51 protein-coding genes and 2 pseudogenes (1 of these 53 only partly in view) are annotated in these 56,814 nt (G+C 68.1%); 32 read left to right on the top strand and 21 right to left on the bottom strand.

Features of this window, described 5'->3' with window-relative positions; translation table 11 throughout:
• The 12 genes and pseudogenes from WS91_RS35705 to WS91_RS09850 form a co-directional block, all read left to right on the top strand.
• Window positions 1-171, top strand: a pseudogene (locus tag WS91_RS35705) (multidrug transporter); the annotation flags it as partial.
• A 31-nt stretch (window positions 172-202) separates the two neighbouring features.
• A pseudogene (locus WS91_RS37265) lies at window positions 203-405 on the top strand (hypothetical protein); the annotation flags it as partial.
• A gap of 18 nt (window positions 406-423) precedes the next feature.
• Window positions 424-1,068: a GTP cyclohydrolase II gene (locus WS91_RS09805; protein WP_052145026.1), complete on the top strand. Its 645-nt coding sequence runs from the start codon at window positions 424-426 to the stop codon at window positions 1,066-1,068.
• On the top strand, window positions 1,065-2,762 hold the full coding sequence (locus WS91_RS09810; RefSeq protein ID WP_059581881.1) for a WD40 repeat domain-containing protein: 1,698 nt from the start codon (window positions 1,065-1,067) through the stop codon (window positions 2,760-2,762). The genes WS91_RS09805 and WS91_RS09810 overlap by 4 nt, the downstream gene beginning before the upstream one ends.
• Window positions 2,759-3,451, top strand: a complete 693-nt coding sequence (locus WS91_RS09815) for a 1,6-didemethyltoxoflavin N1-methyltransferase (RefSeq protein ID WP_038745328.1) — start codon at window positions 2,759-2,761, stop codon at window positions 3,449-3,451. Before WS91_RS09810 ends, WS91_RS09815 begins: the two co-directional genes overlap by 4 nt.
• A gap of 15 nt (window positions 3,452-3,466) precedes the next feature.
• Window positions 3,467-4,450, top strand: a complete 984-nt coding sequence (locus WS91_RS09820; RefSeq protein WP_038745330.1) for a formylglycine-generating enzyme family protein — start codon at window positions 3,467-3,469, stop codon at window positions 4,448-4,450.
• Window positions 4,451-4,556: 106 nt separating this feature from the next.
• Window positions 4,557-5,651: a bifunctional diaminohydroxyphosphoribosylaminopyrimidine deaminase/5-amino-6-(5-phosphoribosylamino)uracil reductase RibD gene (ribD, locus tag WS91_RS09825; RefSeq protein ID WP_059670198.1), complete on the top strand. Its 1,095-nt coding sequence runs from the start codon at window positions 4,557-4,559 to the stop codon at window positions 5,649-5,651.
• A 61-nt stretch (window positions 5,652-5,712) separates the two neighbouring features.
• Window positions 5,713-6,765, top strand: coding sequence for a methyltransferase (locus WS91_RS09830; protein ID WP_059581892.1), 1,053 nt, complete (start codon window positions 5,713-5,715; stop codon window positions 6,763-6,765).
• Window positions 6,766-6,767: 2 nt separating this feature from the next.
• Window positions 6,768-7,631 carry a VOC family protein gene (locus tag WS91_RS09835; protein ID WP_059643882.1) on the top strand — a complete coding sequence of 288 codons (864 nt, stop codon included), beginning with the start codon at window positions 6,768-6,770 and terminating at the stop codon, window positions 7,629-7,631.
• 34 nt (window positions 7,632-7,665) lie between these two features.
• The gene (locus WS91_RS09840) at window positions 7,666-9,069 is read left to right on the top strand and encodes an MFS transporter (protein WP_059581900.1); all 1,404 of its coding nucleotides are present in this window, start codon (window positions 7,666-7,668) and stop codon (window positions 9,067-9,069) included.
• 74 nt (window positions 9,070-9,143) lie between these two features.
• A complete protein-coding gene (locus WS91_RS09845) occupies window positions 9,144-9,635 on the top strand; it encodes a DUF2165 family protein (protein ID WP_059582243.1) in 492 nt (163 codons plus the stop codon).
• 18 nt (window positions 9,636-9,653) lie between these two features.
• Window positions 9,654-11,057, top strand: coding sequence for a DUF6687 family protein (locus WS91_RS09850; protein WP_059643879.1), 1,404 nt, complete (start codon window positions 9,654-9,656; stop codon window positions 11,055-11,057).
• Here the strand turns inward: WS91_RS09850 and WS91_RS09855 are convergent.
• From WS91_RS09855 to WS91_RS09870, 3 genes are all read right to left on the bottom strand, one after another.
• Window positions 11,054-11,839, bottom strand: coding sequence for a helix-turn-helix transcriptional regulator (locus WS91_RS09855; protein WP_038745343.1), 786 nt, complete (start codon window positions 11,837-11,839; stop codon window positions 11,054-11,056). The two genes, WS91_RS09850 and WS91_RS09855, sit on opposite strands and share 4 nt — an antisense overlap.
• Window positions 11,840-12,239: 400 nt before the next feature.
• Window positions 12,240-12,680, bottom strand: coding sequence for a nuclear transport factor 2 family protein (locus tag WS91_RS09865; RefSeq protein ID WP_038745345.1), 441 nt, complete (start codon window positions 12,678-12,680; stop codon window positions 12,240-12,242).
• A gap of 121 nt (window positions 12,681-12,801) precedes the next feature.
• Window positions 12,802-14,823, bottom strand: coding sequence for an oxidoreductase (locus WS91_RS09870; protein ID WP_059581908.1), 2,022 nt, complete (start codon window positions 14,821-14,823; stop codon window positions 12,802-12,804).
• A gap of 147 nt (window positions 14,824-14,970) precedes the next feature.
• Between WS91_RS09870 and WS91_RS09875 the strand changes: the two genes are divergently transcribed.
• The gene (locus WS91_RS09875; protein ID WP_059581913.1) at window positions 14,971-15,528 is read left to right on the top strand and encodes a PadR family transcriptional regulator; all 558 of its coding nucleotides are present in this window, start codon (window positions 14,971-14,973) and stop codon (window positions 15,526-15,528) included.
• Window positions 15,529-15,788: 260 nt separating this feature from the next.
• Window positions 15,789-16,571 carry a hydroxyethylthiazole kinase gene (locus WS91_RS09880; RefSeq protein WP_038745495.1) on the top strand — a complete coding sequence of 261 codons (783 nt, stop codon included), beginning with the start codon at window positions 15,789-15,791 and terminating at the stop codon, window positions 16,569-16,571.
• 182 nt (window positions 16,572-16,753) lie between these two features.
• Here the strand turns inward: WS91_RS09880 and WS91_RS35710 are convergent, their stop codons facing one another.
• Entirely contained in the window at window positions 16,754-16,924 is a 171-nt protein-coding gene (locus tag WS91_RS35710; protein WP_156432345.1) for a hypothetical protein, read from the bottom strand.
• A gap of 262 nt (window positions 16,925-17,186) precedes the next feature.
• Here WS91_RS35710 and WS91_RS09885 point away from each other — a divergent pair, with 262 nt between their 5' ends.
• Together WS91_RS09885 and WS91_RS09890 are read left to right on the top strand one after the other, a co-directional pair.
• Window positions 17,187-18,020, top strand: coding sequence for a TauD/TfdA family dioxygenase (locus tag WS91_RS09885; protein ID WP_059670200.1), 834 nt, complete (start codon window positions 17,187-17,189; stop codon window positions 18,018-18,020).
• A gap of 127 nt (window positions 18,021-18,147) precedes the next feature.
• Window positions 18,148-19,035 carry an AEC family transporter gene (locus WS91_RS09890; RefSeq protein ID WP_059581922.1) on the top strand — a complete coding sequence of 296 codons (888 nt, stop codon included), beginning with the start codon at window positions 18,148-18,150 and terminating at the stop codon, window positions 19,033-19,035.
• A gap of 170 nt (window positions 19,036-19,205) precedes the next feature.
• Here WS91_RS09890 and WS91_RS09895 read toward each other — a convergent pair whose 3' ends face one another.
• Window positions 19,206-19,826, bottom strand: coding sequence for a hypothetical protein (locus WS91_RS09895; protein WP_059581925.1), 621 nt, complete (start codon window positions 19,824-19,826; stop codon window positions 19,206-19,208).
• Between the two features lie 139 nt (window positions 19,827-19,965).
• The gene (locus WS91_RS09900; protein ID WP_038745355.1) at window positions 19,966-20,223 is read right to left on the bottom strand and encodes a DUF2249 domain-containing protein; all 258 of its coding nucleotides are present in this window, start codon (window positions 20,221-20,223) and stop codon (window positions 19,966-19,968) included.
• A gap of 374 nt (window positions 20,224-20,597) precedes the next feature.
• Between WS91_RS09900 and WS91_RS09905 the strand changes: the two genes are divergently transcribed.
• Window positions 20,598-21,557: a universal stress protein gene (locus WS91_RS09905; protein WP_038745357.1), complete on the top strand. Its 960-nt coding sequence runs from the start codon at window positions 20,598-20,600 to the stop codon at window positions 21,555-21,557.
• A gap of 469 nt (window positions 21,558-22,026) precedes the next feature.
• Here the strand turns inward: WS91_RS09905 and WS91_RS09910 are convergent, their stop codons facing one another.
• The 7 genes from WS91_RS09910 to hyfB form a co-directional block, all read right to left on the bottom strand.
• Window positions 22,027-22,443, bottom strand: coding sequence for a hypothetical protein (locus WS91_RS09910; RefSeq protein ID WP_038745359.1), 417 nt, complete (start codon window positions 22,441-22,443; stop codon window positions 22,027-22,029).
• A gap of 475 nt (window positions 22,444-22,918) precedes the next feature.
• Window positions 22,919-23,443: an NADH-quinone oxidoreductase subunit B family protein gene (locus tag WS91_RS09915; RefSeq protein ID WP_038745362.1), complete on the bottom strand. Its 525-nt coding sequence runs from the start codon at window positions 23,441-23,443 to the stop codon at window positions 22,919-22,921.
• Complete coding sequence (locus WS91_RS09920) at window positions 23,443-25,182, bottom strand: NADH-quinone oxidoreductase subunit C (RefSeq protein ID WP_059670201.1); 1,740 nt, start codon at window positions 25,180-25,182, stop codon at window positions 23,443-23,445. The genes WS91_RS09915 and WS91_RS09920 overlap by 1 nt, the downstream gene beginning before the upstream one ends.
• 3 nt (window positions 25,183-25,185) lie before the next feature.
• On the bottom strand, window positions 25,186-26,646 hold the full coding sequence (locus WS91_RS09925) for a hydrogenase 4 subunit F (RefSeq protein WP_038745369.1): 1,461 nt from the start codon (window positions 26,644-26,646) through the stop codon (window positions 25,186-25,188).
• Entirely contained in the window at window positions 26,639-27,298 is a 660-nt protein-coding gene (locus WS91_RS09930; protein WP_038745372.1) for a formate hydrogenlyase, read from the bottom strand. The genes WS91_RS09925 and WS91_RS09930 overlap by 8 nt, the downstream gene beginning before the upstream one ends.
• Window positions 27,299-28,249, bottom strand: a complete 951-nt coding sequence (locus WS91_RS09935; RefSeq protein ID WP_038745375.1) for a respiratory chain complex I subunit 1 family protein — start codon at window positions 28,247-28,249, stop codon at window positions 27,299-27,301.
• The gene (gene hyfB, locus WS91_RS09940; protein ID WP_059581941.1) at window positions 28,243-30,249 is read right to left on the bottom strand and encodes a hydrogenase 4 subunit B; all 2,007 of its coding nucleotides are present in this window, start codon (window positions 30,247-30,249) and stop codon (window positions 28,243-28,245) included. The genes WS91_RS09935 and hyfB overlap by 7 nt, the downstream gene beginning before the upstream one ends.
• Window positions 30,250-30,637: 388 nt before the next feature.
• On the opposite strand from hyfB, the gene WS91_RS09945 reads away from it, so the two are divergent.
• The 6 genes from WS91_RS09945 (at window position 30,638) to WS91_RS09970 (ending at window position 34,295) form a co-directional block, all read left to right on the top strand.
• On the top strand, window positions 30,638-31,414 hold the full coding sequence (locus WS91_RS09945) for a YoaK family protein (protein ID WP_038745380.1): 777 nt from the start codon (window positions 30,638-30,640) through the stop codon (window positions 31,412-31,414).
• 541 nt (window positions 31,415-31,955) lie between these two features.
• A complete protein-coding gene (locus WS91_RS09950) occupies window positions 31,956-32,402 on the top strand; it encodes a hypothetical protein (protein WP_038745383.1) in 447 nt (148 codons plus the stop codon).
• A gap of 69 nt (window positions 32,403-32,471) precedes the next feature.
• Complete coding sequence (locus WS91_RS09955) at window positions 32,472-32,732, top strand: HPr family phosphocarrier protein (protein WP_038745386.1); 261 nt, start codon at window positions 32,472-32,474, stop codon at window positions 32,730-32,732.
• 40 nt (window positions 32,733-32,772) lie between these two features.
• The gene (locus WS91_RS09960) at window positions 32,773-33,582 is read left to right on the top strand and encodes a spermidine synthase (RefSeq protein ID WP_059647071.1); all 810 of its coding nucleotides are present in this window, start codon (window positions 32,773-32,775) and stop codon (window positions 33,580-33,582) included.
• Window positions 33,583-33,687: 105 nt separating this feature from the next.
• Complete coding sequence (locus WS91_RS09965; protein WP_059581960.1) at window positions 33,688-33,906, top strand: ribbon-helix-helix protein, CopG family; 219 nt, start codon at window positions 33,688-33,690, stop codon at window positions 33,904-33,906.
• A 59-nt stretch (window positions 33,907-33,965) separates the two neighbouring features.
• Window positions 33,966-34,295, top strand: coding sequence for a hypothetical protein (locus WS91_RS09970; RefSeq protein WP_038745394.1), 330 nt, complete (start codon window positions 33,966-33,968; stop codon window positions 34,293-34,295).
• A 4-nt stretch (window positions 34,296-34,299) separates the two neighbouring features.
• Here the strand turns inward: WS91_RS09970 and WS91_RS09975 are convergent, their stop codons facing one another.
• From WS91_RS09975 to WS91_RS10000, 6 genes are all read right to left on the bottom strand, one after another.
• Window positions 34,300-35,574 carry an MFS transporter gene (locus tag WS91_RS09975; protein ID WP_038745396.1) on the bottom strand — a complete coding sequence of 425 codons (1,275 nt, stop codon included), beginning with the start codon at window positions 35,572-35,574 and terminating at the stop codon, window positions 34,300-34,302.
• A gap of 24 nt (window positions 35,575-35,598) precedes the next feature.
• On the bottom strand, window positions 35,599-36,396 hold the full coding sequence (locus tag WS91_RS09980) for a peptidylprolyl isomerase (protein ID WP_038745399.1): 798 nt from the start codon (window positions 36,394-36,396) through the stop codon (window positions 35,599-35,601).
• A gap of 10 nt (window positions 36,397-36,406) precedes the next feature.
• Window positions 36,407-37,090, bottom strand: a complete 684-nt coding sequence (gene narI, locus WS91_RS09985; protein WP_038745402.1) for a respiratory nitrate reductase subunit gamma — start codon at window positions 37,088-37,090, stop codon at window positions 36,407-36,409.
• 235 nt (window positions 37,091-37,325) lie between these two features.
• Window positions 37,326-38,018 carry a nitrate reductase molybdenum cofactor assembly chaperone gene (gene narJ / locus WS91_RS09990; RefSeq protein ID WP_038745404.1) on the bottom strand — a complete coding sequence of 231 codons (693 nt, stop codon included), beginning with the start codon at window positions 38,016-38,018 and terminating at the stop codon, window positions 37,326-37,328.
• Window positions 38,015-39,544 carry a nitrate reductase subunit beta gene (gene narH / locus WS91_RS09995; protein WP_038745407.1) on the bottom strand — a complete coding sequence of 510 codons (1,530 nt, stop codon included), beginning with the start codon at window positions 39,542-39,544 and terminating at the stop codon, window positions 38,015-38,017. Before narH ends, narJ begins: the two co-directional genes overlap by 4 nt.
• Window positions 39,541-43,344 carry a nitrate reductase subunit alpha gene (locus WS91_RS10000; protein ID WP_059670202.1) on the bottom strand — a complete coding sequence of 1,268 codons (3,804 nt, stop codon included), beginning with the start codon at window positions 43,342-43,344 and terminating at the stop codon, window positions 39,541-39,543. Before WS91_RS10000 ends, narH begins: the two co-directional genes overlap by 4 nt.
• Before the next feature lie 297 nt (window positions 43,345-43,641).
• Between WS91_RS10000 and WS91_RS36760 the strand changes: the two genes are divergently transcribed.
• The 5 genes from WS91_RS36760 to WS91_RS10025 all read left to right on the top strand — a co-directional run bounded on the left by WS91_RS36760 (window position 43,642) and on the right by WS91_RS10025 (window position 48,413).
• Window positions 43,642-44,010 (top strand): hypothetical protein, encoded by a 369-nt coding sequence (locus tag WS91_RS36760; protein WP_197419494.1) that lies wholly within the window; start codon window positions 43,642-43,644, stop codon window positions 44,008-44,010.
• 20 nt (window positions 44,011-44,030) lie between these two features.
• Window positions 44,031-46,079 carry a PAS domain S-box protein gene (locus WS91_RS10010; RefSeq protein ID WP_038745411.1) on the top strand — a complete coding sequence of 683 codons (2,049 nt, stop codon included), beginning with the start codon at window positions 44,031-44,033 and terminating at the stop codon, window positions 46,077-46,079.
• Window positions 46,076-46,723, top strand: coding sequence for a response regulator (locus WS91_RS10015; RefSeq protein ID WP_038745413.1), 648 nt, complete (start codon window positions 46,076-46,078; stop codon window positions 46,721-46,723). Before WS91_RS10010 ends, WS91_RS10015 begins: the two co-directional genes overlap by 4 nt.
• A 484-nt stretch (window positions 46,724-47,207) precedes the next feature.
• Window positions 47,208-47,618, top strand: coding sequence for a response regulator (locus WS91_RS10020; RefSeq protein ID WP_038745415.1), 411 nt, complete (start codon window positions 47,208-47,210; stop codon window positions 47,616-47,618).
• Window positions 47,619-47,684: 66 nt separating this feature from the next.
• A complete protein-coding gene (locus WS91_RS10025; RefSeq protein ID WP_226377337.1) occupies window positions 47,685-48,413 on the top strand; it encodes a helix-turn-helix domain-containing protein in 729 nt (242 codons plus the stop codon).
• Window positions 48,414-48,760: 347 nt separating this feature from the next.
• Here the strand turns inward: WS91_RS10025 and WS91_RS10030 are convergent, their stop codons facing one another.
• Entirely contained in the window at window positions 48,761-50,479 is a 1,719-nt protein-coding gene (locus tag WS91_RS10030) for a CocE/NonD family hydrolase (RefSeq protein WP_059670203.1), read from the bottom strand.
• Between the two features lie 187 nt (window positions 50,480-50,666).
• On the opposite strand from WS91_RS10030, the gene WS91_RS35720 reads away from it, so the two are divergent.
• From WS91_RS35720 to WS91_RS10045, 3 genes are all read left to right on the top strand, one after another.
• Window positions 50,667-51,041: a hypothetical protein gene (locus tag WS91_RS35720; protein ID WP_156432347.1), complete on the top strand. Its 375-nt coding sequence runs from the start codon at window positions 50,667-50,669 to the stop codon at window positions 51,039-51,041.
• Window positions 51,042-51,454: 413 nt separating this feature from the next.
• Entirely contained in the window at window positions 51,455-52,666 is a 1,212-nt protein-coding gene (locus tag WS91_RS10035) for a Rieske 2Fe-2S domain-containing protein (RefSeq protein ID WP_038745421.1), read from the top strand.
• 327 nt (window positions 52,667-52,993) lie between these two features.
• Window positions 52,994-54,229, top strand: a complete 1,236-nt coding sequence (locus WS91_RS10045) for a 3-oxoacyl-[acyl-carrier-protein] synthase III C-terminal domain-containing protein (protein WP_038745423.1) — start codon at window positions 52,994-52,996, stop codon at window positions 54,227-54,229.
• A gap of 117 nt (window positions 54,230-54,346) precedes the next feature.
• Here the strand turns inward: WS91_RS10045 and WS91_RS10050 are convergent, their stop codons facing one another.
• Window positions 54,347-55,477, bottom strand: a complete 1,131-nt coding sequence (locus tag WS91_RS10050; protein ID WP_052145028.1) for a 4-hydroxyphenylpyruvate dioxygenase family protein — start codon at window positions 55,475-55,477, stop codon at window positions 54,347-54,349.
• Window positions 55,478-55,901: 424 nt separating this feature from the next.
• Here WS91_RS10050 and shiA point away from each other — a divergent pair, with 424 nt between their 5' ends.
• On the top strand, window positions 55,902-56,814 hold the 5' portion of the coding sequence (shiA, locus tag WS91_RS10055) for a shikimate transporter (RefSeq protein ID WP_038745427.1). 395 nt of this gene lie beyond the right edge of the window; 913 of the gene's 1,308 nt are visible here — the first part of the coding sequence; its start codon is at window positions 55,902-55,904; the stop codon falls past the right edge of the window.

Here is a 56,814-nt window from a genome sequence, read left to right on the forward strand (position 1 = left end):
GCGCGGCTCGCGCGCTGGACGAACCTCGTCGATCTGTACCGCGCGCTGGGCGGCGGCTGGATCGAGCGCGCGGGCGAGACGCCGCGCCCAGCGGATGCGCCCGTCGACTACGGACGTGCGGCGGCGCCCGCGGCGGCGATGGCGGTAGCGATTTTGTCCACCAAAAATTAGTTGAGCACGCAACCAATTAAGAGACGGCGATACGAATCGAACAATGACCGGCGACACCGTAATCGGTACGGATGCACAATCGGCGAAGCTTTTGCACAATCGGACGCAGCAGCCAATCAAGAGCTCGCCTAGAACCCGAGAGACAGCAACAAAACGGAAATCGATTCACCCAGCAGACATAACAACAAAGCAACAAGACTTCCGTGTTCTTCGCGATGCGTATCTCAATGTTGAATAACCTTGAGGCACAGCATGAATGATCGTCGTATCCCCCCAACGCTGAGCGCGTCCGTCCGTACGCGCGTCAACGTACCCATCCGTCCGCGCACCGACCAGCAGCGGTACGAGGCCGAGATGGTGACGTTCCAGGGCCTTTGCGACAGCGCCGAGCATCTCGCGCTCGTCTTCGGGCCGCTCACCGACGCGCCGCTCGTGCGCGTGCATTCCGAGTGCCTGACGGGCGACGTGTTCGGCTCCGCGCGCTGCGATTGCGGCGAGCAGCTCGACGAGTCGGTCGCGATGTTCGGCCGCGAAGGCGGCATCCTGCTCTATCTGCGTCAGGAAGGCCGCGGCATCGGGCTGTACAACAAGCTCGACGCATACCGCCTGCAGATCTCGCAAGGGCTCGACACGTTCGCCGCGAACCGCGCGCTGAACTTCCCCGACGACCTGCGCGATTTCCGCGTCGCCGCGCAGATGCTTCAGGCGCTCGGCGTCAGCGAGATCTCGCTCGTCACCAACAACCCGGACAAGATTTCGCAGATCGAGAAGCACGGCATCCAGATCAAGCGCGTGCGGCAGACGGGCGTGTTCGTCAACCACACGAACCAGGGCTACCTGCGCGCGAAGATCGATCACCACCGTCACGCCATCAACCTCAGCCAGGAACTGCAATGATCACTCACCGCGCACCGATCAGCGGGATTGCCGCGCACCGCGACCAATACGTTCTGACTGCCGGTTACGACAACCAGGTCATCCTGTGGGACGCGAAGACCCAGCGTCCGCTCGCCCGCGCGATGCACGACCATCTCGCGAACCAGGGCGCGTTCTCGCCGGACGGCGCGTACGTCGTCACGTCGTCGTCCGATTACAGCGCGCGCCTTTGGACCGTGCCCGATCTGCGGCTCGTCGCCGTGTTCGCCGACCAGGAAGACGACGTCGAGATGAGCGCGTTCCATCCGGACAAGCCGCTCGTCGCGACCGCGTCGCGCGATCATCGCGTGCGGGTCTACGACTTCAGCGGCAAGCTGCTGAACACGTTCGGCGGCCACGCCGCCGACGTGATCTCCGTCGAATGGATGCGCGGCACCGACGAGATCGTGTCGTCGAGCGACGACGGCACGATCAAGCGCTGGTCGCTCGCGAAGAACGGCCTCGTCGCCGACATCGATCTCGACGGCATCGAAACCGACACGATCGCGATCGCCGCCGACGGCCGCATTTTCGCGGGCAATGACGAGGGCGAAATCATCTCGATCGGCGTCGACGGCGCGCGCGCGACGATCGACGCGCACGACGCGGGCGTGAAGCGGCTCGTGCTCGACGGCGACCGGGGCCTGCTCGTGTCGCTGTCGTACGACCGCACGATGCGGCTCTGGAGGATCGGCGCGTCCGGCCAGCCGGAAGCACTCGGCGGCGCGGCGCTGCCGCCCGAGGTGTGGCCGCGCTCGTGCTCGTTCGAAGGCGACGAGCACATCGTGTTCTCGACGTTCCATTCGAGCTATCGCCGCTACAACTGGAAGACCGAGCACTGGGACGCGGCCGAACTGCCGCCGACGCACGGCGTGAACGCGGTGGAGCCCGTCGACGGCCATCTGTGGACGATCGGCGATGCGGGCATCGTGCGTGTCGACCAGCGCGAGCATGCGCGCACGGGCAGCCTGTGCAATTTCCTCACGCCGGCGGGCGAGCTGATCCTGACGGGCGGCCAGCTCGGCAAGGTATTCGACGCGCGCAGCGGCCGCGAGCTGCACCAGCACCGTTCGCCGCTGAACTGCGGCGCGTCGTTCGAGCGCGACGGCGTCGCGCACGCGGTGATCGGCGCGTACACGGGCGAAGGCATCGTGCTGCGGATCGACGGCACGAAGGCGACGCACGTCGCCGACCTGCCGCTGCACGCGAACGCGGTCAAGGGCATCGCGGTCTCGGGCGATCAGATTTTCTCGGTCGCGGCCGATGCGTCGGCGACCTGGTATAGCGCATCGACGCTCGAGCCGGTGTTCGAGCTCAAGCGCGCGCACGACAAGATCGCGAACGGCTGCGCGGGCCTCGGCGGCGGCTACTTCGCGTCGGTGAGCCGGGACCTGAAGTTGCGGATCTGGTCGCCCGACCATCACGCGGACGTGATCGCGACGCCGCACACGCACTCGATCAAGTGCGTCGCGGCGAGCGCCGACGGCCGCCACGTCGCGACGGGCAGCTACAACGGCCGCGTCGCCGTCTACGACCGGATCGAGAAGCGCTGGGCGCTCGACGTGCGCGTGACGACCGCGGGCGTGTCGTCGCTCTCCTACGACCCGGCCGCGCGCGCGTTCCTCGCGAGCTCGTACGACGGCAACGTCTATCGCATCCCGCTGGAGCGCGCATGAGCGCCGCCGAACCGCACTACATCGACGCGCAGCGCACCATCGCGCCCGTCGACGGGCCGCTCGCCGCGCCGCGCGAGTACGCGGCGGTGCTGCGCTCGGATTTCGTGTCGAGCTACCACGACGGGCGCGACGTCTGGACCGACGAGGCCGCGATGCGCCCGGCGAGCGCGATCCTGCACGAGCATCTCGGCCGCCCGGCCGACATTCTCGACGCGGGCGCGGGCCGCGGCCGGGACACCGCGTACTTTCTCGAGCACGGGCACCAGGTGACGGCGGTCGATCTCGTCGAGCCGCCGGAGTGGGCGCAACTCGCGCAGCGCTGGGGCGAGCGCGTGCGTTTCGTGACGCGCGCCGTGTCCGAATTCGAAGGCGCGGCGCTCTTCGACGGCGCGCTCGACAACGGCTGCCTGCACCATCAGCATCCTGACGCGTACGGCGCGTACCTCGCGCGCGTTCATGCGCTGCTGCGCCCCGAAGGGCTTTTCACGATCTCGGTGTTCGAGTCCGACGGCCCGGGGCGGCTGTACGCAAACCAGGCGCAGCGCCTCTACCGCGAGTTCACCGAGCCCGAGCTCGTCGAACTGCTGGCCGCCGCGCATTTCACGCCCGTCAGCAGCCACCGCGTGCCGCGGCCGAAGGCCGGCCTGCACTATCTGGTGCTGACGGTTCGCAAAACCCGAACCGACTGACGCGAGTTGATGCCTATGACGCTCAAGCTGGCCGACAACCCGAACTATCTCAGCGACCGCGCGGCGATGGCGCTGCCGGAGAACCTGTTCGTCGCGCGTACGAGCGCGACCGTGTTTTCGACGCATCTCGACCTGCTGCGCGCCGCGCCCGAGCAGTGGAGCGCGATCGCGCAGGACCCGGACGCGCCGTTCGAGCGGCGCTACGCGGCGGGCACGCTGCTCGGATTCGCGGGCGACGCGCGAATCCGCCCGCTCGATCCGGCGATGTGCGACGTGCCCGCCGCGCAGGCGCGTCTCGGCACCGAGCCCGAACGGGTGCCGCAGGTCGTCGCCGAATGGGAGCGCGTCGGCGTGATCGAGGAGTGGATCGCGAAGGAGTGCCCGCGCTACACGACGGAGCTCGCCGCGTTCCGGATGATGCGCTATCCGGTCACGAACCTCGAATACCGGCTCTTCCTCGAAGAGACGGACGCGCCGTGGCTGCCGACGTCGTGGACGTTCGGCGTCTATCCGGTCGAGCGCGCGAACCATCCGGTCTGGACGGTGCCCGCCGAGGCGGCCGATGCGTACGCGCACTGGCTGAGCGAAGCGACCGGGCGGCGCTTCCGGCTACCGACCGAGGCCGAATGGGAGTACGCGGCGTCCGGCGGCGCGGGCGTCGAGTATCCGTGGGGCGACGCGTTCGATCCGCGCGCGGCGAACACGGTCGAGGCCGGACCGTTGTCGACGACGCCCGTCGGCATCTTCCCGCTCGGCCGCAGCGTGTTCGGCATCGACGATCTCGCCGGCAACGTGGAGGAATATGTCGCGGACGACTATCGCCCGTATCCGGGCGGCGCGCCGATCGACGACGACCTCGCCGTCACGCAAGGCAGCTACCGGATCGCGCGCGGCGGCAGCTTCACGCGCTTCGGCGATCTCGCGCGCTGCGCGCGCCGTCACGGCCGCTATCAGCGCGACATCTACGCAATGGGCTTCCGGCTCGTGGAGTCGCGATGAGCGCCGCGCGGATCGCCGATCGGCGCGCGCGCCGCGCATCGATGCCGCCCGCCCGCGGCCGCCCCGCACGAATGGCGCGCGCCGCATCCTCGACGGACGACCGACGATGAGCACGTTTTCCGACATCGACCGTGCGCACATGACCCGCGCGCTGCGGCTCGCCGAACAGGGTCTTTACACGACGCATCCGAATCCGCGCGTCGGCTGCGTGATCGCGCGCGGCGAAGAGGTGCTCGGCACCGGCTGGCATCGGCGCGCGGGCGAGCCGCACGCGGAAGTGCACGCGCTGCGCGAGGCCGGCGAGCGCGCGCGCGGCGCGACCGCATACGTGACGCTCGAGCCGTGCGCGCATTACGGCAGGACGCCGCCGTGCGCAAACGCGCTCGTCGCGGCGGGCGTCGCGCGCGTCGTCATCGCGGCGCGCGATCCGTTCGAGCAGGTAGCCGGGCGCGGCGCCGCGCGCCTCGCCGACGCGGGCATCGTCGTCGAACAGGGGCTGATGGAAGGTTACGCGCGCGAGCTGAACATCGGCTTCTTCAGCCGGATCGAGCGCGGCCGGCCATGGACGCGCGCGAAGCTGATCCTGTCGATCGACGGGCCGCTCGACGAAATCGACCGAACGGTGCTCGACGTGACGGAATCGGAGTCCCGCGACGACATCCGGCACTGGCGCGCGCGCAGCTCGGTGGTGCTCGCGCCGCAAGGTCCGGCCTACGCTGTGGCGAGGAACGGCGCCGCGGCGCGCTACGTCGTTCGCTCGTGCGACTGCGCGGCGCTCGACGCGGCGCCCGCGACGGCGGAAGGCGTGCCGACGCTCGCGCTGCATCGCGAAGGCGCTCGCCAGGCCCACGCGCCGTCAGCCGGCGCACCGATCGAGTCGGGCATCGACGCCGAAGCGGACCTGCCCCTGCCCGACGCGCTCGCGCGTCTTGCCGCCCAGGGCGCGAACGAGCTGTTCGTCGACGCTGATCTCTCACTGTGCGACGCGCTGTTCGAAGGCGATCTCGCCGACGAACTGCTGCTCTACGTGCACCCGTCACGCTGCGGCGCGCCCGTGCCGGCGCCGCGGCTCGTCGCGTCGATCGACGACGTCGCGCACCGCTGGGGCCTGCGGCCGTTTCAGCATCTCGCGATCGGCTGCGGCCAGCGCATCCTGCTGCGCCGTCTCGCGCGTCCGCCCGGGCGCGCCGTACTTCAATAGCCGCGCGGCGCCCAGCGTCGCGCACCGTTTTTTCCCCGCACCACATCGAACGAGGACCTCAATGAACGCATCTGCTGTCGAGACCATCTACGAGTCGACCGAAGACAAGGCGGCACTGACTTCGGTGGTCGACTTGGTGAAGCTGTCCGACCAATACCGGCAATCGGCGATCCTGCATTACGCCGTCGCCGAAAAGCTGTTCGATCTCACGCAAACGAGCCGCACGCCCGCCGAAGTCGCGGCGAGCTTCGGCATGGTCGAGGGCAAGGCCGCGATCCTGTTGCACGCGCTCGTCGCGCTTGGCCTGCTCGCCAAGGAAGGCGACGCGTTCCGCAGCACCGAGCTGACCGCGCGCTACTTGACGACCACGAGCGCCGACTACATCGGCCCGATCGTCGAGCATCAGCATCTGCAATGGGACAACTGGCCGCGCCTGGGCGAGATCCTGCGCAGCGAGAAGCCGCTCGCGTTCCAGCAGGAAAGCCGCTTCGCGCACGACACGCGCGCGCGCGACGCGTTCAACGACGCGATGGTGCGCCTGAGCCAACCGATGGTCGACGTGGTGAGCGGCCTGGGCGTGTTCGCGAGCGCGCGCACCGTGATCGATCTCGCGGGCGGCCACGGCACGTATCTCGCGCAAGTGCTGCGCCGCCACCCGGAGCTGACGGGCCAGATCTGGGATCTGCCGACGACCCGCGACGCCGCGCAGAAGACGGTCAAGGCGCACGGCTTGGCCGGCCGCGTCGAGTTCTTCGAGAAGAACCTGCTCGACGCGCGCAACTTCGAGGGCGGCGCGGCCGATGTCGTGATGCTGAACGATTGCCTGCACTACTTCGACGATCCGGAGGCGCGCGCCGTGATCGGCCACGCGGCCGGCCTCGTGAAGCCGGGCGGCGCCCTCCTGATCCTCACGATGACGATGAACGGCGATCGCGTGACGCCCGCGCTCTCCGCCGATTTCTCGCTGCACATGATGGTGAACACGAATCACGGCGAACTGCATCCGACGCCGTGGATCGCCGGCGTCGTGCGCGACAACGGCCTGTCGGTCAGCGAGCGTTCGATCGGCCGCTACACGCTGCTCATCGGTCAACGTCCCGCCAGCGAGGTCTAACCATGCTCGTTTTCGAACTGATCAATCTCGACGTCAATCCCGCCGACGCGGAACGGATCACGCGCACGCTGTCCGCGCAATGCACGGCGGCCGGCTACCGGCTGCGCGCGCCCGAGACGAACGGCGCGGCGCCCGACGGCGTGTTCGTGCTGTCCCGCTCGGCGTCGGCCGAGGCGAGCGCCGAGCGCGCCGGCACGGCCGGCTGGGCGGCCGCCGCGCAGATCCGCATCGATCCGGCCGGCACGGAAGGCGAAGCGCCCGCGGTCTGGCGCGAAGGCCATTCGAGCGCGTTCTGCTATCCGCTCGCGCTCGCGCTGACGGCGGCCGACGCGTCGTCCGACATCGCGCGCGACTGGCTCGCGAGCTTCGCGACGTTCACCGCGTGCATCAAGATGTGGCGCCGGCTGCGCGACGAACCCGAGCAGGGCCAGCCGCGCGAGCTGCGCGTGAACCACATCAACATCCTTGCGCGCGATCTGGACAAATCGGTCGATTTCTACCGCCGAATCTTTGGAGCCTCTTACTGCTACAACCTCGGTCCGAAGAAGGTTGTAATGGAGCTGAACGGCTTCGATTTCTTCATCGAGCAGGCGGACGCCGTCGCCTACCCGCCCGGCTATCACTTCGGCGTGCGTTCGGACCCGGACGGCGTGAAGACGATCGCCGCGCTCGTCGAGGCGGACGGCGGCATCAGGATCGTCAAGGGCAACGGCCCGGCGCCCGGCTATCACGCCGGCCCGGACCGCGTGCGCACCGCCTTCTACTTCCAGGACCCCGACGGGCTCGAAATCGAAGTCTATTCTCCGGAGATCGAAATGCTCGAGAGCAATCCGCACCTGATCTCGCAGCATCTGTCGCCATCCTGACGCCCATCCAACCCAGCAATCGACGAGGTAGTCCATGAGTTCCATCACCGCCCCTTCGTGGGGAGAGCTGCTGTCCGGCCGCAACGGCTTGCGCTCGATCGCGCTCGCGGGCGGCGTCGCGCTGCACGCGATCAACATCTACATCGCGACGACGATCCTGCCTTCGGTCGTGCGCGACATCGGCGGGCTCGAGTACTACGCATGGAACACCACGCTGTTCATGGCTGCCTCGATCATCGGCGCGCCGCTGTCCGCGAACGTGCTGAGCCGTTTCGGCCCCCGCGCCGCGTATCTGGTCGCGCTCGTCGTGTTCTGCGCGGGCACGCTCGCGTGCGCGGGCGCGAACGGCATGCCGTGGATGCTCGTCGGCCGCGCCGCGCAGGGTTTCGGCGGCGGCATCCTGTTCGCGCTCAGCTACGCGCTGATTCGCATCGTGTTCGACGAGCGGCTGTGGTCGCGCGCGATGGCGATGGTGTCCGGCATGTGGGGCGTCGCGACGCTGTGCGGGCCCGCGATCGGCGGGATCTTCGCGCAGTCGGGCACGTGGCGGCTCGCGTTCGTCGCGCTCGTGCCCGTCGCCGTCGTGCTCGCGCTGATCGTGATCGTCCAGCTGCCCGCGCGCGAGGCGTCGGGCGCGCAGGCCGCGCGGCCCGCGATCGGCAAGATCCTGCTGCTCGCGGTGTCGGTGCTCGTCGTGTCGGTCGCGAGCCTGTCGAGGGAGATCGTCGCGAACGTCGCGGGCGTCGCGGCCGGCATCGCGATCGCCATCCTGATCGCGCGCTTCGAGCGCGGCGCGACGATCCGGCTGCTGCCGACGGGCGCGTACGACGTGCGCGCGCCGCTCGGCGCGATCTACGCGTGCATGAGCCTGCTCGTGATCGGGATGACCACCGAGATCTTCGTTCCGTATTTCCTGCAGATCATTCACGGCTACCCGCCGCTGCTCGCCGGCTATCTGACCGCGCTGATGGCGGCCGGCTGGACGGCCGGCTCGCTGTTCAGCTCGGGGCGCAGCGCGCGCACGGCGCAGGCGCTCGTGCGCGGCGGGCCGCTTCTCGTCGTGCTCGCGCTCGTCGCGCTCGCGATCGTCGTGCCGCCGTCGCACCTGCTGAGCGCCGGGCCCGGCCTCGCGGTGCTGTGCGCGGCGCTCGCGGCGGTAGGCGTCGGCATCGGCGTCGGCTGGCCGCATCTGCTCACGCAGGTGCTGCAGAGCGCGCCGGCTGGCCAGGAAGATCTCGCTTCGACGTCGATCACCACCGTCCAGCTCTATGCAACCGCGATCGGCTCCGCGCTCGCCGGCCTCGTCGCGAACCTCGCCGGCTTCTCCGAGCCGGGCGGCCTCGCGGGCGCACAGCAGGCGGCCGCGTGGCTCTTCTCGGTATTCGCGGCGGCGCCCGTGCTCGCCGCGCTCGTCGCGCGGCGCGTGCGCGCCCGATGACCGCCGCGCGCGCCGCCGCCATCGCGGCGCGCGGCGCCCTGCCGATCCCCGCAACACGACAAGCACGACGCACGATGAGCCTGCTGACCGAGATCGATTTATTCAAGAGCCTGCACGCGTTCGCGATCGCCGGATGGGCGACGATCGTCACGATCAACAACGTGCAGACGTTCGCGGCGACGACCAACACCGTCGGCCGCACGATGAGCATGGCGCTGCTGAAGCAGGACCCGCCCGTCGACACGCCGCTGCTGCGCCGCGCGACGACGTCTCGCGGCCTGCACCGCGCGGCGCTCGCGATCATCGTGCTGCTGCAGGCGTTCACCGCGATCGCGATGTGGGGCGGCCTCTGGCAGTGCCTGGCGACACCCGCGCCGCATGCACCCGCGCTGCCGTGGCTCGACGCCGGCGCGACAGGCTTCGCCGCGTGCGCGCTCGCGCTGCTGCTCGGCGGGCTGTGGTACGGCTACTGGATACGGCAGGAAGGCCTGCAATTGACCCACATCGCGCTCGTCGTCTGGTCGATCGCCGCCTATCTGCTGTTCCACCTCGGTACGACAACTTGACTTGACAGGATCACTGCGATGACGACCCATCTTTCCCTCCACGACGGCGATCACGTCGTGCGGTTCGACGACGACGTCGCGGCCCGGCTCGACGGCGTCGAGTTGCGGCTGCTCGCGGGCCGCGTCGTGGCGATCCGCGAAAACCAGTTCATCGATCTGCAAAACGTGATCGCCGGCGGCGGCGCCGTCACGCGCGACGGCAACCCGTTCGACCTGCGCCGACGCAATCTCGGCACGCTCCATTACGACTTCGGCGGTCACGGCGAGCTGGCGCTGCGCGATGCCGAAACCGATGCCGATGCCGCGCGCATCGCGGCCGCGCTCGCGCGCGAAGCCAACGCCGCACCCGCGTCGCAGCCGGAGGCCGTCACGCTCACGCCCGGCGACCGGCTTTCGTTCCTGCCGTTCGAGCACGCGCGCGACGTGCCGAACATCTCGGCGGACGCGACCCATAACGCGGCGACGCGGCTCACGCTGTCGCACTGGCCGGCGAACCGCACGCCCGCGCGATACAAGGCGAACCTGTCGACCGAGAGCGTGCTGCGCTTCGTGCCCGAGAGGCTCGACGAGATCGACGTGCGCCACGTGACGACCGATCACTTCGATCTCGACGGGCTCGCGTCGGTGTACGGGCTGATCGCGCCGGATCATGCGCTGCGCCATCAGGCGCTGCTCGTCGACGTCGCCCGCTTCGGCGACTTCGCGCGCGGCCGCTCGGACGCCGCGCGGCGGCTCGCGTTCGCGCTGAACGCCGTCGTCGCGCGCGCGACGCGCGACATCGGCGCGCCGCGCGACGAAAGCACGCGCATCGCGCGGGTCTTCCGCGCGCTGCTGCCGGTGCTGCGCGATCTGCTCGACGCGCCATCGATACCCGGCGAGCTCTGGCTCGACGCCGACCGGCACCACGCGTCGACCGAGGCGCTGCTCGATCATCCGGACGCGGCGCTCGAGCAGCATCCGGAACTCGACCTCGCGGTGTTTCGCCTGCCCGCCGCAAACGCGCTGCGCGGATGCGCGTCGCAGCGCTATTTCGGCCTATCGCCGATCGGCTTCCACAACCGGACGCCGCTGTCGACGCTCGCGCTCGTCGCGCACGGCGACGTCGTCGTGCATCAACGCTACGAGGGGTGGGTCGAACGCGTATCGGCGGCGCCGCGGCCGCGGCGCGATCTGTCGATCTTCGCGCGCGCGCTGCAGGCGGTCGAGCCGCACGCGTGCCGCTGGCAGTACGACGGCGTGCAGCACATCATGCCGAGGCTCGGCCATGACGGCATTCGACCGAGCGGCATTCCGGTGGACGCGATCGTGCGCGAGCTGAAGCGGCTGCTCGCGGTCGCGCCCGCCGCGTGGGAGCCGACGCCCGCCGCCGAGCCGCACGACGACGCGCCGCTCGCTCGCGTCGCGAGCGGCGCGCTCGGCTAGAGCATCGCGACGACGGCGGATTGCCCGGCAGCCGCCAGCGCGCTGGCCGGCCCTTGCGGCGCGGCGCGCTCGAGCACCACCGATAGCTGATTGCGCAGCAACGATTGCGGAATCCGGTTGCAATAGCCGGCGCCCGACGCCAGATCGATCAGCTCGTTCTTGCTCGACGCGGAGAACTTGCAGCGCAGGTTTTCCACGTATTGCTCGATCGTCCGGGCCGACAAGCCGAGGATGTTCGCGACATCCTTCGCCGTCTTGTTGCGCGCGAGAAAAAACAGCACCTGCCGTTCGCGCTCGGTCAGCGCGAGCGCGTCCCTCGGCGAATCGATCCGGTAGGTGCCCTGCTCGAACGGATCGCCGACCCGCTTGCCCGTGTACGAATCGCCGATCACGCGGCCGAGCGTGACCATGTCGAGCTGCGACACCTCCGCCGCATGGAAAATCGTGCCGACGATTTCCTTGTTGCTGTCGACAAGCGGAATTTTCGTGAACACAAACGCCATCCAGACGTCCGACGCATACGGGTGGATGTCGAGCACCTTGATCGCCCGGCCGGTTTCGCGGACCTCGCGGTCCTGCGCCTGGAATTGGTCCGCACAATTCGACGATCCGCACGGCAGATCGAATGCGGATTTGTTCTCGAGCTCGCGCGGATTGTGCACGCCGACGACTCGCGCGAACGAATCGTTGACGTGAATGAATCGCGACTGGCTGTCCTGGCAGCCCCAAAGACCGGGATAATGATCGAAAATCAACTTCAGTTGGTCAACGAAACAAGTCATCAGGCCTCCAATTGGTATTTTTCCGTCGCACCTGCGAGTTCGCCGCGCGCGCCAATGCGCGAGCGGACGAAACAGTCTCCTCCACTGCTTGATCGATCACTGCATGTCGGCATGCGCAACGGCGTGCGCGCGTGCGCGCCGACGCGCGCACGCGCGAATCCGATCGGAAGATCGGTGTTCCGCCATGTCTTGAAACACGACTGTCGCGTATTCGAAATAAAACGATCCGCGAATTCGTTCGCGGATCATCGACGAGAAGAGGCGGTCACACGTGCGCGGCACAACGCCCGCGCGACCCGTTTCGAAGTTTAAAGCAATGCAATCGTAATATTTAGCCTGAAGGCGCTATTAGCGTTTTATAAAGCGAAAATCTCTATTTCTATTTTTATTCGCTTATCGTTCACACATTCGATTTAAACTCGGGCAGGCGAGAGCCGATTCGCGCGCCCATTTCGGCGCCGAGCGCCTGCAAGCCGCTTGCCGGCCGCACCATCACCTCGAACTCGACGATCTTGCCCGCTTCGTCGAAGCGGATCAGATCGACGCCCTTCAACTGCTTGTCGCCCACTCGCGCGCTGAATTCGAGCACGACGCTCAGGCCATCGTCGGTCGCGAGCTGCCGGTGATAGACGAAATCCTCGAATACGTTGATGACCGTGCCGATCGCGAGCACCAGCGCGGGCGCGCCCGCGTAGGCCGAATGCGCGATCGGCGAGCGGAACACCGCATTCGGATCGGCGATATCGGCCAGCCGGGTCATGTCGTGCGCGGCGACCATCGCGTGCCAGCGCTCGAGTGACGGCAGCACGGCCGGGTGCACGCCGGCGGGAATCGAAGTCATGTCGCGTCTCCTTGTCAGTCAATGGTTGATGTCGCACTGTCGTGCGACGTGACGTGCCGTGATCTGCCGTGATGCCGCGCCGCACGCGCATCGGCATGTACGGCGCGGCGAGCCGCCCGCATCAGATCGATGCCGCGAGCCTCGTGCCCTGCAGGATCGCGCGTTTCGCGTCGAGCTCGGCGGCGACGTGCGCGCCGCCGATCAGATGCACCGAGCAGCCCGCCGCGCGCAGGCCGTCGTACAGCTCGCGCTGCGGCTCCTGGCCCGCGCAGACGACGACGCTGTCCACCGCGAGCGTCTGCGGCTCGCCGTCGATCGTCACGTGCAGCCCTGCGTCGTCGATCCGCTCGTAAGACACGCTCGACGACATCGCAACGCGCCGCGACTTCAGCGACGTCCGGTGAATCCAGCCCGTCGTCTTGCCGAGCCCGTCGCCGACCTTCGACGCCTTGCGCTGCAGCAGATGCACGTTGCGCGCGGCGGCGTCGACGTGCGGCATCCGCACGCCGCCGCGCTGCTCGTAGCCGACGTCGATGCCCCATTCCGCGTAGAACTTCGGCGGCGCGACGCTCGCGCTTTCGCCCGTCTGCGTCAGATATTCGCTGACGTCGAAGCCGATTCCGCCCGCGCCGATCACGGCGACGTTCGCGCCGACCGGCTTGCCGTCGCGCAGCACGTCGAGATAGCCGAGCACGTTGGCGCGATCGACGCCGTCGATGTCGGGCACGCGGGGCACGACGCCCGTGGCGAGCACGATTTCGTCGAAGCCGCCGCCCGCGAGCCGCGCGACGTCGGCGCGCGTGTTCAGATGCAGCGTGAGCCCGTGCAGCTCGATCTGCCGGCGGAAATAGCGCAGCGTCTCATGGAACTCCTCCTTGCCGGGCACCTTCTTCGCGACGTTGAACTGCCCGCCGATCTCCGGCGACGCCTCGAACAGCTCGACCTCGTGCCCGCGCTCGGCGGCCGTGACCGCGAAGCTCAGGCCCGCGGGTCCCGCGCCGACCACCGCGATCCGCTTGCGCTGCGCGGCGGGCGCGATCACGAGCTCGGTCTCGTGGCACGCGCGCGGGTTGACGAGGCACGACGTGATCTTGCCGCTGAAGATGTGGTCGAGGCATGCCTGGTTGCAGCCGATGCAGGTGTTGATCTCATCGGCGCGGCCCTCGCGCGCCTTGCGCACGAATTGCGAATCGGCGAGGAACGGCCGCGCCATCGACACCATGTCGCAATAGCCTTCGGCGAGCAGTTGCTCGGCGATTTCCGGCGTGTTGATCCGGTTCGTCGCGACAAGCGGAATGCCGACCTTGCCGACGAGCCGCTTCGTCACCCACGCATACGCGGCGCGCGGCACCTTCGTCGCGATCGTCGGGATGCGCGCCTCGTGCCAGCCGATGCCGGTGTTCAGGATTGTCGCGCCGGCCGCCTCGACCGCCTGCGCGAGCCGGATCACTTCGTCGAGCGTCGAGCCGCCTTCGACGAGGTCGAGCATCGACAGCCGGTAGATGATGATGAAATTCGCGCCGACCCGCTCGCGCACGCGCCGCACGATCTCGACCGGAAAGCGGATGCGATTTTCGTATGGGCCGCCCCATTCGTCGTCACGATGGTTCGTGCGCGCCGCGATGAATTCGTTGATCAGATAGCCTTCGGAGCCCATGATCTCGACGCCGTCGTAGCCCGCGTACTGCGCGAGCGCCGAGCAGCGCACGAAATCGTCGATCGTCGCGTCGACCTCGCTCGCCGACAGCGAATGCGGCGTGAACGCGTTGATCGGCGCCTTCAGCGCGCTCGGCGCGACGAGCGACGGGTGATACGCATAACGGCCGAAGTGCAGGATCTGCATCGCGATCTTGCCGTGCGCGTCGTGCACCGCGCGCGTGACGATCCGGTGGCGCTCGGCCTCTTCCTCCGTCGTGAGCATCGAGCCGCCCGGCATCATCCGGCCTCGCTCGTTCGGCGCGATCCCGCCCGTGACGATGAGCCCCGCCTCGCCGCGCGCGCGCTCCGCGTAGAACGCGGCCATCCGCTCGAAGCCGTTGGGCGCTTCCTCTAGCCCGACGTGCATCGAGCCCATCAATACGCGATTCTTCAACGACGTGAAACCGAGCTCCAGTGGAGCCGTCAGGTGGGGATAGTAAGTCATCGGTCGCTCTTTTTTTGCAACGGGTTGCATAAATATATCGACATCGCCTTTCAATTGCAACGCGTTGCATAAAGTGAGCGCTCTAAACGGGCGGACGCTGCGCGGTATGGCAAGATGCAAGGGTTTCGACCACTCGCCCGCTCGTCAATGTCCCTGCCTCACGCGCTGCTCACCTCCCTCGCCGAACGCCCGGGCTCAGGCTCCGAGCTGACGCGCCGCTTCGACCGCTCGATCGGCTACTTCTGGCACGCGACGCATCAGCAGATCTACCGCGAGCTCGCGCGGCTCGAGGACGAAGGCTGGGTCGAATCCACGCCCGTCGAGCAGGCTCGCGGGCGCAAACGCGCGTACCGGATACTGCCCGCGGGCCGCAAGGAGCTCAAACGCTGGATCGCGCAACACGACGATCCGAAGCCGCTGCGCGACGAGCTGATGATCCGGCTGCGCGCGGAAGCGGTCGTCGGGCCGACGGGGCTCGGCGACGAAATCAAGCGGCGGCTCGATCTGCATCGACAAAAGCTCGCGCTCTATCGCGAGATCGAGGCGCGCGATTTCGCGCACGACATGAACACGAAGGATCGTCGCCTGCAGCATCTCGTGCTGCACGCGGGCATCATGCAGGAGAGTCAGAGCATCGAGCTGATGCAACAGGCGCTCGACATTCTGTCGATGCCCGCAGAGAAATCGAAGCGGCGCGGCGCGTGAGGCCGCGGGCGCGCGCCGGCCGCGCCCCGCGCGACCGACTGCGCCGGCCGCCGCATCGAGTCACGGCGAGTCGCTCTGCAAACACTTGACGCCGATCGGCGCATGCGCGCGCCACAGCGGCTACAGTGCGCGAGCCGCGCCTTCTCGCGATGGCCGATGGGACGGGCTTGCTTCAGTGCCCGATCGCGCCCGATCGGCCAACCCGCGCCCACCTGCATTCACGCGTGCGCATGAGCGCGAACGCGACAAGGGACCACGACATGGAATCGATCTCCTGGAACACGCCATCCGTGCGCCACGAACTGGCCGCCGTCAAGCACGCGGCACCGTTCGTGTACGGACTCACGAACTACGTCGCCGCGAACTTGAGCGCGAACGTGTTGCTCGCCGTCGGGGCCGCGCCCGCGATCGGCGCGGCGGCCGACTGGTCCGCGCGCTTCGCCGCCGGCGCCGGCGCGCTGTGGATCAACACGGCCGCGCTGATGAGCAGCGGTGCCGACGCGCTGCGCACGGCCGCGCGCGCCGCCGCCGAGGCCGGCACGCGCTGGGTGCTGGACCCCGTCGCGGTCGGCGCGGGGGCGCCTGATTACGACGCGATCGTTCGCGGCCTGCTCGCGTTCAAGCCGACCGTGATCCGCGGCAATGCGAGCGAGCTGATCGCGCTCGCGGGTGGCGCTTCGGCCGGCAAGGGCGTCGACACGACCGCGAGCTCCGAAAGCGCGCTCGCGTTCATCGGCGATCTCGCGCGGCGCAGCGGCGCGATCGTCGCGGTGAGCGGGCCGACCGACTACGTGACGGATGGCGTCGACACGCTCGCCGTTGCGGGCGGCGACGCGCGCTTGACGCGCGTGACGGGGGCCGGGTGCGCGCTCGGTGCGCTGATCGCGGCGCTTCTCGCGCAGCGCGGTGCGCCGCTCGCCGCGGCGGGCGCGGCGCACGCGATCTATGCGATCGCCGCGGAGCGCGCGGCGGATGCGCGCGGCACCGCATCGTTCGCCGTGCGGTTCGTCGACGAATTGTCGCTGCTCGATCCGGCCGAATAACCGTCCGACACCTCGTTTCAAGCGATGCGCACGAGCAGAGGCGCCCGATTTGCGCGCCTTCGCCGAAATCGTTTTCGTCGTTTCCGGAATGGGCGCCGGCGAATCGATCCGCCATCCATGTGCAGCCGTTATCGATCCCGTTCGGCGCGATCGCCGAACCCGCGTCATTGATTTTTCCTTTTTTAAACGCTCGAATATTCTGATTTTTCAATTGCGAATGATGGATGCGGGCGCTCGCGCACGAATTTTCTAATTTCGACCGCGTTTGCATATTCCGACATTGCGCCAATGCTTTCGCGGCGCGCCGGGCGCTCGAACAGAGCGAACGCGACCGAGGCAATTTCGATCGGCATCGGCACATTAACGTCTGAGCGGAATCAAAATCTGTCCGCACTCCATCTGCAAATTCACGCCACATCATTTCTACGCGCGGATTTCCGACGCCAAATTAGAAAGACCTGTCTATTTGTAAACAAAATCGCAACGCGGTTAATGATCTGTAATATAAAAGATGGAAAGTAGAAGGACAGACATAGGAGGAGACAGCGCCCATTGATAAGCATACCGAAATACTTGGGCGTCAACCGTGTGAAATCCACGTTCCGAGGGCCGATCATGTTGACTCAGACTTCCAGCCTTTGCGCGCAAGCGCTACGCCAACCGTTCGACAGCACGCTGCCGCTTGCCGAAGTGACGCTGCCGATCCACTCTCCCGGCACGATGACCGGCGACGGGATCTCCGACATGGTCGGGACCTTCAATCGCTATGGTTTCGTGATCCTCGACTGCGAATCGTCGGAAAGGGACAATCTGCTCGCGCTCAAGCCGCTGCTCGGCAACGCCGCGCCGCACAAGCGCGCGGACGGCGACGGCGTCGTGCCGATCAACGCGTTCAAACCGGTCGACGGCCATATCGACTCGTCGCACGAAGCGCATCTGCCGCATACCGACGGGGCATTTTCGGACGCGCCCGAGCGGATCATCACGCTGCAATGCGTGAGGCCGTCGCACCAGGGCGGCCTGTCGACGCTGTCGAGCGCGAAGGCCGCGTACCGTCACATCGTCGATCGCTACGGCGACGCCGCGCCGCTCGCCCGCGCCGACGCGCCGACGATCGAGCGCACGACGCAAAAGAGCACGGCGCCCGTGTTCAAGGCGGAGGACGACGGCTGGTCGATCAAGTTCAGGATGAACGACGGCGCGGCCACGGCGACGCCCGCGGCCGCCGCCGCCGACATGTACGACAGCCTCGCGCGCTTCCTGACCGATCCGGACAATGTGCTGCTGTTTCCGCTCGAGCCCGGGCAGATCCTGATCGGTGACAACACCGCGGTCACCCACGGAAGAACCGGCTATCCGCCCGATCAGCGGCGCAACATGCGGCGGCTGAATTTCGACGGTCACGGCGCGCTCGAGCGTCAGCTCGTGTTCGGCTTCGGCGACGAGTGACCACCGACGCTCGCCCGCTTCGCGTTTCGAACGCTGCGCGCCGGCCGCCGAGAATGCATCATGCAACGGCCGGCGCGCGGCGTGCCGCATCGTCGGCACATGCCGCCGTCTCTTCGGGATCGTCCGAATGCAAAACGATTTTTCGCTGGTCGTCTTTCCGATCTTCGCGTGCTCGCTGATCGGCCTGCTGTGGGTCAGGCTCAAGCTTCCGATGAACGCGGCGTGCCTGAGCGCGCTCGTATCGAACATCGGCATTCCGTGCCTGCTGCTGTCGTCGCTCGACCGGCCGAACCTGACCGCGCGCGTGCTCGTCCACACGTTCGCGGCGGGCGCCGTCGCCCTCGTGTGCTTCGCGGCGCTCGGCGCGCTCTTCCTGCGCGTGCTGAGGCTGCCGATGCGGCAATACCTGCCGTCGCTGATGCTGCCCAACACGTCGAATCTCGGCCTGCCGGTCGCGCTCTTCGCCTTCGGCGAGCAAGGCCTGCTGTATGCGGTCGCGTTCTCCGCGCTCGTGCAGATCGGCCATTTCACGATCGGCGTCTGGTTGCTGTCCGGTCAGGCTTCGTGGAAATCGATCGCCGTCAGTCCGACGATCTGGGCAGTCGTCGCGGCGCTCTTCATGACGCTGAACGGCCTGCATCTGCCCGCGCCGCTCGCGGCGAGCGTGAAGCAGCTCGGCAACATGGCGCCGCCGCTGATGCTGCTGATGCTCGGCGCATCGCTCGCGAACATCCGGCTCGCGGGCCTGCGCCGCGTGGCGGTGCTCGCGGTCGTGCGGGTCGCGGGCGGGCTCGGCGTCGGGCTCGCGCTCGCGTTGCTGCTCGGGCTGCCGAGCGTCGCCGCGGGCGCATTCGTCGTTCATTGCACGATGCCCGTCGCGGTGCTGAGCCATCTGATCGCGCAGCAGTACGACGGCCCGACCGAGGACATCGCCGGCATGATCCTCGTGTCGACCGGGCTTGCGCTCGCCGGGCTGCCGCTGATGCTCGCTTCGACGAAGCTGGTCGTCGGTTAGGCGGCGTTCGTCGAGCGACGTTTGATTTGCCGCTTTCGGCCTGCCGCTTGCTCGCGGCATCCGTTCGCCGACGCCGCAAGCGAGCGCCTCCCGCCGGACGCCGACATGCAAGCGCGACGCCGGTTCCGCAGCGCGCGTCGGATGCGCCGCGCCGCAACCGCCATCGCGCGTCAACGGTGGAGCACGATCACGTCGGCGTCGTCCGCATGTTCGAGCAGCAGCCGGCGCACGCGCGCCTGCCAGAGCTCGCGGAACAACGCGACGTCCTCGGGCTGCGCCGTCATCGCGAGACAGCGCGGCAGCAGATTCGCGATTCGCGGATCGCCCGGCACGCGATCGAGCCGCGCCGACACGCCGACGCTCGCATTCGTATCGACGCGCGTCAAGCGAAGCTGCCCCGGCATCGGTTCGCCGAACGTCAACAGACGGCGGCGGTCGAACCGGCCGCCGATGCCCTTGAACCCGGTATCGAACGTCGCCCCCGTCAGCAGGCCGACGACGTTCGCCACCACGCCCGTCACGCCTTCCGTCGCCGAATCGCGCAACGCGACGCGAATCGCGCCGCGCTCGGCGGGCATGCCGCCGTAGAGCGCGCCGAGCGCCGCGCGCGTCATCAGGTACGCGGACGCGACGGTCGGACACGAATGCCCTGCCAGCTTCACGACGTCCGCGTAGCGGTACTCGATCGCGCCGCCGTCGTGCGCGGCACCGAGGAACGCGGCGAGCGGATCGCGCAACGCGATGCGCGGCGCGGCGTCGAAGAAATCGGGAAATCGGTCGGATGAATGCATGATGGTCTGGATCAGCTTATCGCTTGTTGCGGGCCGCTCGCCGGCTGTCGCGCGCGACGCGCCGAACGCGGCGCGTCGCGGCCGGCGAGCGGGAATGTCGCGACGGCCGGCGCACTGCCCGCGCGACGGCCGGCATAGGTCATTGAACGATGAAATCGATCACGATCGCGCCGGGCTCACGCTGCCGATACTCGATGCCGACCCGCTCGCCATAATGCTGCCGAATCTGTTCGAGGAGCGGGAGCGGATCGTGATCGTTGACGAAGCGCATGGTTTCGCCGGACTGAAGCGCGTCGATCGCGCCGAAGATCGCCGCATGGCGGAATCGCTTCGCGACGCCGCGCGCGTCGAACGGATAGATCGCGGTCGGGGAAAGATGGAGATGCGGCTGCGACATGATTGGAAGTCCTTATCGGATGACGCTCGGATGGAGAAAGCGGCGGCGCGCACGGTGCATTGCAAGACAACCGATGCGCGCCGCTCGACGGCGATGCGTTCGATTCTAATAGATGCATTGTGCGCGCAACTATTCTATGTGCACGCCCCTGCGCGCACAACGGCGCTTCGATCCGAGCAAAACGTGCGAAGCCGGCCGGTTCGGCATCGCGTTACCGGCGAAACGCCGCGCCGCAGCGGCATGCGCGGCGATTACGCGGCACGGCCCCGCCGCCCGCGCGCCGCCTCGCCGCGCTCGAAAAGATTGATTTCGCTCAACGAATGGCGGGGCCGGTGCCGCACAATGACCCGATAGTTGGCGCGCCCAATACTTTGATGGAGTCGACGATGGCCACCGATACCTCGAATCCCGCTCCGCTGTCGCTGCCTGGGCGCATTCTCGTCGCGATCGACGCGTCGAAGGCGTCGCAGCGCGCGGTCGACTACCTGAAGCGCGTGGTGCCCGCGGGCGCGGCCGTACGCTTCGTCAGCGTCGTGGACACGCCGCGCGCGTATACGCTGCCGCATACGTTCGCACCGTCCGAGTTTGCGGCGGCGCACACCGAGCTCGTCAACGATGCGTCGAACGTGCTCGGCGACGCGACGACCACATTCGGTCGCACCGACGTCGCGCTCGAAACCGCGATCGTCGACCTCGCGAAGAAAGGCGGCGACGTCGTCGACGCGCTGCTCGACGAAACACGCGACTGGAATGCCGATCTGCTCGTCGTCGGCTCGCATCAGTATCAGGGGTTGCTTCGTTGGGTAGACGGCAGCGTATCCGAGCCGCTGCTCGCGAGGACGGATTGCGCGATTCTTTTCGTGCCCTCCGGCGTCGAATCGGCCGTGCATGCGCCGAAGCGCATCATGTTCGCGACCGACGGCAGCCCGATCGCCGCGCACGCATTGCGCTACGGCGCGCAATTCGCGACGCCCGACACGCATCTGCGCGCGATCTACGTGATCGACCGCGCGGTGCGGCTCACCGATTTCGTGCCGATCCACGTGCTCGAGGACGCGTTCGTCGAGGAAAGCGAGAAGGCGCTGGCCGTCGCGCGCCAGTTGCTCGACGAAGCGCCGGGTCAGTCGAGCATCGCGGTCGTCAGCACCGACCGGACGAGCGACGACGTCGCGCACACGATCGTCCGCGAGGCCGACCGCTGGCCCGCCGATCTGCTCGTGATGGGCACGCACGGCAGGCGCGGCGTGTCGCGCTGGCTGCTCGGCAGCGTCGCGCTGCGCGTCGCGCGGCTCACGCAGATTCCACTGTTGCTCGTGCACGCGCCGGCTGCCTGAGGCGCGTCGACGGCCGGCTGCGCGCACCGGCTGCCGTGCGCTTTGCGGCCGCGCGGGTCGGCGCGCCGCCGATTCCGGCGCGGCGTGGCGAGCGGCGACACGCGCTTTCGATGCCGCTTTGATTGCGCTTTCGATACCGCCTCCAGCGGCGTAGCGCTGCGGCACCCGGCTAGCGACAGGTGCAAGCGCCGATTGCCGCGAAGCGATTCGCTTCGTCAATGCGATCGCTTCGTGACGGCCGCGCCATCTTCGTGTCGCCCGCGTCCGCTCCGAAACGACAATACGACAATACGGCGAAACGACAAAACGACGCCCGTCGCCGCGCCGGCAATCAACGCGCCCCGTCGCCGCCCAGCGCGCATCCCCTTCCGGGCGCGGATACGACGCGGCATTGAGCATCGACGAATCGGCCGCACAAAAAAAGGCGGCCGAACGCCGCCCGCCCCTTTCACTCAGTTTCCGGACGCCGCTACGCACGCGGCGGCGGCTTGTCCGCAGCGTCGCTCCTTTGCTCGAACTGCACGGCGAGGCCGCCGGGCCGCAGCTTGCTCACGGTGACCCAGAACGGGCTGCCGCCCGGCATCTCGGACATCGGCACGATCGGCACCTTGTAATAGCGATTCAGCATCATCAGGAACGCGAGCGCGTAGCCGCGCCGGCGCTCCGACGGCGCGATCTCGAGGCTGTGCACGTACAGCCGATCGGTCAATTGCGAAAGGCCGTATATCGCTTCGCCGACGCGCGCGCCGTCCGCATTGCGGATGACGACCGCCCATTTCGCGTGCGTCGCGGCCTCGTTCTCCGCTTCGGCCGCTTTCGTCTCGATCTTGATCGGCGGCAGGCGCCGCAGCTTGCACCAGGCTCGAAAACTCCGCAGTAATCCCATCGACTTCGTGCCTTTCTATTGCGTTGCTCGCTCGGCCGAACCCGGCCGTCGCGGTGAGTGTTCGCGTCTTTCGGGAAACTGGCGAGAGACCGGATCAAGTACAGCTTCAAGCAGGCGCGGCAATTTTTGTATTTTTCGATCCGTGAAGGGTGCGATAAAAAGTGCCTGATTGGAAATCAGCAAAAGACGAGAGCAGCGTAGGATTATGCGCAACAGCCGTAGGAATTCCCCTACAGACGGAATGGATACGTTCGCAGATCGGGCGCGCAGCCCCGCCGGCCTTCGCCGAACGCCGATCGAACGGTTTGAACGTATGTCGATGCGAAGAGGAATCGCCGTGTCGAAGCCCGGCGCGCGATGTCGCGCGGCGCACCGGCCGCCGGCGTGCCGGAATCGATTCGAATCCGAACCCGCACGCGGCCTTGTCTCGCCCGGAGCGCCCGGAGCGCCCGGGTGCGTCGAGGAAGTCGGGGAATCAACGCCCGCCCGGGCGCGCTCGCTCAAGCGCGCCGCGAATCCCGCGCAGCAAGTCGATCGGCCGCGGCGGGCAGCCCGGAATCGTCAGGTCGACCGGCACGAGCTTCTCGACGGGCCCGCACACCGCGTAGCTGTCGGCGAACACGCCGCCCGTGCACGCGCAGTCGCCCGCCGCCACGACGAGCTTCGGCGCGGGCGTCGCCTCGTACGCGAGGCGCACCGCGTCGCGCATGTTGAGCGTGAGCGGCCCGGTGATCAGCAGCATGTCCGCATGCCGCGGGCTTGCGACGAACTTGATCCCCAATCCTTCGATGTTGTAGTACGGATTGCCGAGCGCGTGCAGTTCGAGCTCGCAGCCGTTGCACGAGCCGGCGTCGATCGCGCGGATGCTCAGCGCGCGCCCGAGGATGTCGAGAATCTCCTGCCGGATACGCCGCGCGTCCCGCTGCCACGCGTCCTCGCCCGCCGGCGCGGGCTCGTCCGGCCGGCCGGTGCGCGCGATCTGTTTGATGAGCTGCCACATTACAGGTCGTGCCCCGCGTAGTTCAGGTTGAACGACTTGTTGATCAACGGGAAGTCGGCAACGATGTTGCCGATGATCGCATGCTCGAGCGCGGGCCAGTTCTGCCACGACGGATCGTGGCAATGGCAACGCGCGACGGCGCCGCGCGCGTCGAGCTCGAGCGCGACGAGCACCGGGCCGCGCCAGCCTTCTATCCAGCCGACGCCGCGCCGCGCATCGTGGGCGGCGCCTGCCGCCGCCTCCGCCCTTCCCGCCTCCGTCGCCTCCTCCGGGTTGCCCGGCGCGATCGCGGCGAGCTCGATCTCGGCCGCGATCGCGCCGCCCGGCAGATCGTCGAGCAGCGCGCGAATCGCGCGCACCGATTCGTACGTCTCGGCAAAGCGCACGGCAACCCGCGCGGCGACGTCGCCGCGTGGGTCGCCGTGCGCTTCGACGGGCACCGCGTCGTACGGCGCGAGCCGATGGTCGACGCGCACGTCGCGCGCCTGCCCGCTCGCGCGCGCGGCCAATCCGCACACGCCGAAATGCGCGGCCGTCTGCGCGGCGAGCCGCCCGGTTCCCGCGAAACGGTCCTGCAAGCCGGACTGGTCGTCATAGATCGTCTGCATCGCACGCATCTCGGCCTCGATCCGGTCGCATTGCGCGACGATCGCCGCCGCGTCGTCCGCCGAGACGTCGCGCCCGACGCCGCCCGGCACGACGCGATCCATCAGATGGCGATGCCCGAAGATCCGGTCGTTCAGGCGCAGCCAGTCCTCCTTGAGCCGCGAGAATTGCGCGAGGCCGACCGCGAAACCCGCGTCGTTGCCGAGCGCGCCGAGGTCGCCGAGATGATTGGCGACGCGCTCGCGCTCGAGCAGCAGCCCGCGCAGCCGCAGCGCGCGGGCCGGCACGCGAACCGTCAGCGCCTGCTCGAGCGCCATGCAGTACGCCCATGTGAACGCGACCGTCGAATCGCCTGCGATGCGCGCGGCGAGCCGGCTGCCCTCGAACGCGCCCGCGCGCTCGAGGAGCCGCTCGACGCCGCGATGCGCGTAGCCGAGCCGTTCCTCGAGCCGCAGTATCTTCTCGCCGACGACCGAGAAGCGGAAATGCCCCGGCTCGATCACGCCCGCATGAATCGGCCCGACCGCGATCTCGTGCACGCCGTCGCCCGCGACCGGCACGAACGGATAGTCGGCCGTCGCGATCTCGAAGCGTTCGCGGCCCGTCGCGCGCTTGCGCAGCGGATGGTAGCCGCGCGGCCATGCGCCGTGAGCGAGCCACGGCCGCACGTCGGTCGCGCCGCGCGCGCGCAGGCCGACGAGGTCGCGGACCGCGCGCTGCATCCGCGTCGCGCCGGCGAAGATCGTCGACAGGTCCGGGTAGTCGCCCATGTCGTCTATGTCGCCCATGTCGCTTCCATCGCCCGTCCCGCCGGCTTCGTCCGCCTTGCCGGCATTGCCCGCTTGGACCGCTTCGACCGCTTCGTTCGGTTCATTCTCTTCATTCGCCGCCGGCTCGACCGGCAGCCGCAGCCACAACAGGCCGTCGTCGAGCTCGTACGCGGCGCACACCTCGAAGCGCCCGGCGGCGGGCTCGCCGCCCCAAAGCGCGACGAGCCGCCCGCCGGCCTCGCGGATCGTCTCGGCGGCGCGCGTCCACGCGTCGGCGTCGACCGACGCGAACGCCACGTGCGGCAGCCCCATCTCGCTCGCGAGACGCGTCCGGCTGGGGAGTTGCAAGGATTCGATCCGCATCGCCTACCCCGCGATCATCGCCGCCGCCTGTCGATACCAGGTCGCGAGATACGGCGGCACGTAGAGCCCGAGCATCAAGCCGAGGCCGAGATGAACGAACACCGGCAGCAGCGCCGGCGGATGCTCGAGCGTCGCGACGCTCGATTCGCCGAACACCATCCGCTGCACGCGCATGAAGATCGCGGCGAACGCCGCCGCGAGCGCGACGAGCAGGAACGGCGCGCTCCACGGCAGCTTCGCGATCGCCGTCGTCAGGATCAGGAATTCGCTCGCGAACACGCCGAAAGGCGGCATCCCGAGAATCGCGAGCGCGCCGAGCATCAGCCCCCAGCCGACCGTCGGACTGACCTGCAGGAGCCCGCGGATGCCGTCGATCGACTGCGTGCGCGCCTTCTGCGCCGCGTGGCCGACCGCGAAGAAGATCGCCGATTTGACGAGCGAATGCACCGTCATGTGCAGCAGCCCCGCGAACGTCGCGACCGGGCCGCCGAGGCCGAACGCGAAGGTCATGAGCCCCATGTGTTCGATCGACGAATACGAGAACAGCCGCTTCACGTCCCTTTGCCGGAACAGCGAGAACGATGCGACGAGCGCCGACGCGAGCCCGAAGCCGACGAGCAGGCGCCCCGGCAGGCCGTTGCCGAGCGCGCCGTCGGCGAGCACCTTGCAGCGCAGCACCGCGTACAGCGCGACGTTCAGCAGCAGCCCGGACAGCACCGCCGAAATCGGCGTCGGGCCTTCGGCGTGCGCGTCGGGCAGCCAGCTGTGCATCGGCACGAGCCCGACCTTGGTTCCGTAGCCGACGAGCAGGAACACGAACGCGATCGACACGATCGTCGGATCGAGCTGCGTCTTGACCGCGTTCAGGCTCGTCCACAGCAGCGCGTCGCCGCCGGCGAGCTGCCGGCCCGCCGCGAGATACAGCAGGATCGTGCCGAACAGCGCCTGCGCGATGCCCACGCCGCACAGGATGAAGTACTTCCACGCGGCCTCGAGGCTCGCCGCACTGCGGTAGACGCTCACGAGCAGCACCGTCGCGAGCGTCGCCGCCTCCATCGCGACCCACAGCACGCCGACGTTGTTCGTGAGCAGCGCGAGCAGCATCGCGAAAATGAACAGCTGGTACATGCAGTGATAGAGCCGCATCCGGGCGTCGCTCATCTTGCCGCGGTCCTGCTCGACGCGCATGTACGGATTCGAGAACAGCGACGTCGTCCAGCCGACGAACGCCGTCAGCGCGACGAGGAACACGTTGAACGGATCGACGAAGAAGAGTTCGCCCACCGCGTACATCGGCCCGTGCGCGACCGTGCGCGCGGCGAGCAAGAGCGTCGCCGCGCACGTGAGGAAACTGAAGCCGACGTTCAGCGCGCGCGCGACGTGCTGCCTGCGCACGAGCGCGAGGCATCCGCCCGCGACGAGCGGAATGCCGAGCGACGCGAGCAGCGCGAAGACGTCATTCATCTTTCAGTTTCTCGAGATGGTGGATGTCGAGGCTGTCGAACTGCTCGCGGATCTGGAACATGAACACGCCGAGGATCAGTATCCCGACGAGCACGTCGAGCCCGATCCCGAGCTCGACGATCATCGGCATTCCGTTGGTCGCCGCCGCGGCCGCGAAAAACAGGCCGTTTTCCATCGACAGGAAGCCGATCACCTGCGGAATCGCCTTCGCGCGCGTGATCATCATCATGAACGACAGCAGCACGCACGCGAGCGCGATGCCGAGCGTGCCGCGCGCGGCCGATTCGGCGAGCCGGCTGATCGGCGCCGCGACGTTGAACGCGACGATCACGAGCGCGATGCCGGCGACGAGCGTCGCCGGGATGTTGAGAAGCGGCTCGACGTCGGCCTTCACGTCGAGCCGCTGCACGAGCCGGTACAGAATCCACGGAATCAGCCCGACCTTCAGCAGCAGCGTGAGCGCGGCGGACACGTACAGGTGCGTGTCCGCCGTCACGAAGCCGAGGATCAGGTTCGCCGACACGAGCGCGACGCCTTGCAGCGTATACAGATGGATCAGCGACAAGATCCTCCGCTGGCTCAGCATCGCGAACGACAAGAGCAGCAGGATCGCCGCGAGGAAATTGATGAGCTGCGTCGCGTAGCCGTGCATCTACGCCCCCAGCAGAAAATGGACGAGCATGCCGATCACCGCGAGCAGGAACGCGGTCGCGAGAAATTCGGGCACGCGAAAGAGGCGCATTTTCGCGTTCGTCGTCTCGACCACCGCGAGGGCCGCGCCGCCGACGAGCAGCTTCACGAAGAGCGCCGGCAGCGCGAGCAGGAGCGCGAGCGGACTGCCCGCCTCGGCGATCCCCCACGGCATGAACAGCGCGAGGCCGATGCACGAATACGCGAAGAGCTTCAGGCTCGCCGCCCATTCCATCAGCGCCAGATGGCGGCCCGAATATTCGAGAATCAGCGCCTCGTGGATCATCGTCAGCTCGAGGTGCGTGGCCGGGTTGTCGACGGGCAGCCGCGCGTTCTCCGCGAGCGACACGAGCGTGAACGCGATTCCCGCGAACGCGAGGCTCGGATAGATCACGAGCTCGCGGTGGCCGAGCGCGGCGACGATGCTCGTCAAGAGCGTCGACTGCGTGATCAGCGACGCCGAGAACAGCACCATCAAGAGCGCCGGTTCCGCGAGGAAGCCGATCAGCATCTCGCGGCGCGCGCCGAGCGTGCCGAACGCGGTGCCGATATCCATCGCCGCGAGCGACAGCGCGACGCGCGCGAGCGCGAACAGGCCGACGAGCGCGATCGCATCGGCCGCGGGCGAGAGCGGCAGCTCGGTCGACAGCGTCGGCACGATCGCGCACGCGAGCGTCATCGCCGCCCAGACGACGTAAGGCGCGCCGCGAAACAGCGCACTCGCGTGCCGCGCGACGACGGATTCCTTGTTGAACAGCTTGTGCAGCATCCGGTACGGCTGCCAGATGCTCGGCGCGCGGCGGTTCTGCAGCCACGCGCGGCACTGGTCGACCCAGCCCGTCAGCAGCGGCGCGGCCGCGAGCGCGACGAGAATCTCGAGCGTCTGCGACAGGATGCCGGAGGCGGTCACCATCGTCTCACCACCGTCAGAAGCACGATCAGCACGACGAAGCTGTACGTCAGGTAGATCGCGATGCGGCCCGTCTGCAGCAATCCGGCGAGCGCCGCGACGCGATTCACGAGCGCCGCGACCGGCTCGTAGAGCAGATGCCATGTGCGATCCGCGACGCTCATCCGGTATTCCGGCCGCGAATCGAACGGCGAAGGCAGCCGCCGCTCGATCCGGAAGAACGGCGTGAAAATCTCGCGGATCGGCTGGCCGAAGCCTTCGGCCGTGTCCTGCATCCGCGCGGTCACGAACGGATGGCCGCACGACCACGGCGCCGCGCGCCTGAGCCGCCCGTGATAGAAGCGCCGCACGAGCAGCCACGCGAGCGCGCAGCACGCGAGAAAGAACAGCATGAAGAGCGCCGGCATGTAGCTCGCGCGCGCGGCCGACACGGGCGCGAACAGCAGCCAGCCGTGGTTCGTGCCGCCGATGCCCGCGCCGATCAGCGAGCGCGTCACCGCGTCGAGCACCTTCACGTACTGGACGGGCGCGAGGCCGAGCAGCACGCTCGCCGCCGCGAACCAGCAGAACGCGACGCGCTCCCACGGGCTCGCGTCGCGCGCGCGCTCGAGCTTCGGCTCGCGCGGCTGGCCGAGGAACACGATGCCGAAAAACTTGACCATCGCATAGCCGGCAAGCGCGGCCGTCAGCGCAACGAGCGCCGCGACGAGCGGCACCGTCATCCCGAGCACCGAATCGGGCAGGCCCGGCGTGAAGAGGAAGCTCTGCACCAGCAGCCACTCCGACACGAAGCCGCTCGACGGCGGCAGCCCGGCGCTCGCGGCGACGGCAACGAGCATCGCCCACGCGGTCCACGGCATGAAGCGGATCAGCCCGCCGAGCCGCCCGAGATTGCGCTCGCCCGTCGCGTGCAGCACGGCGCCCGTGCCGAGGAAGAGCAGGCTCTTGAAGCACGCGTGCGCGACGATCTGATACAGCAGCGCCGTCAGCGACAGCGCGGCGAGCGCGGGCAGACGGTAGCCGAGAAACAGGATCGTGAGGCCGAGGCTCACGCACATCAGCCCGATGTTGTCGATCGACGAATACGCGAGCAGCCGCTTCATGTCGGTCTGGATCGTGCTGAACACGACGCCGAGCAGCGCGCCGAACAGGCCGAGCGCGAGCGTCAGCACGCCCCACCACGCGGCCTGCACATGCAGCAGATCGAGCACCGTGCGCAGGATTCCGTACAGGCCGACCTTCAGCACGAAGCCGCTCAGGAGCGCGGACACGGGCGACGGCGCCGCCGGATGCGCGTCCGGCAGCCAGACGTGCAGCGGAAAGACGCCCGCCTTCGCGCCGAAGCCGGCAAGCGCGAGCAAGAACGCGGCCGACGCGGCGAGCCCGTCGAGATGCTGGACGCGCATGTTCGCGAACGTGTAGTCGCCCGTGCCCGCCTGCAGCAGGCCGAAGCACGAGAGCAGCGCGAGCGCGCCGACGTGCGAGATCAGAAAGTACAGGAACGCCGCGCGGCGGATCTCGGCGATCCGGTGATTCGTCATCACGAGGAAGGCCGCCGACAGCGTCAGCGTCTCCCACGCGACCATGAAGCAGTACGCGTCGTCCGCGACGAGGAGGAGCGCCATGCTTGCCGCGCACGCGTGGTATTCGAAGCAGATGAGCCCGGGCGCCGTGCCCTCGCCCTTGCGAAAGTAGCCGGACGAGAACGCGCCGACGCCCGCCGTCACCATGCCGAGCACGAACAGAAAGTAGGAAGACAGCGCGTCGATGCGCAGATGGAACGGCAGATCGGGCAGACCGAGCGGCAGCACGACCGTCGACGGCTCGGCGAACACGCCGGCGAATCCGATGCCCGCGAGCGCGAGCCCGGCCAGCGCGCCGAGCGGAAAGAGACCGTGAGCGACCGCACCGGTGCGACGCATGTTCGCGAGTCCGGCGCAGCCGAGCGCGAGCCACGCGAGCGCGACGAACAGCACGCATCGGAGAAGCAGGCCCTGTTCCATGTTGTTTGACTCGCGGATCGCCTAGCGTCGCGCCAACGGACGTGCCAACGAGTATGGCGAAGCGGCGCGCGCCGCGCAAGCGGCTAAAGGCCGCGCGAATGCGGCGCCGCAGCGCGCGCGGCGCGTGCCCGCGCCGCCTGCCTCCTGATCGGTTCCGGACGCCGGGCGGGATGTCATCGCAGGACCACGCAGGACCATATCGTTACAAGAGTATGATAATGTCGTTATCATCCTAGCACCATTGTCGATCTGTCACCACACGCGTCGATCCGCATTGCCTCGCTCCCCGTCGCGCCCCGCTTCGCTTCGCGCCTGTTCGGCGCTCGAACGCGAAGGTTGCCGGGCACGCGGGCGCAATGCGCAGGTTCGCCCGCCGCCACGTCACGCCATGCCAGTCGCCTACTTTCGCAGCCTCGCCGGAAAGGATCGCAATCTCGACGCCAACCGGCACCTCGGCTTTTCCCTCGCGTTCGTCGCGGGCGCCGCGAATGCCGGCGGCTTTCTCGCCGTCAAGCAGTACACGTCGCACATGAGCGGGATCGTGTCGGCGATCGCCGATCAGGCGGCGCTCGGCAACGTCGTGCTCGTGTTCGCGGGCGTTGCGTCGCTTGCGTCGTTCCTGCTCGGCGCGGCGGCGTCGGCCGTGCTCGTCAACTGGGGCCGGCGCAAGCGGCTGCACAGCCGCTATGCGTTTCCGCTGCTGCTCGAGGCGTTCCTGCTGCTGTGCTTCGGCCTTCTCGGCAGCCATCTGGCGCTCTGGCGGACGTTCTTCGTGCCTGTCACAGTCGTTCTGCTGTGCTTCATCATGGGCCTGCAGAACGCAATCATCACGAAGCTCTCGAACGCCGAGATCCGCACGACGCACATGACGGGCATCGTCACCGATCTCGGCATCGAGCTCGGCAAGCTGTTCTACTGGAATTCGACGCAGGCCGAGCCCGGCGAGCCGGACGTGTACGCGAACCGGCTGAAGCTGCGCGTGCTCGGCACGATGCTCGCGATGTTCTTCTCGGGCGGCCTCGCGGGCGCGCTCGGTTTCAAGCACGTCGGCTACTCGGTGACGATCCCGCTCGCGGGTCTGCTCGTCGTGCTGGCCGGCGTCCCGATGCTCGATGACCTGCGCGAATGGGCGAGCCGGCCGGGCGGCGGCAGGCGGGCGGGCTGACGGCGCATCGACGGGGTGGAGCGCGGCCCCGTGCCGGTCGGCGCGTCGGCGCGAGGCGATCGCCATTGGCGCGGCTTCGGGCGCAGCCCGTCGCAGTAGAGCGATTTCGCTTCGCGCCCCTAAACCGCCAGCGCCACCGTCCGAGCGCCGGCCATGCGGCGCGTTCGAGCCGCTCGACGAGAACCCCGGGGCGCGAAAGTGCGGTCGAGCGCCGAATTCCAGCGGGTTCAGCCAATCGGTCCAATCCAAGCCGAAGCCGAAGCCGAAGCCGAAGCCGGCAGCATTGTTGCGCGGGTTGCGCCCGCAATTCGTCCCGCCGAAAGCCGTCCGTCAGGCGCCAGCGCCCGCTTCGATCCCCTTGCCGCGCATCGGCTCCCGTCGCCCGGCGCACCTGCCCACTTTCCGAGCACGCACATACCATGTTAATGTTATGTGCATATACACTCCCGCGCACGAAAATGATCGATCACGCGCCGGCCCGTTCCGGCGATTGGCTCAACCGCACGCGCCCCCCGATGCGCGGCCCGACCCGGACGCACGCATGTTCGACATGCATATAGCGCTCCTAGCGCACGACTACGCGCGCCGCGTGCCGCGGGACGTAATGGGCGCGCAGGGCCTCGTGATCGTCGGCGTCGGCAGGAGCGGCGAGCGCGGCTTTCAGATGCTCTACCGCTTCTCGGCCGCGTGCGAGCGCCTCGAGGCGCTCGGCACGAACGTCATCTTCGTCTACCCGAAGGAATCGGCGCGCCACGTGCTGGACCCGATCTCGGTGTCGAGCGCGCAGATCCGGCAGCGCCCCTGCCTCTTCCTCGACGACGACGGGCGCTTCTTCCGGCGGCCGTGCCCGCCCCGCTCGCTGGCGCTCGTGCATCTGAACCGCGACATGAAGCCGCTCGACACGGCGAAAATCGTCCTGCAGGATGGCGCATGGGACGGCGAGCTGCTCGCGTTCCTCGCCCGCGCGCAGGCGCGCGCGATGCACTGAGACTGAGCGCGCAGGCGCGCGAGCCGGCCGCGACGGCCCGCGTGCAACGAATCACTTGAAGGATTCCCGGTGGCACAAGCATTGATCGAGATCGGCCTGAAATGGGGGCGCTACGACGCCGCGTTCGCGGGCCAGGCGCTCGCCGGCGCGGCGGGCCGCTTCCAGAGCGACATCGTCGTCGTCGCGAACGGCCGCCGCGCGAACGCGAAGGACGTGATGTCCGTCGTCGCGCTGCGCGCGAAGCGCGGCACGCAGATGCAGATTCTGTCGAGCGGCCCGGACGAGGACGACGCGCTTCATTCGCTCGCGTCGCTCTTGAGCGCGAACTGACGCGCGGGAGAACCGGCCGATGCAACCACGCTTTCCCGGCATGCCCGCGAACTCGTCCGGGCCGCTGTCCGCGCCGCACCGCTGCGCGCACGCGAACTCGCCCGTCGTGATCGAGACGCCGCACCTCGTGTCGCTCTGCTTCGACGATCGCGGGATGCAAAGCTGCATGTATGTCGACGGCCCGGATCTGCTCGCGCTCGGCTACACGCGCACGATGATGGGCTTTCTGTTGCTGCACTCCGAGCCGCGCCGGATCGCGATGATCGGCTTGGGCGGCGGCTCGCTCGCGAAATATCTGTACCGGCACCTGCCCGACGCGCGCATCACGTCGATCGAGATCAATCCGGACGTGATCGCGCTGCGCGACCGGTTCCGAATTCCGCCCGACGACGCGCGCTTCTCGGTGCTGTGCGCGGACGGCGCCCAATACGTCGCGTCCGCGGGCGACGCGTGCGCGGACGTGCTGATCGTCGACGGCTTCGACGCCGGCGGGCTGCCGCTCGAGCTCGGCAGCCGGCCGTTCTACGCGGACTGCCGCCGCCATCTGGCGGCGGGCGGCGTGCTGGTCGTCAATCTGCTGACCGACGATCCGCGCGTGGCCGATTGCCTCGCCGCACTGCGCGACGTGTTCGGCGCCTCGGCCGCGCTCGCGCCCGCCGAGGACAGCGCGTCGAACCTGATCGTCTTCGCGTGGAAAAGCGATGCGCCGCTGCCGTCGCTCGAGACGATGATCGAGCGGGCGAACGCGCTGGCCCGCGGGCACAGCATCGATCTCGTCGAGGCGGCCGTGCGCATCGAACTGGGCGTGAGCTACGACTGGCGCCGGTTCGGCGAACCGGTCGACGCATGATGCGGGCGTGCCCGGCTGCGCCGGAAATGAGGGAACGGACAAAAAATCGTCCGGGAGTCGGCGTGTATTATAATTTGATTAACATACATGCCACTGTGTCCCGCCATGGAAACGAAAAGCGCCCGTCTGACCGTCCTGATCGACCCCTTCAAGAAGAAGGCGTTCGAGCAGTTGTGCGCCGCGCAGGATCTGACGCCGTCGCAGGTCGTGCGTCAGATGATTCGGGATTATCTCGAGCAGCACGGCGTGAGCTACAAGACGCGCAGCCCGGTCGCCCCGCGCGGCGCCGCGAAGCCGCAGCCGCGCCGCAAGACCACCGCCTGATTCGTGGGCGCGTGCGCGCCCGTGTCGCACCTTGTCGTGCCGTGCCGTAGAAAGCAGCAATGATACCTTGTGATGTCTGTCAGCCGCTCCTCGCCGAGCGGCATCCGGAGTCGGGCGATGTTCCGCTCGATGCGCTCGGCAAGCCGACCAAGCTGCGGCCGCTGTTTCGCAAGCCGCTCATGATCGGCAAGTTCCGCTGCCGCGCCTGCGGCGCGAACTGGATCCGCGAATCGGACGCGTCCGCGCCCGGCCAGGTTCACTGGCTCTTCCTCGGCGACGCGACGAGCATCCTCGAACCCTCCGCGCGCAAGCGCCCGCCGTCGAGCGCCGAACGCAGCGCCGCGGCCGAGCCGCACGCGCCGCCTGCCGGCGCCGAGCAGGCCGCGTGATCGTTCAGCGCGCGGCGGCGCCCGCGATCGGCACGCGCCGGATCTCCGCCAGATAGAGGATGATCAGCGACACCCAGACGATCCCATACAGGAACATGAAGCACGTCGAGCGCACGCGAAGCAAGTCGACGAGCGCGCCGAAGATGATCGGCAGCAGGAAGCCGCCGAGCCCGCCCGCGAGCCCGACGATGCCGGTGACGACGCCCATGTTGTCCGGAAAATCGTCGGCGACGTACTTGAACGTCGACGCCATCCCGAACGCGAACACGGCGCCCAACACGAACGTCAGCACGACGAACGCGGCGAGCGGAATATGGAGACGCAGCGTCGCGGTGCCGTCGACCGTGTGGATCACGAGGTCGGTCGGCGGATAGGACAGCAGGAACAGGCAAATCCACGCGACCCACAACCCCCACCATGTGACCGCGTGCGCGCCGTAGCGGTCGGCGAGCGCGCCGCCGAGCGCGCGCAGCACCGAGCCCGGCAGCGAGAAGCCCGCCGCGAACGCGGACGCGGCGACAAGCGACATTCCATAGCCGTTCTTCAGGTACTGCGGCATCCACAGCGACAGCGCCGTAAAGCCGCCGAACGTGATCGAGTAGTACTGGCAGAGCTTCCACACGCGCCGATCGCGCAGCACCCCGAACGATTCGAGCCACGAGCCCTTTTGCGCGCCCGCGCCGGGATCGGGCGCCGACGCGAACCAGAAGATCGCCGCGGTGACGAGAAGCGCGACCGCGTACACGCGCGGCACGACGCGCCAGCCGTACGCGGCGAGCAGCAGCGGCGTGACGAACAGATTGACCGCCGCGCCGGCCGTACCCGCGCCGAACACGCCCATCGCAAGCCCGCGCCGCTGTGGCGGGAAGAAGCGCGCGACGTATGGCGTGCCGACCGCGAACGACGCGCCGACGCAGCCGAGAAAGAGCCCGATCAGCAGGAACTGCCAAAGCGCGGTCGCGTAGCTGACCGCATAGACGGGCACCGCGCAGACGACGAGCAGCACCGTCATCACGATGCGCCCGCCGAAGCGGTCGGTCCATGCGCCGAGCGGCAGCCGCATCAATGCGCCCGTCAGCACGGGCGTCGACGTGAGCATCCCGAACTCGGTCGCGTTCAGATGCAAGTCTTCGCGCAGCTGGATGCCGAGCACGCCGAACATCATCCAGACGACGAAGCAGACGAGGAACGCGAACGTGCTCGCGAAAAGCACCGACCACGCGCGCGCGGGAATCGCCGGCGCATGGTCGAGCGCGCCGGAATCGTGCTGTGAGACCATGTCCGCCCTCCTTTCCCGATCAGTTCATTGAACCAGCGGGCCGTTCGCGTCGCCGAACGCGACGCCCTCGACGCGCGCGCCGCTCGCGAGAATCGTCACGTATTGCTGGATCGCCTTGTGCCGCACGCGCTCGGCGAGGAACGCGGCGATGTCGGCGGCGACCGCGTCGAACGGCACCGGATCGCCCGGCACGCGGCGCTCGATCCGCACGATGTGAAAGCCGAAGCGCGTGTTCACGAGGCGCGGCAGCACGCCGAGGTCGGGCGCATCGAACACGGCCGCCTCGAACTCCGGCGCCGAATCGCCGCGCAGCAGCTGCCCGAGGCTGCCGCCCACGCTCGCCGACGGGCAGTTCGAGAGCTCGCGCGCGAGCGCCTCGAACGTTTGCGGATCGGCGAGCACGCGCGCGAGCGTCGCTTCGGCCTCGCGGCGCAGCGGCGCGAGCGGCGTCGCGTCCGTCACCGCGAACAGGATGTGGCTCGCGTAGGCGATGTCGCGCCGGCGAAAGCGCGCCGCGTGGTTCCGGTAGTAGCGCTCGCAGTCCTCGCGCGCCGGCTGCGGCAAGTGCGTGAGCTCGCGCTCGAGCAGCGCGTCGAGCGCGTCGTCGTCGAGCGGCGCGCCTTCGGCGCAGAGGCCGAGCGCGATCGCGCGCTGCCGCAGCAGTTCGCGCACCACGAGCGCGCGCCGCGCCGCGTCGAGCGGATCGCCGGCGTCGGCATGGTGCGCGCGCTCGTCGGCGATCTCGGCCGCGCCGATCTCGACGCCGTTGACGCTCACGCGCGCATGCGCCCCCGCGTCGAGGGTTTCGTCGATCGTATTCATCAGCTGCTCGTCAACGCTTGCGCACGAGCTGGTACGGCCGGATCAGGTACGCGAGCGACGCGAACCCGCTCCAGATGTGCACCATCCGCGTGAACGGCGACACGAGGAAGATCGTGAAGCCGAGCAGGATGTGCGCGCGATACGTCCACGGCACGCCGGCGAGCAGATCCGCGACGCCCGGCCGGAACGTGACGACGCCCTTCACGTAGTCGGTCAGCACCTCGAACATCGCGCCGTCCATGTGCCGCGCGGACAGCACGACCGTGCCGAGCCCGAGCGCGAGCTGCGCCCAGAGCATCAACACGATCAGGATGTCGGACTTGCGGCTGTTGCGGCGAATGCGCGCGTCGCCGAGCCGCCGCGCGATCAGGATCGTGAGCCCGACGATCGCGACCGCGCCCGCCGCGCCGCCGCCCACCATCGCGACGAGCTGATGCGCGGACGCCGACAGGAACGGCGACACGAGCCAGTGCGGCGCGAGAAAGCCGGCGAAGTGGCCGATCACGACGACGAGCACGCCCCAGTGGAACAGGTTGCTGCCGAGCCGCAGCGCGCCGTGCCGCAGCAACTGCGACGAATCGCTCTTCCACGTGTACTGCTCTCGATCGAAGCGGATCAGGCTGCCGATCAGCAGCACCGCGAGACAGAGGTACGGATAGAGGCCGAACAGAAACGTATTCAAGTAATCGCTCATGGGCTTCTCCTGATCTTTCGCCGGGTACTTTCGCCGGGTACTTCGTTGATCCTGCGCCAGGGCCTTGCGCCGCCCGCCCGCGCCGCCGGCCTTCGCATCGTCGCGCCGTCGGCCAGACGGCCGCGCGCGGCCCGTTGCGCGACCTGGGGAAACACTGATTCAATCGCTCGCAGCGCCGCAAACCCTTGTCGGGCCGTGCTCAGCAGCGCGAATCCGGCCTTTGATCAGCGTTTCCCTAGCGGCCCGGCCGCTTGTCGTAAAACCGCACGGGCTCCGCCGCGCCCGGCGTCTCCGCGCCGACGAAGCGAACCGGTTCGTCCGCGTAGTCGGCGTCGAGCGCGCGGTGATCGACTGCCGTGTGCGCATCGTCGTCCGGCGACTCGGGCACGTCCGCCCGCCCCTTGCCCGCGAGCGACAACAGCGCGCCGATCGCGAAGCCGTAATGGCTGCCGCGCTTCGCGAGCGCCGTTGCCAGCGCCTGCAGAATCTCGGCCGTCTCCTCGAGCAGATTGCGCGCGTCGCGCTCCGGCAGCCGCGACAGATATTCGAGGAACACCGGCAGATAATCGGGCAACTCGTGCGCGCTCAGATAGAGCCCGTGCCGCTCGTACATCTGCAGCAGATCGACCATCGCCTGGCCCCGGTCGCGCGATTCGCCGTGCACGTGCTCGAACAGATGCAGCGACGTCGCGCGGCCGCGATCGAAGAGCGCGACGTAGTTCTCCTGCAGCGTCAGCAAGTCGCGCTCGCCGAGATACGCGACAAGGCGCGCGAGCCCCGCGCGCGCGCCGTTCGTCAATCCCTTCGCGTCGCGCAGGCACGCGTCGATCGAAGGCAGCGCGTCGACGAGCGCGTCGCCCGGATAATCGAGCAGCGCCGACAGCGCCGCGTATACCGCGCCGCGCGGCTCGAGCGGTGCGTCGCTCATCGCTCCACCTCCTTGATCGGAATCGTCCGCTGGCCTTTCTTCATGCCGAACAGGCTCGCCTCCGACGTGCCGCCCGAGCAGCCGTTGCCGAACGAGAAGCCGCACGACGCGCGCAGATCGAACGCGTCCTCCGCGTATTCGCGATGGGTCGTCGGGATCACGAAGCGATCCTCGTAGTTCGCGATCGCGAGATAGCGATACATCTCGTCGACCTGCGCGATCGACAGGCTCGCCTGCTTCAGCACGCCCGGCGCGTCGACGCGATCGACATGCCGCGCGCGCATGAACGCGCGCATCGCGAGCAGCCGCTCGAGCGCGAGCTTCACCGGCGCTTCGTCGCCCGCCGTCAACAGGTTCGCGAGATAGCGCAGCGGAATGCGCAGCGATTCGACGTCGGGCAAATAGCCGTTCATCCCGAGCGTGCCGCTGTTCGCGGCCGCGTTGATCGGCGACAGCGGCGGCACGTACCAGACCATCGGCAGCGTCCGGTACTCCGGATGCAGCGGGAACGCGATCTTCCAGTCGATCGCCATCTTGTAGACGGGCGAGCGCCTCGCCGCGTCGAGCCACGCGGCCGGCACGCCGTCGCGCTCGGCCTGAGCGGCGATCGCCGGATCGTTCGGATCGAGAAAGAGCGACAGTTGCGCACCGTACAGATCCGTTTCCCGCTCGACGCTCGCCGCGTCGCCGATGCGATCCGCGTCGTACAGCAGCACGCCGAGATAGCGAATGCGGCCGACGCAGGTCTCCGAACACACGGTGGGCTGCCCCGCCTCGATGCGCGGATAGCAGAAGATGCATTTCTCCGCCTTGCCGCTTTGCCAGTTGTAGTAGATCTTCTTGTACGGACAGCCGGACACGCACATTCGCCAGCCGCGGCACTTGTCCTGATCGATCAGCACGATGCCGTCTTCCTCGCGCTTGTAGATCGAGCCCGACGGACACGCGGCGACGCACGCCGGATTCAGGCAGTGCTCGCACAGCCGCGGCAAGTACATCATGAACGTGTTCTCGAACTGTCCGTAGATGTCCTTCTGAACGTGATCGAAGTTGTAGTCCTTCGAGCGCTTTTCGAATTCGCCGCCGAGAATCTCCTCCCAGTTCGGCCCCCACTCGATCTTCTCGAGCCGCTCGCCGCTCACGAGCGAGCGCGGCCGCGCGACAGGCATCGCGCGCGCGTCGCCCGCTTCCTGCAGATGCGCGTAGTCGAACGTGAACGGCTCGTAGTAATCGTCGATCTCCGGCAGATGCGGATTCGCGAAGATCTGCGCGAGCAGCCGCCACTTGCCGCCGAGGCGCGGCTCGATCCTGCCGTCCGCGCGCCGCTTCCAGCCGCCGCGCCAACGCTCCTGGTTCTCCCAGTCCTTCGGATAGCCGATGCCCGGCTTCGTCTCGACGTTGTTGAACCACGCGTACTCCATCCCTTCGCGGCTCGTCCATACGTTCTTGCACGTGACCGAGCACGTGTGGCAGCCGATGCACTTGTCGAGATTGAGCACCATTGCGATCTGCGCGCGGATTTTCATCGCGTTTCTCCTGCGTCGGCATTGCGTGCGGCCGGTGCGGCCGATGCGCCGGCAGCAGTCGCGCCGCCTTCGCGCTCATCTTCGCCGTCGAGCCAATCGATCCGCTTCATCTTGCGCACGATCAGGAACTCGTCGCGATTCGAGCCGACGGTGCCGTAATAATTGAAGCCGTACGACAGCTGCGCGTAGCCGCCGATCATGTGCGTCGGCTTCAGCGACACGCGCGTGACCGAGTTGTGGATGCCGCCGCGCGTGCCGGTGATCTCCGAGCCCGGCGTGTTCACGATCTTCTCCTGCGCGTGATACATCATCACCATCCCGCGCGGCACGCGCTGGCTCACGACGGCGCGCGCGCACAGCGCGCCGTTCGCGTTGTAGCACTCGATCCAGTCGTTGTCGGCGACGCCGATCGTCTGCGCGTCGCGCTCCGACATCCAGACGATCGGCCCGCCGCGCGAGAGCGTCAGCATCAGCAGGTTGTCCGTGTACGTGCTGTGGATGCCCCACTTCTGATGCGGCGTGATGAAGTTCAGCACGATCTCGGGATTGCCGTTCGAGCGCTGGCCGACCATGTGCGCGTAGCTGCCGGTATCGACGGGCGGCTTGTATGCGCAGAGCGACTCGCCGAACGCGCGCATCCACGGATGATCCTGATAGAGCTGCTGCCGCCCGCTCAGCGTGCGCCACGGCACGAGCTCGTGCACGTTCACGTAGCCCGCGTTGTACGACACGTGCTCGGATTCGATTCCGCTCCACGTCGGCGACGAGATGATCTTGCGCGGCTGCGCCTGGATGTCGCGAAAGCGGACTTTCTCGTCCTCACGCGCATGCGCGAGATGCGCGTGCTCGATGCCGGTGACGCGCGAGAGCGCCTGCCACGCCCTCACCGCGACCGCGCCGTTCGTCTCCGGCGCGAGCGCGAGGATCACCTCGGCCGCGTCGAGCGCGCTGTCGATCCGCGGGCGGCCTTGCGCGCAGCCGTCCTCGGTCACGCGATAGTTGAGCGCGCCGAGCAGCGCGACCTCGTCCTTCGTATCCCAGCCGATGCCCTTGCCGCCGTTGCCGAGCCGGTCCATCAGCGGCCCGAGCGACGTGAACTTGCGGTACGTGCTCGGATAGTCGCGATCGACGACGGTCACGGCCGGCATCGTCCTGCCGGGAACCGCGTCGCATTCGCCGCGCTTCCAGTCGCGCACGTCGAACGGCTGCGCGAGCTCCGCCGGGCTGTCGTGCGCGATCGGCGAAAGCACGATGTCGCGCTCGACCCCGAGGTGGCCGTCGGCCAGCTCCGAGAAGCGCTTCGCGATGCCCTTGAAGATCTCCCAGTCGCTCTTCGACTGCCACGCCGGATCGACCGCCGCCGACAGCGGATGGATGAACGGATGCATGTCCGACGTGTTCATGTCGTCCTTCTCGTACCACGTGGCGGTCGGCAGCACGACGTCGGAGTACATGCAGGTCGTCGACATCCGGAAGTCGAGCGTGACGAGCAGATCGAGCTTGCCGCGCGGCGCCTGCGCGCGCCACGTCACTTCCTCGGGGCGCGCGCCTTCGCCTTCGCGGATCTCGTCGCCCTGCACGCCGTGCGTCGTGCCGAGCAGGTGCTTCAGGAAATATTCGTGGCCCTTGCCCGACGAGCCGAGCAGGTTCGAGCGCCACACGAACAGGTTGCGCGGGAAGTTCTCGGGCGCGTCGGGGTCCTCGCACGCCATCCTCAGCTCGCCCGACGCGAGCCGCCGCGCGATCTCCGCGCCCGCGTGCGCGGGATCGGCGATGTCCGCGCCGACGCGCAGCGGATTCGCGGCGAGCTGCGGCGCGGACGGCAGCCAGCCCATCCGCTCGGCGCGCACGTTGTAGTCGATCGGCGCGCCGTGGAAGCGGCTCTTGTCGGCGAGCGGCGACAAGAGCGCGGCCGGGTCCATCGGGTCGTAGCGCCACTGGTCGGTGTGCGCGTAGAAGAACGATGTCGAATTCATCTGCCTGGGCGGCCGGTGCCAGTCGAGCGCGAACGCAAGCGCGGTCCAGCCGGTCTGCGGCCGCAGCTTTTCCTGGCCGACGTAGTGTGACCAGCCGCCGCCCGATTTGCCGATGCAGCCGCACATGATCAGCATGTTGATGATCGCGCGGTACGTCATGTCCATGTGGAACCAGTGGTTGATCCCCGCGCCGACGATCACCATCGATTTGCCCTGCGTCTTGTGCGCGTTTTCCGCGAACTGCCGCGCGACGGCGATCGCGTCGCCGCGCTTCACGCCGGTGATCGCCTCCTGCCACGCGGGCGTGTACGGCACGTCGTCGTCATAGGTCTTCGCGACGTCGCGGCCGCCCAGGCCCTGATCGATTCCGTAGTTCGCGACGAACAGGTCATAGACGGTCGCGACGAGCATCTCGCCGTTTGGCGTCGCGACGCGCCGCGCGCCGATCTTGCGCGACAGCTCGGACGGATGCGCGGTGTGATCGAAATGCGCGTGCGGCTGGTTGCCGAAGTACGGAAACAGCACGTCGACGACTTCGTCATGCGCTTTCGCGAGCGACAGCCGCGGCGCGAGCGCGTCGCCCGCCGACGTCTCGGCCTTCAGGTTCCACTTGCCGCGATCGCCGCCGTCCTGCTGCGCCCAGCGAAAGCCGATCGAGCCGACCGGCACGACGAACTCGCCCGTCGCGTCGTCGATCATCACGGTCTTCCATTCCGGACGCCCGGTTTCGCCGAGCGCGCCGTCGAAGTCGGACGCGCGCACGAGCCGCTCGGGCACGTAGCCCGCGCCATGCGGCACGAGCCGCACGACGCACGGCATATCCGTGTAGCGGCGGCAATAATCGGAGAAATAGTCGCTCGCCCCGTCGACGTGGAATTCCTTCAGGATCACGTGCCCCATCGCGAGCGCGAGCGCCGCGTCGGTGCCCTGCTTCGGATGCAGCCACAGGTCGCCGAACTTCGCGCCTTCGGCGTAATCGGGGAACACCGACACGATCTTCGTGCCCCGGTAACGCGCCTCGGCGAGGAAGTGCGCGTCGGGCGTGCGCGTCTGCGGGACATTGGAGCCCCACATCATGATGAAGGTCGAGTTGTACCAGTCGGCGGACTCGGGCACGTCGGTCTGCTCGCCCCACGTCTGCGGCGACGCGGGCGGCAGGTCGCAATACCAGTCGTAGAAGCTCAGGCACACGCCGCCCACCAGCGACAGATAGCGCGAGCCCGCCGCGTACGACACCATCGACATCGCCGGGATCGGCGAGAAGCCGACGACGCGGTCCGGCCCGTGGCGGGCTATCGTATGAACATTCGCCGCCGCGACGATCTCGTTGACTTCGTTCCACGTCGCGCGCACGAAGCCGCCGAGGCCGCGGCGGCTCTGATAGGCGCGCCGCGCGTCTTCGTCGTCGACGATCGAGCGCCACGCGTCGACGGGCGCCATCGTGCGGCGCCGCGCGCGCCACAGCTTGACGAGCGCGCTGCGCACGAGCGGGTACTTGAGCCGGTTCGCGCTGTACAGGTACCACGAGTACGACGCGCCGCGCGAGCAGCCGCGCGGCTCGTGGTTCGGCATGTCCGCTCGCGTGCGCGGATAGTCGGTCTGCTGCGTCTCCCACGTGACGATGCCGCCCTTCACGTAGACCTTCCACGAGCACGAGCCGGTGCAGTTCACGCCGTGCGTCGAGCGGACGATCTTGTCGTGCTGCCAGCGCTGCCGGTAGCCCTCTTCCCACTTCCGGTCCTCGTCGGTGACCGCGCCGTGCCCGTCGGAAAACTGCGGGCGGGCCGTCGCGAAAAAGCGCAGCCTGTCCAGGAAATGGCTCATGGCGATCCTTGTGGGGGAGTGAGGCGCACGGTTTTGAATCTAGCAACGGCCTTCCGCAAAGTAAAGGTAACGTAACCAATCGCGGCCGCCGTCGCGCCCGCGCGGAGCGCGCGCCGCCGCCGGCCGGGGCGGCGCGCCGCGGCGCCGGCCGGGCATTTGCGCCGATCGGGCCGGCGCCGGCATCCGATGCAAAATCGGCCGGGCGCCGCCATTGCGCGGCCGAATCCGCCGACGCGGCAGCGAAATAATCGGTAACGGAAAACTCGCGCCGCACGCCATTCGAATGATCGCCAAGACATGGAAAATGCCGATGGCGAGGTCTCGCCGAATATCGGTGAAATCGATGACGCGCGCCTGGCGGCGCAAAAAATGCCGATCGCGCGCGCGGCGCATTCTTGCCCGTCGCGCGGATGCCGCACCGCACGATGCGATGCGCGGCTCGCGGACGTTGACGGCGGCCCGCGCGCGCGTGTCGAGTCCGCGCGGCTGTGCCGGGTGGGAACCGATTGCCTCGCGGCGCAATATTTGAAAGAATTCGGCACGCGGCGCCTCCGCGTTGTCGCATTGCCGAAAATGACGGGAATCACGCAAAATATCGGCATTCCAATACCCGCCGCGTATCGAGCGCATTCGCTCGATGCCCCCCAACCAGCAACACCGGCATAACGAAGCATAGGTATGAATTCATGACCGCCAGCGGGTTCAGCCCTGGCGCATCGCGCGATGCGTCCCGCACCGACCGGCGCGCCGCGCTCGTGGCCGTGGCCGTCGCCGCGCTGGGCATCGCCGCGTCGTACGGCGTCGCGCGCCTCGTGCTGCAGCAGGAGCGCGACGCCGCGCAGGCCCGTTTCGAGCGCCGCGCCGCACATGTGACGACAACCCTGCGCCAGGAGCTGCTGACCGCCACGACGGTGCTGCGCGGCGCGCGCGGCATGCTCGGCTCGAACGCGTCGCCCGCCGCCGGCGGCTGGGCGAACTATCAGGCGCAGCTCGATCTCGACCGTGCGCGCTCGCCGATCCGCTCGCTTGGCTTCATCGACGCGAAAGCGATCGTCGGCGCCGCGCAAGCGAGCGTCGATCCGCAGGCGCGCGCCGCGCTGCTGCGCGCGGCCGACTCCGGCCTCGCGACGCTCGACGCCCATGCGGCGCCGGCCGACGGCACGTACGCGCCGGACAACGGCGCCGGCACGCTCGCGCTCTACCTGCCCGTCTACGCCGCGAACGAAGCGCTGCCCGCCGCGGAGCGCCGCCGCGCCGACACGTCGGGCTTCTTGGTCGCGACGCTCGATCCGCGGCGGCTCGTCGAGCTGTCGACGTCGAACGATCGCGACATCGACCTGCGCCTGACGGCGGGCGAGCGCGGCGCGCTCGTCTACACGACCGATCGCGACGACGCCGGCGCGGACTCGTCGCATCCGCCGCTCACGCGAGCGGACCCGCTCAATTTCGGCGGCACGCCGCTCACCCTCGCCTACAAGACCGAGAACCGCTGGGCGGCGATCCGCTCGAACGCCGTCGCGACCACGGTGCTCGTCGCCGGCGCGGCCACCTCCGCGCTGTTCGCGGTGCTCGCGTATCTGCTCGTCGGCCGGCTCGGCGCGCGCAGCGAATACGCCGACGACAGCCCGCTCAACGAAGCGCGGATGATGGGCATCATCCGCTCGTCGATGGAAGCGATCATCACGGTGGACGACAGGCAGACCATCGTGATCTTCAATCCGGCCGCCGAGCGCGTGTTCGGTGTGTCCGCGATGGATGCGATCGGCTCGTCGCTGTCGCGCTTCATCCCCGAGCGCTTTCGCCCGGCGCACGCGAAGCACGTCGAGCAGTTCGGCGTGACGGGCGTGTCCGAGCGGCAGATGGGCCGCCAGCGCGTGCTGTTCGGGCTGCGCGAGAACGGCGAGGAGTTTCCGATCGAGGCGTCGATCTCGCAGATCCGCGACGGCTCCGGCAAGCTGTACACGGTGATGCTGCGCGACGTCACCGAGCGCGTGCGCGCCGAGAATGCGCTGCGCCAGTCGCGCGAGGAGCTGCGCGAGCTGTCCGCGAACCTGCAGAACGTGCGCGAGGAGGAGAAGACGCGAATCGCGCGCGAGCTGCACGACGATCTCGGTCAGCAGCTCACCGCGCTCAAGATGGACGTATCGGCAATCGCGATCGCACTCGCCCGCCATCGCGAGGAGCAAGCCGACGCGCAGCCGATCGCGGCCGTCGAGCAGCAGTTGCAAGGGATGCGGCGGCTCATCGATTCGACGGTTGCGTCGGTGCGGCGCATCGCGGCCGACCTGCGGCCCGTGATGCTCGACGATCTCGGTCTCGTGCCCGCGATCGAATGGCTCGCGAACGATTTCACGAATCGCTACGGGATCGACGTCGAGCGCCGGCTCGACACGGCCGACACGCGCTTCACGAACGCCGGCGCGACGACGCTGTTCCGGATCGTCCAGGAGGCGCTCACCAACGTCGCGCGCCACGCGGACGCGTCCCGCGTGGACCTCACGCTCGCGATCGACCAGGACTTGTGCCTGCTGCAGATCAAGGATGACGGCCGCGGCGTGCAGCCCGGCGAGCGTCGCGACAGGCACGGCGACAAGTCGTTCGGGCTCATCGGCATCCGCGAGCGCGCGCACATGCTGAGCGGCACCGTCACGATCGATTCCGTGCCCGGACAGGGCTTCTCGATCAAGGTCGCGCTGCCGCTCGCGGCGATCCGGCAACAGGACGCGCTCCTATGATCAAGGTCTTGATCGCGGACGATCACGCGCTCGTGCGCGACGGCCTGCGTCACATTCTCGGCAGCGCGACGGGCTTCGAGGTCGTCGGCGAGGCGTGCGACGGCATCTCGACCATCGAGCTGATGCGCTCGGCCGACGCGCAGGTGCTGGTGCTCGACCTGTCGATGCCGGGCCGCAACGGCATCGATCTCATCAAGCAGATCAAGGAGGAAAAGCCCGCGCTGCGCATCCTCGTGCTGACGATGCATGCGGAGCAGCAATACGCGTCGCGCGCGTTTCGCGCGGGCGCGTCCGGGTACATGACGAAGGAAAGCGCGAGCGCGGAGCTCGTCGGCGCGCTGACGAAGATCGCGGCGGGCGGCGTCTACGTGAGCCTCGCGATGGCCGAGCGGCTCGCGCAGAGCCTGAACGAGCCCGTCGAATCGCTGCCGCACCAGCGCTTGTCGGACCGCGAGTTCGACGTGTTCCGCCGGATCGCCGCCGGCGAGACGATCACCGAGATCGCGCAGGCGCTCGACGTGAGCGCGAAGACGGTCAGCACCTACAAGGCGCGCATCCTCGAGAAGATGCAGATGCCGCACGATGCGGCGCTCGTGCGCTACGCGCTGCGGCACAAGCTGTTCGACGACAGCGACGAAGTCTGATCGAGCGCGTCGCCGCGGGCGGGCCGCGCGCGCCTGCGCCGCTCGCTCGTTCGTTCGTGCGCTTCCCGGCCCACCTGCCGGCCGCGGGTTCGCCGCTTGCGTTCGCCCGCTATCGTCCTTACCGGGCGGCGCTCGTCGCCCGTGGCTGACCGATTCCGCCCGATTCGAATCGATTTGGCCCGATCTCGCCTGCCGTTGCGGCGGCGGCGCGCTTTCCACGAGCCGCCGCTCGACAACTCGACCGCTCGCCGCCCCGCGCCCTCCGCGCGATGCGCCACGGCCAGGCCGGCCGTGCCCTCGACGCCGGCCCCCTGAGCGCGCCGTTTCCGCCGCACGTTCCGCCTCCACCGCCCCGCGCCCCGGCGCCTGTCCGCATCCGCGCAATCCCTCGTAGGAATATCCCTACGTCGAACCCGCCATTGCCTACCCCATTTTCACCCGGCGCTGATTTCGCGCCGCGCCCGGGCCGACCATACTGCCGGTCATGGATGCACGCGAGTCAACTCCTCCGCTGAGAGTCTTTCTCGCCGACTACGCGGCCCCGGTCAGAGATCGCCTTACGTCGCTGTTCGAGACGATCCTCGGGGTCGAGGTGGTCGGCGAGGCCGAGGACGCTCCGGCCGCGCTCGCGGGCATTCTCGAAACGGGCGCCGACGTCGCCGTCATCGAGCTGAGACTGACGGGCGGCAGCGGACTCGAGTTGATTTCGGCGCTGACGCGCGCCGCTCCGAAGGTGGTCAAGATCGTGCTGACCAACCTGTCCGGACCGGCATTTCGCGCGGCATGCAGCGACGCGGGAGCGGATTTCTTCTTCGACAAGACCGCCGACGTCGACGCCGCCTGCCGCACCGTGAGGACCCTGGCCAGCGCGCGTCGACCGCACGCAGCCGAATGACAAGAGCAGATCATGTTGCAAGCGCAAACGCAGAACGCCTTGACGCCCGCGGCGCAGCAGCGCGCGATGATAGCGGTGCGTGCGGCCGCGCGTGACGACGCGGCCAAGCGTCCGGCCACGCGCTGCTCGAACTGCGCGATGCGCAGCGTCTGCATGCCCGCCGACCTGACCGTCAACGAATTCGCGAAGCTCGACGCGCTGATCTGCTCGACGCGTCAGGTCAAGCGCGGCGACACGCTGTTCCGCACGCACGACACATTCCAGAGCATCTACGCGGTGCGCACCGGCTCGTTCAAGACGGTCGTCATGCATCGCGACGGCCAGGAGCACGTGACGGGCTTCCAGATCGTCGGCGAGACGATGGGCCTCGACGGCGTGTGCGCCGGCCGCCACAACAGCGACGCGGTCGCGCTCGAGGACAGCACCGTCTGCATCATTCCGTTCGCGCAGCTCGAAGTCGTGTGCCGCGACGTGAAGCCGATGCAGCATCACGTGCATCGCCTGATGAGCAGCGAGATCGTCCGCGAGTCGAGCCAGATGATGCTGCTCGGCACGATGACGGCCGACCAGCGCGTCGCCGCGTTCCTGCTCAACATCTCCGAGCGTTTCCAGAAGCGCGGCTACTCGGCCGCGGAATTCAACCTGCGGATGACGCGCGAGGAAATCGGCTGCTATCTGGGAATGAAGCTCGAGACCGTCAGCCGGATGTTGTCGAAGTTCCAGCGCGACAAGCTGATCGCGCCGCGCGGCAAGCAGATTCGCATCATCGATCCGGTCGGCCTCGCGCGCGTGTGACGCGCGGCGGCCACGCGGATCGCGGAACAATCGCTACGGGGAAAGAAAAAAGCTACGGGGATAGAAAAAAGACAGGCAGGCCGGACATCACGAGGAAGGCCCGGCGCACGCCGGGCCGCGACGGGGCCGAACCATACGGGGAGCAAACTGGCTGGCACGAGCAGAACGAGATCGAAAATCGACGGCTGAATACCCTACCTCGAAAGAGGCGCTTGAGGACGGCGTAGCGATACGGCCGTCCATTTTTTTTGCCAACGCCCGGCCGCTCGCGCCGGGCGTTTCGTCGCCGATGTGCGCCGCCTCGTCACTTCGCCGCGGCGCGTCCGTCGATCGGCGTCGCGCGCGCGTTACGAGCGCACCGGCAGCACGAGCGTCGACTGCTCGTTCGGATCGAACTCGAACGTCACGCCGAAGCGCTCGCCCGGATTGACGGGCGGCTGATACAGGCTGTCGTACGTGTCGAGCACGATGCCGATGTGGTGGCCCGCCGGCACGTCGTACGCGGTCGCCGAAAACTCGATCGGGAAATCGATCGTCGCGCCCGGGCTCGCCCAGTGCACGGTCCGCGCGCCGTGCGTGATCAGCTTGCCGAAGCCGAGCGCGTCGACGTCGTACAGGTACGCGACGACCTGCGCGCGCGCCTGCGACGGCGTCGCGCGCAGGTTCAGCTGCGCGATGCCGCGCAGATGCAGCGGCTGCGCGAGCGGCGCGCCCTCGTAGCGCACGCCCGTCGCGAGATTGACGGTGGCGAGCTGATTGACGACGGGCGCGCCGAGGCTCTCGCCGAACGTCGACAGCACCGGAATCGGGCCGCTCGTCGCGGTCGTGTCCGCGAAGTTCTGGATCAGATCGCCGCCCGCGGTGCGGTTCGGCCCGCTCTGCAGCGCGCCCGACACGCCCTTCTTGCACAGGCACGACAGATCCCAGCGCAGCGGGCCGCGCGGCGCGACGTACAGCGTCTGCGCCTGCACGTTGCTCGCGGGCCACGTGTCGAACGATTCGCGCGTGTTCGTGAACTTGATCTGCATCGACACCTTCGGCTCCGTGTCGACGCCGTTCTGCACGCCTTTCAGCCAGCGGTCGAACCAGCGGTGCGCCTGGTCGTACGGAACGTTCGGCGCGCCGACGAGCGCGCCCGGAATCTCGGCCTGCGCATGGATGCCCGGATTCAGCACGAGCTTTTTCGGCACCGTCAACTGCGAGAACAGCTTCAGCGACGAGTTCGGCGTGAACATGTCGTCTTCGAAATTCTTGCTGATGAAGACCGGCGCGCCGCGGCGGTTCAGCGCGTCGAGATACGTCGACGGCGAGCGCACCCGCGCCCACGCGATGATCTCGTCCGCCTTGGCCTGCGTCGTGTTCGGATCGAGCAGCGCCTTCACGTACTGGTCGACGATCGGATCGAGCCGCCCCGTCACCTTGCCGGACAGGAACAGCACCGCGCTCCACGTCGCGTTCGGCGACTGCGCGCCGTAGAGCTGATCGGCGAGATCGCCCCAGCCGGAGAGCGCGGCCGCCGTCTTCAGCCGCTTGTCCTGCGCGAGCGCGAGGAGCGACAGCCCCGCGCCGTACGAAATGCCGCTCGCCGCGAGCTTGTCGGGATCGGCGGGCGTGTTCGCCGACACCCAGTCGAGCGCCGACGATACGTCCTTCACGTCCTGCGGGCTCGCGACCTCGACCTGCCCGCCCGACAGATAGAAGCCGCGCGCGGTGTACGCGAGCACGATGTAGCCGTCCTGCGCGAGCTTGCGCTGCTGGCCGAGATACTCGAAGAAATCGGCTGCGGCCCAGCTCGAGATCATCACGATCGCAGGAAACTTCTGGTCGGGGCTCGTGATCTTCGGCAAGAACACGTTCGCGGTGAGCCGCGTGCCGTCCGTCGCCGTCACGGTCTGGTTGTTGACCCAGCAGGTGCCGTCCTTCGGCGAGCTCACGCCGGGAAACTGGAACGGCGTCGTGTAGACGGCCGCTTCGGCGGGCGTCGCGGGGCGGCAGGACACGCCCGCGTGAGCGAGCGAGGCGGCAAGCACCAGACTCCAGCCCCCAATGAAACGCGCAAGCTTCATGTATCTCCTCCAATTGCTCTTGGATCTTGTTCGGTCGGGTCGCGCCGCCGGCGGCCCGCTTGGCGGATTCCAGCGCGGCGCTGACTGATTGAGCCATTCGCCGAGCCGAGGGTCAAGGTGGGTGAAAGGTGCGAAAACGCCAACCGGCGGCGCGTGCGCACCGCTTACCGTTTGAGCCGCGCAGAGGGTGTCCCATATCGCAATGCCGAGCCGCCGCCGCCGCGCTTCGTCGTCGTTTGAAACCGGTGCCCGCGCAAAAAATAAAGTAAACATTCGAAACGAAACGCCGAGTCGAATCGAAACACGGAAACGCGATGAAAACGAACATCCGGCGCATTTGGCGCATTCGGCGCGAGCCGGCCGCGTCGAATCGGGGCGGGGTCGCCGCGCGAATCGTATGGCGCGGTGCAACGAAAACCTTGGTGGCGACCTAATTCGCACGCGGCCGGCGAATCGCCGGGGCCGTATCCGAAATGAATGCGATTTCGAGAATTTTCTTCAAGCAGATCGCAATACCGATTTTCATGATTCAGCCAAAATCAAACAATTGGCTATTTTTTAAAAATAAATCGTCATTGATTAGAGAGGCCATACCATGAAGTTGCCGTCGACAAAAAATAACTGAACCTATACTGATTTCGAAATCGCAAAAAAATCTTGTAGAAAAAGCGTTTGCCCCACGACATCCGACAAACGGCGCGCTGCGGCTAGAGACCGCCATCGCAAGCGTGCTTCGTCAATTAGCGCACCGTCGCGCCCGGCGTGCGTTGAATCATTGCACTCGAAGCAGCTCCGCGCCGCCTTGGTCCGCCCATCCGGCGACATCGCTCGCGGGCGGCGCGTTGCGCACGCGACGCCGCGCCACACGACAAGCGTTCGCCGCCGCCCTCCGAGATCCGGCCCGCGCGCGCCGGAACCGCTCGCCACCGGAAGGAAACTGGCAACGGCACCGCATCTCGACGACAGGAGTTCGACATGCACTCACTGAAACTGAAAATCACCGAGACCGACACCACGCACGGCAACCGCCCGCGACAGCCGAACGACGACTTGCGCAAGAACTGGTGGCCCGTCGCTTACTCGCACGACGTGGGCTCGACGCTACCGCACGGCATCTCGCTATTCGGCGAGCCGCTCGCGCTGTTCCGCAACGCGAGCGGCCGCGTTCAATGCTTGCAGGACTTGTGCCCGCACAAATCGGTGCCGTTGTCGATCGGCACGGTCGAAGACGGACACATCGTCTGCCGCTACCATGGCTGGCAGTTCAACGGCGCCGGCCAATGCAGCCATCCGAGCGGCATGTCGAATCGCATGGACGCGTGCCGATACAGCTATCCGGCGCTCGACGACGGCCTGCTGATCTGGATCTATCCGGACGCGTCGGAGCCGATCCCGTTCGTACAGCCGCTCACGCGCCTCATCGGCGACGACGCGCCATTGCCGGCCTGCTTCAGGGCGGACGTGTTCGACTTCAACCAGCCGTGGGATCTGTGGACGGCGGGATTCCTCGACCTGCTGCACACGAGGCACGTGCACCGCAGAAGCGTGGCGGGCGAGCGGCATCAGAATCTGCGCTATCACTACGATCCGGAGCTCTCGCCGGCCGCGACGCTCGCGCAGCCGCACTTGAGCGAATGGTACGCGGTCCATATCTATCTGCTGATCGTCCCCACGCGTGAGCATTCGAACCGGCACTTCCTGATGATGATGCCTTCGTCGAAGAAGCTCGCCACGCCGCTCGCGAAGGTGATCTTCAATCTGACGACGCCGCGCAAGGCGTTCACGAGCGCGATCGCCTACGAGGATTTCTATGTCGCCGAAAAGCAGTTCGAGCGCTTGCAGCAAGGCGCGAGCCGCTTCGGCATCGGCGGCACATCGCAGTTGTCCGACAAGTTCGTCGCGTGGTACCGCGAGCACTACAACGACAAGGTCTGGTTCAAGCGTTATGGCCCGGAGGGCGTCGTGCTTGACGCGCTCGACAGCCTCGAAACCCGATTGACGCGCACGCAAAAGGACACCGCAGTCGAGATCGCGTCGATGCAAAGCGGGCTGCGCTGGAACGTTCGCGACATCGGCATGGAATCGCAACTGCCGCGGCCGTTCACATGGGGCAAGCGCAAGCCGGTTGAATTCGCGGTGCAGCGCTTGCGCGACTACGTCGGCATCGCGCTGCAGGGCAAGAAATGATTCGCGTGCGACGCTCGCCGCGCGGAGCAGTCCGGCCCGCGCGCATCGCGGGGCTCGCCGGGCCGCTCGCGCGCGGCCGATAGCGCGTCTTCTCGAATCGCCCGCGCGCCGCTCCGGCCCTGGGCCTCATCGATCGGCCAACGCGCGAGGCCGCCTCGGACGAATCGTCGCCGGTTCGCTCGCCGGCGGGCTAGCGCGCCGATCGGCGCGCGTCGGCCGGGGACGCGCGGCAGCCCCGAGGCGCGCCCCGGCGCGCGTTCCGCACAAGCCGCCGCGACGCCGTTTGCCGTTCCCGACACCATCCCCCACTCGAACAGGGAGATCGCCATGGCCCAATCACTCGACGTCGTGCTGACGGATTTCCGTTCCGAACAATTGTCGCCGCCGATGCCGCAGGCTCGATCGCTCGACTACATCGCATGGCTCATCGAGCAAAAGAGCGGCCGGGAATCGAGCCGCTTTGAAGTCGAACGCGACGATGTCGATGTCGGCGACGCCGTCCGGACCGATCTGTCGTCCTACATTCGCGATCGCGTCTGGCATTATGGCGTCGCGCCCGAGCACATCGGCCACCGGCAACTGCACGCGCTTCCCTCGTCGACCCGCTTGAACGGCGATCCGGACACGTGGGACCGTGCGGTCTTCAACGAAGTCGGCGTCGAGTCGCCGCGCGGGCGCGGGCTCGGCGAGCGCCTCGACTACTTCGCGGAAGTCGCCGACACATGTTTCGAGCGCTTCTACCAAAACGAGCGCGAGGCGCCGGACGACATCATCCATGTGAGCTGCTCCGGCTACCTGTCGCCGAGCGCCGCGCAAAAGCTCGTGTCGCGCAAGCGCTGGCTCTCGACGAACGTCACGCACTCGTACCACATGGGCTGCTACGGCGCGTTTCCGCCCGTTCACATGGCGTCCGGTTATCTGTCCGCCGCGCATTGCCTGCTGCCGAAACCGAAGCGCCGCGTCGACGTCGTGCACACCGAGCTGCTGTCGATCCACGGCGACTTTTCGGATCTGTCGAGCGGCAACCTCGTCACGCTCACCCTGTTCGCGGACGGGTTCATCAAGTATTCCGCGTATCGCGGCGACGAAGCGCGCCGCCGGCACAAGCGCGGGCTGCGCCTGCTCGCGGCGGAAACCGCGATCATCGAAGCGTCGACCCACGAGATGACCTGGAAGCCCGGCGAGCACAATTTCGAGATGTATCTGTCGCGACGCGTGCCGCTCTACATACGCGACGCGATCGCGCCGCTCTTCACGAAGCTGTGCGGCCAATGCGGAATCGACTTCGCGCGCGAGCGCAACGCGCTGCTCTACGCGATCCATCCCGGCGGGCCGAAGATTCTCGATCATATCGTCGCGAGCCTCGGCGTCGATCGCGCGCGGATGCACTGGAGCTGGGACGTGCTGAAGCAGTGCGGCAACATGTCGTCGGCGACTGTGCCGCACATCTGGCAGGCGATGCTCGGCGACGACGCGGTGCCCGTCGGCGGCAAGATCGTGTCGGTGGCGTTCGGACCGGGGCTCACCGCGACATCGCTGCTGTTCGAGAAGATCGACGGATGAGCGGCGCCGGCGGCGGGGTGCCCGTTGGCAGGTTCGTACGTGCGTCCGCGCGCGAAGCGCTGTCGCCCGCCCCGGCGAGTCCGCCGCAAACGCATGCGGGCGACGCCGCGAATCCGCTCAGCCGCCCGCGCCCCGCGCGTGCGCGAGCGCGCGCAGGTTGCCCTCGCCGAAGCCGTGATGCCCCTGCCGCTGGACGATCTCGAAGAAGATCTCGCCGGGCCGCCGCTTGACGAAGGTCTGGAAGAAAAGCTGCGGCACGCCGTCGTCGCCGATCTCACCGTCGACCAGGATGCCGCGCGTGCGCAGCGCGTCGACGTCGATCCGGCAGCCGGGCAGCCGCGCGTCGATCTCGTCGTAATAGCGCGCCGGCGGCTCGACGAACTCCACGCCGTTCGCGACGAGCGCGTCGGTGCACGCGAGGATGTCGTCGGTCGCGAGCGCGATGTGCTGAACGCCCTCGCCCGGATGGTCGGGCAGGTATTCGTGCATCAGCTCGGTGCGCCGCGCGCCCTCCTCGTACACCGGAATCCGCACGTCGCCGCACGGCGACACCATTACCCGCGATTCCTCCGACACGTGCCAGTTCGCGTTGAGCTCGTGGATCTCGCGGAAATGCAGCAGATCGCGATAGAAATCGAGCCACTCCTGCATCCGGCCGCTGCCGACCGTCTGCGTCAGGTGGTCGACCTGCCGCAGGCCCGTGCCGACGTAGTCGAGGTCGGCCTGCGCGGTCGCGACGTCGATCGGGCGAAAATCGACGTCGAAGATCGAGATGTCGCCGACGCCGCCGCGCAGCCCGCCCCGCCCGCGCCAGCGGTCGACGAAATGGATGTGCGACGCGCCGATCCCCTGGATCGCCGGAATCGTCAGCTCGCCGACGCCGATCCGCTCGCCCTCGAACGCCCACGCACCGAGCTCGATCGCGCGGTCGAACGCGCGCTGCGCGTTGTCGACGCGGATGCCGATCGCGCAGACGCCCGTGCCGTATTCGTCCGCGTAGCGCGCGGCGAACGAGTCGGGCTCCGCGTTGACGAGGAAGTTCATGTGCCCCTGGCGGTACAGCGTGACCGCCTTGCTGACGTGGCGCGCGATCGCCTTGAAACCGAGCTGCCCGAGGCGTCGCGCGAGCGCGTCGGGCTCGCGCGACGCGAATTCGACGAACTCGAGTCCGGCCATCCCGAGTGGATTGTCGCCCGGCGGGCCGGTAAACGCGGGGGCGCTGGACGGGGAGCTGGCGGGGCTGGGCATCGGTGTCTCCTGGGCTGGCGGTAGATCTTACGCGACCTGCGATCGGCGCGGCTGTGCGCAATCGCGGCGGCGCGGCGCGACGGCGGGCGATCGTCGATTGCCGGACGGCGCCGGCAATTTTAACCAAATCGTTCACGATGCCAAGCGGTGTCGACGCGCGGCGCGCATCGGCCGCCCGCCCAGGGCCTGTTCACGCCGGCGACGGGCTTGCGCCGGCCTAGTGCAAACCCCGAAACCGTTCGATAATCGCACGCCTGCGTTCGATGATCGTTCATCATGACGTGCCGTTCCGTTGCTCCGAAGCCGCCGCCGCTCCTATGCTGCGTGTCAACCCGGCACGACGGCTTGCGCGAGCCGCGTCGGCCACGCCGCAGACGCGTCGCGGCCGCGGCGGCCATGCGCCGACGACAACAGGAGACAAGGAATGACCCCAGCATTTGACGCAGCCGGCGCGGTCGGCGCCGAACCCATCCACAAGAACCAGGCCCGCAAGGCCGCGATCGGCAGCTTCGTCGGCGCGGTCGTCGACTGGTACGACTTCCTGCTGTACGGCATCGTCGCCGCGCTCGTGTTCAACCACGCGTTCTTCCCGAACGTCGGCCCGACGATGGGCACGCTCGCCGCATTCGCGACGTTCGGCGTCGGGTTCCTGTTCCGGCCGCTCGGCGGCGTCGTGTTCGGCCACTACGGCGATCGGCTCGGCCGCAAGCGGATGCTCGTGCTGACCGTGATGCTGATGGGCTTGTCGACGGTCGCGATCGGCCTGCTGCCGAGTTTCGGCACGATCGGCTGGTGGGCGCCCGTGCTGCTCGTCGCGCTGCGCGCGGTGCAGGGCTTCGCGGTCGGCGGCGAATGGGGCGGCGCGGCGCTGATGGCGGTCGAAAGCGCGCCGCAGAAGCAAAAGGCGTTCTACAGCAGCGGCGTGCAGGTGGGCTACGGCGTCGGTCTCGTGCTCGCGACGGGCATCGTGTCGATCCTGAGCCACACGCTCGGCGACGCCGCGTTCCGCGCGTGGGGCTGGCGGCTGCCGTTCGTGTTCAGCATCGTGCTCGTGCTGATCGGCCTGTGGGTGCGCGCGAGCATGGACGAATCGCAGGAATTCGTCGAGAAGGTCGAGCACGGCCGCCGCAAGCTGAAGCTGCCGGTGATCGAGGCGCTGACCCGCCATCCGAAGGCGTTCCTCTACATCGTCGCGCTGCGCCTCGCCGAGCTGTTCACGATGTACATCGTGACCGCGTTCGCGCTCAGCTATTCGACGTCGAACCTCGGCATGTCGCGCGACCTGTTCCTGAACATCGGCCTTCTCGTGGGCGCGATCAGCTGCGTGACGATCCCCT

Origin of the sequence: Burkholderia sp. MSMB1498 (assembly GCF_001526245.1) — a bacterium.
Classification (GTDB): domain Bacteria; phylum Pseudomonadota; class Gammaproteobacteria; order Burkholderiales; family Burkholderiaceae; genus Burkholderia; species Burkholderia savannae.

Bases quoted from the DNA above. Each gene is read 5' to 3' on its own strand.
- WS91_RS09920 (WP_059670201.1), bottom strand. From the start codon at position 25,182: ATGCGGATCGAATCCTTGCAACTCCCCAGCCGGACGCGTCTCGCGAGC.
- WS91_RS10010 (WP_038745411.1), top strand. From the start codon at position 44,031: ATGACCGCCAGCGGGTTCAGCCCTGGCGCATCGCGCGATGCGTCCCGC.
- WS91_RS09815 (WP_038745328.1), top strand. From the start codon at position 2,759: ATGAGCGCCGCCGAACCGCACTACATCGACGCGCAGCGCACCATCGCG.
- WS91_RS35710 (WP_156432345.1), bottom strand. From the start codon at position 16,924: ATGCCGATCGAAATTGCCTCGGTCGCGTTCGCTCTGTTCGAGCGCCCG.
- WS91_RS09830 (WP_059581892.1), top strand. From the start codon at position 5,713: ATGAACGCATCTGCTGTCGAGACCATCTACGAGTCGACCGAAGACAAG.
- WS91_RS10050 (WP_052145028.1), bottom strand. From the start codon at position 55,477: ATGCCCAGCCCCGCCAGCTCCCCGTCCAGCGCCCCCGCGTTTACCGGC.
- WS91_RS09835 (WP_059643882.1), top strand. From the start codon at position 6,768: ATGCTCGTTTTCGAACTGATCAATCTCGACGTCAATCCCGCCGACGCG.
- WS91_RS09960 (WP_059647071.1), top strand. From the start codon at position 32,773: ATGCCCGCGAACTCGTCCGGGCCGCTGTCCGCGCCGCACCGCTGCGCG.
- narI (WP_038745402.1), bottom strand. From the start codon at position 37,090: ATGAGCGATTACTTGAATACGTTTCTGTTCGGCCTCTATCCGTACCTC.
- WS91_RS09945 (WP_038745380.1), top strand. From the start codon at position 30,638: ATGCCAGTCGCCTACTTTCGCAGCCTCGCCGGAAAGGATCGCAATCTC.
- WS91_RS09865 (WP_038745345.1), bottom strand. From the start codon at position 12,680: ATGACTTCGATTCCCGCCGGCGTGCACCCGGCCGTGCTGCCGTCACTC.
- WS91_RS09965 (WP_059581960.1), top strand. From the start codon at position 33,688: ATGGAAACGAAAAGCGCCCGTCTGACCGTCCTGATCGACCCCTTCAAG.
- WS91_RS09895 (WP_059581925.1), bottom strand. From the start codon at position 19,826: ATGCATTCATCCGACCGATTTCCCGATTTCTTCGACGCCGCGCCGCGC.
- WS91_RS09810 (WP_059581881.1), top strand. From the start codon at position 1,065: ATGATCACTCACCGCGCACCGATCAGCGGGATTGCCGCGCACCGCGAC.
- WS91_RS09980 (WP_038745399.1), bottom strand. From the start codon at position 36,396: ATGAATACGATCGACGAAACCCTCGACGCGGGGGCGCATGCGCGCGTG.
- WS91_RS09875 (WP_059581913.1), top strand. From the start codon at position 14,971: ATGTCCCTGCCTCACGCGCTGCTCACCTCCCTCGCCGAACGCCCGGGC.
- WS91_RS09970 (WP_038745394.1), top strand. From the start codon at position 33,966: ATGATACCTTGTGATGTCTGTCAGCCGCTCCTCGCCGAGCGGCATCCG.
- WS91_RS10015 (WP_038745413.1), top strand. From the start codon at position 46,076: ATGATCAAGGTCTTGATCGCGGACGATCACGCGCTCGTGCGCGACGGC.
- WS91_RS09820 (WP_038745330.1), top strand. From the start codon at position 3,467: ATGACGCTCAAGCTGGCCGACAACCCGAACTATCTCAGCGACCGCGCG.
- WS91_RS09975 (WP_038745396.1), bottom strand. From the start codon at position 35,574: ATGGTCTCACAGCACGATTCCGGCGCGCTCGACCATGCGCCGGCGATT.
- WS91_RS09870 (WP_059581908.1), bottom strand. From the start codon at position 14,823: ATGACTTACTATCCCCACCTGACGGCTCCACTGGAGCTCGGTTTCACG.
- WS91_RS36760 (WP_197419494.1), top strand. From the start codon at position 43,642: ATGGAAAATGCCGATGGCGAGGTCTCGCCGAATATCGGTGAAATCGAT.
- WS91_RS09905 (WP_038745357.1), top strand. From the start codon at position 20,598: ATGGAGTCGACGATGGCCACCGATACCTCGAATCCCGCTCCGCTGTCG.
- WS91_RS10000 (WP_059670202.1), bottom strand. From the start codon at position 43,344: ATGAGCCATTTCCTGGACAGGCTGCGCTTTTTCGCGACGGCCCGCCCG.
- WS91_RS09840 (WP_059581900.1), top strand. From the start codon at position 7,666: ATGAGTTCCATCACCGCCCCTTCGTGGGGAGAGCTGCTGTCCGGCCGC.
- WS91_RS10020 (WP_038745415.1), top strand. From the start codon at position 47,208: ATGGATGCACGCGAGTCAACTCCTCCGCTGAGAGTCTTTCTCGCCGAC.
- WS91_RS09890 (WP_059581922.1), top strand. From the start codon at position 18,148: ATGCAAAACGATTTTTCGCTGGTCGTCTTTCCGATCTTCGCGTGCTCG.
- WS91_RS10035 (WP_038745421.1), top strand. From the start codon at position 51,455: ATGCACTCACTGAAACTGAAAATCACCGAGACCGACACCACGCACGGC.
- WS91_RS09910 (WP_038745359.1), bottom strand. From the start codon at position 22,443: ATGGGATTACTGCGGAGTTTTCGAGCCTGGTGCAAGCTGCGGCGCCTG.
- WS91_RS10045 (WP_038745423.1), top strand. From the start codon at position 52,994: ATGGCCCAATCACTCGACGTCGTGCTGACGGATTTCCGTTCCGAACAA.
- WS91_RS09930 (WP_038745372.1), bottom strand. From the start codon at position 27,298: ATGCACGGCTACGCGACGCAGCTCATCAATTTCCTCGCGGCGATCCTG.
- WS91_RS09880 (WP_038745495.1), top strand. From the start codon at position 15,789: ATGGAATCGATCTCCTGGAACACGCCATCCGTGCGCCACGAACTGGCC.
- WS91_RS09950 (WP_038745383.1), top strand. From the start codon at position 31,956: ATGTTCGACATGCATATAGCGCTCCTAGCGCACGACTACGCGCGCCGC.
- WS91_RS09885 (WP_059670200.1), top strand. From the start codon at position 17,187: ATGTTGACTCAGACTTCCAGCCTTTGCGCGCAAGCGCTACGCCAACCG.
- WS91_RS09845 (WP_059582243.1), top strand. From the start codon at position 9,144: ATGAGCCTGCTGACCGAGATCGATTTATTCAAGAGCCTGCACGCGTTC.
- WS91_RS09900 (WP_038745355.1), bottom strand. From the start codon at position 20,223: ATGTCGCAGCCGCATCTCCATCTTTCCCCGACCGCGATCTATCCGTTC.
- WS91_RS09925 (WP_038745369.1), bottom strand. From the start codon at position 26,646: ATGAATGACGTCTTCGCGCTGCTCGCGTCGCTCGGCATTCCGCTCGTC.
- ribD (WP_059670198.1), top strand. From the start codon at position 4,557: ATGAGCACGTTTTCCGACATCGACCGTGCGCACATGACCCGCGCGCTG.
- narH (WP_038745407.1), bottom strand. From the start codon at position 39,544: ATGAAAATCCGCGCGCAGATCGCAATGGTGCTCAATCTCGACAAGTGC.
- WS91_RS09915 (WP_038745362.1), bottom strand. From the start codon at position 23,443: ATGTGGCAGCTCATCAAACAGATCGCGCGCACCGGCCGGCCGGACGAG.
- WS91_RS09855 (WP_038745343.1), bottom strand. From the start codon at position 11,839: ATGACTTGTTTCGTTGACCAACTGAAGTTGATTTTCGATCATTATCCC.
- WS91_RS09850 (WP_059643879.1), top strand. From the start codon at position 9,654: ATGACGACCCATCTTTCCCTCCACGACGGCGATCACGTCGTGCGGTTC.
- hyfB (WP_059581941.1), bottom strand. From the start codon at position 30,249: ATGGAACAGGGCCTGCTTCTCCGATGCGTGCTGTTCGTCGCGCTCGCG.
- WS91_RS10025 (WP_226377337.1), top strand. From the start codon at position 47,685: ATGATAGCGGTGCGTGCGGCCGCGCGTGACGACGCGGCCAAGCGTCCG.
- WS91_RS09935 (WP_038745375.1), bottom strand. From the start codon at position 28,249: ATGGTGACCGCCTCCGGCATCCTGTCGCAGACGCTCGAGATTCTCGTC.
- WS91_RS09805 (WP_052145026.1), top strand. From the start codon at position 424: ATGAATGATCGTCGTATCCCCCCAACGCTGAGCGCGTCCGTCCGTACG.
- narJ (WP_038745404.1), bottom strand. From the start codon at position 38,018: ATGAGCGACGCACCGCTCGAGCCGCGCGGCGCGGTATACGCGGCGCTG.
- WS91_RS10030 (WP_059670203.1), bottom strand. From the start codon at position 50,479: ATGAAGCTTGCGCGTTTCATTGGGGGCTGGAGTCTGGTGCTTGCCGCC.